This is a genomic window from Luteimonas sp. 100069, from assembly GCF_003813845.1.
Taxonomy (GTDB): Bacteria; Pseudomonadota; Gammaproteobacteria; order Xanthomonadales; family Xanthomonadaceae; genus Luteimonas; species Luteimonas chenhongjianii.
In genome coordinates, this window is sequence record NZ_RPFN01000005.1 from 284197 (window position 1) to 339309 (window position 55113).

57 protein-coding genes and 1 pseudogene (2 of these 58 cut by a window edge) are annotated in these 55113 nt (G+C 68.6%); 23 read left to right on the plus strand and 35 right to left on the minus strand.

Annotated elements, in window-relative coordinates; all coding sequences use genetic code 11:
* From EGK76_RS12660 to EGK76_RS12675, 4 genes are all read right to left on the minus strand, one after another.
* On the minus strand, positions 1 to 369 hold the 5' portion of the coding sequence (locus tag EGK76_RS12660) for a host attachment family protein (protein ID WP_096297176.1). 30 nt of this gene lie to the left of the window's left edge; the window shows 369 of its 399 coding nt (coding positions 1–369); its start codon is at positions 367 to 369; its stop codon lies off the left edge, out of view.
* A gap of 336 nt (positions 370 to 705) precedes the next feature.
* Entirely contained in the window at positions 706 to 1266 is a 561-nt protein-coding gene (locus EGK76_RS12665; protein ID WP_123832834.1) for a hypothetical protein, read from the minus strand.
* A gap of 91 nt (positions 1267 to 1357) precedes the next feature.
* Positions 1358 to 2005 carry an NAD(P)H-binding protein gene (locus tag EGK76_RS12670; RefSeq protein WP_096297174.1) on the minus strand — a complete coding sequence of 216 codons (648 nt, stop codon included), beginning with the start codon at positions 2003 to 2005 and terminating at the stop codon, positions 1358 to 1360.
* On the minus strand, positions 1995 to 2318 hold the full coding sequence (locus tag EGK76_RS12675; protein ID WP_096297173.1) for a DUF6122 family protein: 324 nt from the start codon (positions 2316 to 2318) through the stop codon (positions 1995 to 1997). The genes EGK76_RS12670 and EGK76_RS12675 overlap by 11 nt, the downstream gene beginning before the upstream one ends.
* Before the next feature lie 246 nt (positions 2319 to 2564).
* Between EGK76_RS12675 and EGK76_RS12680 the strand changes: the two genes are divergently transcribed.
* Positions 2565 to 4121, plus strand: a complete 1557-nt coding sequence (locus EGK76_RS12680; RefSeq protein ID WP_158613498.1) for a GGDEF domain-containing protein — start codon at positions 2565 to 2567, stop codon at positions 4119 to 4121.
* A gap of 5 nt (positions 4122 to 4126) precedes the next feature.
* Here EGK76_RS12680 and EGK76_RS12685 read toward each other — a convergent pair.
* Positions 4127 to 4562, minus strand: a pseudogene (locus EGK76_RS12685) (VOC family protein).
* Between the two features lie 181 nt (positions 4563 to 4743).
* On the opposite strand from EGK76_RS12685, the gene EGK76_RS12690 reads away from it, so the two are divergent.
* Positions 4744 to 5454, plus strand: a complete 711-nt coding sequence (locus EGK76_RS12690; RefSeq protein WP_096297170.1) for a response regulator transcription factor — start codon at positions 4744 to 4746, stop codon at positions 5452 to 5454.
* A gap of 66 nt (positions 5455 to 5520) precedes the next feature.
* Here EGK76_RS12690 and EGK76_RS15735 read toward each other — a convergent pair whose 3' ends face one another.
* The 3 genes from EGK76_RS15735 to EGK76_RS12700 all read right to left on the minus strand — a co-directional run bounded on the left by EGK76_RS15735 (position 5521) and on the right by EGK76_RS12700 (position 8023).
* Positions 5521 to 5652 (minus strand): hypothetical protein, encoded by a 132-nt coding sequence (locus EGK76_RS15735; protein WP_255409788.1) that lies wholly within the window; start codon positions 5650 to 5652, stop codon positions 5521 to 5523.
* Positions 5653 to 5862: 210 nt separating this feature from the next.
* Positions 5863 to 7185, minus strand: a complete 1323-nt coding sequence (locus EGK76_RS12695) for a glycoside hydrolase family 2 TIM barrel-domain containing protein (protein ID WP_123832836.1) — start codon at positions 7183 to 7185, stop codon at positions 5863 to 5865.
* A 313-nt stretch (positions 7186 to 7498) separates the two neighbouring features.
* On the minus strand, positions 7499 to 8023 hold the full coding sequence (locus EGK76_RS12700) for a hemerythrin domain-containing protein (RefSeq protein WP_096297168.1): 525 nt from the start codon (positions 8021 to 8023) through the stop codon (positions 7499 to 7501).
* Positions 8024 to 8288: 265 nt separating this feature from the next.
* Here EGK76_RS12700 and EGK76_RS12705 point away from each other — a divergent pair, with 265 nt between their 5' ends.
* The 3 genes from EGK76_RS12705 to EGK76_RS12715 all read left to right on the plus strand — a co-directional run bounded on the left by EGK76_RS12705 (position 8289) and on the right by EGK76_RS12715 (position 10710).
* Positions 8289 to 9002, plus strand: a complete 714-nt coding sequence (locus EGK76_RS12705; protein ID WP_123832883.1) for an EAL domain-containing protein — start codon at positions 8289 to 8291, stop codon at positions 9000 to 9002.
* Positions 9003 to 9337: 335 nt separating this feature from the next.
* Positions 9338 to 10336: an HWE histidine kinase domain-containing protein gene (locus tag EGK76_RS12710; protein WP_233580298.1), complete on the plus strand. Its 999-nt coding sequence runs from the start codon at positions 9338 to 9340 to the stop codon at positions 10334 to 10336.
* Positions 10333 to 10710, plus strand: a complete 378-nt coding sequence (locus tag EGK76_RS12715) for a response regulator (RefSeq protein ID WP_123832837.1) — start codon at positions 10333 to 10335, stop codon at positions 10708 to 10710. The genes EGK76_RS12710 and EGK76_RS12715 overlap by 4 nt, the downstream gene beginning before the upstream one ends.
* A gap of 901 nt (positions 10711 to 11611) precedes the next feature.
* Here the strand turns inward: EGK76_RS12715 and EGK76_RS15435 are convergent.
* A complete protein-coding gene (locus tag EGK76_RS15435; RefSeq protein WP_157745268.1) occupies positions 11612 to 11755 on the minus strand; it encodes a hypothetical protein in 144 nt (47 codons plus the stop codon).
* A gap of 468 nt (positions 11756 to 12223) precedes the next feature.
* Here EGK76_RS15435 and EGK76_RS12720 point away from each other — a divergent pair, with 468 nt between their 5' ends.
* The 3 genes from EGK76_RS12720 to EGK76_RS12730 all read left to right on the plus strand — a co-directional run bounded on the left by EGK76_RS12720 (position 12224) and on the right by EGK76_RS12730 (position 13645).
* Positions 12224 to 12433 (plus strand): cold-shock protein, encoded by a 210-nt coding sequence (locus tag EGK76_RS12720; RefSeq protein ID WP_096297164.1) that lies wholly within the window; start codon positions 12224 to 12226, stop codon positions 12431 to 12433.
* 247 nt (positions 12434 to 12680) lie between these two features.
* Positions 12681 to 13394: a pseudouridine synthase gene (locus EGK76_RS12725; RefSeq protein ID WP_096297163.1), complete on the plus strand. Its 714-nt coding sequence runs from the start codon at positions 12681 to 12683 to the stop codon at positions 13392 to 13394.
* Positions 13394 to 13645: a hypothetical protein gene (locus EGK76_RS12730; RefSeq protein WP_123832838.1), complete on the plus strand. Its 252-nt coding sequence runs from the start codon at positions 13394 to 13396 to the stop codon at positions 13643 to 13645. The genes EGK76_RS12725 and EGK76_RS12730 overlap by 1 nt, the downstream gene beginning before the upstream one ends.
* A 161-nt stretch (positions 13646 to 13806) precedes the next feature.
* On the opposite strand, the gene EGK76_RS12735 is transcribed toward EGK76_RS12730, so the two are convergent.
* The 3 genes from EGK76_RS12735 to EGK76_RS12745 form a co-directional block, all read right to left on the minus strand.
* Positions 13807 to 14115 carry a hypothetical protein gene (locus EGK76_RS12735; RefSeq protein WP_096297161.1) on the minus strand — a complete coding sequence of 103 codons (309 nt, stop codon included), beginning with the start codon at positions 14113 to 14115 and terminating at the stop codon, positions 13807 to 13809.
* A 436-nt stretch (positions 14116 to 14551) separates the two neighbouring features.
* Positions 14552 to 15037: a BON domain-containing protein gene (locus EGK76_RS15685; RefSeq protein ID WP_233580299.1), complete on the minus strand. Its 486-nt coding sequence runs from the start codon at positions 15035 to 15037 to the stop codon at positions 14552 to 14554.
* Positions 15038 to 15248: 211 nt separating this feature from the next.
* Positions 15249 to 15500: a hypothetical protein gene (locus EGK76_RS12745; RefSeq protein WP_096297160.1), complete on the minus strand. Its 252-nt coding sequence runs from the start codon at positions 15498 to 15500 to the stop codon at positions 15249 to 15251.
* Positions 15501 to 16043: 543 nt separating this feature from the next.
* Between EGK76_RS12745 and EGK76_RS12750 the strand changes: the two genes are divergently transcribed.
* Positions 16044 to 17345, plus strand: coding sequence for a ferredoxin reductase family protein (locus EGK76_RS12750; RefSeq protein WP_123832839.1), 1302 nt, complete (start codon positions 16044 to 16046; stop codon positions 17343 to 17345).
* 31 nt (positions 17346 to 17376) lie between these two features.
* On the opposite strand, the gene EGK76_RS12755 is transcribed toward EGK76_RS12750, so the two are convergent.
* The 3 genes from EGK76_RS12755 to EGK76_RS12765 form a co-directional block, all read right to left on the minus strand.
* On the minus strand, positions 17377 to 17892 hold the full coding sequence (locus tag EGK76_RS12755) for a GNAT family N-acetyltransferase (RefSeq protein WP_199730908.1): 516 nt from the start codon (positions 17890 to 17892) through the stop codon (positions 17377 to 17379).
* 256 nt (positions 17893 to 18148) lie between these two features.
* Positions 18149 to 18592: a nuclear transport factor 2 family protein gene (locus EGK76_RS12760; RefSeq protein ID WP_158613499.1), complete on the minus strand. Its 444-nt coding sequence runs from the start codon at positions 18590 to 18592 to the stop codon at positions 18149 to 18151.
* 234 nt (positions 18593 to 18826) lie between these two features.
* The gene (locus EGK76_RS12765) at positions 18827 to 19180 is read right to left on the minus strand and encodes an FKBP-type peptidyl-prolyl cis-trans isomerase (RefSeq protein WP_096297156.1); all 354 of its coding nucleotides are present in this window, start codon (positions 19178 to 19180) and stop codon (positions 18827 to 18829) included.
* A 293-nt stretch (positions 19181 to 19473) separates the two neighbouring features.
* Here EGK76_RS12765 and EGK76_RS12770 point away from each other — a divergent pair, with 293 nt between their 5' ends.
* On the plus strand, positions 19474 to 19902 hold the full coding sequence (locus EGK76_RS12770) for an organic hydroperoxide resistance protein (protein ID WP_123832841.1): 429 nt from the start codon (positions 19474 to 19476) through the stop codon (positions 19900 to 19902).
* Between the two features lie 149 nt (positions 19903 to 20051).
* On the opposite strand, the gene EGK76_RS12775 is transcribed toward EGK76_RS12770, so the two are convergent.
* The 5 genes from EGK76_RS12775 to EGK76_RS12795 all read right to left on the minus strand — a co-directional run bounded on the left by EGK76_RS12775 (position 20052) and on the right by EGK76_RS12795 (position 27206).
* Complete coding sequence (locus tag EGK76_RS12775) at positions 20052 to 21674, minus strand: isovaleryl-CoA dehydrogenase (RefSeq protein ID WP_123832842.1); 1623 nt, start codon at positions 21672 to 21674, stop codon at positions 20052 to 20054.
* Positions 21675 to 21875: 201 nt separating this feature from the next.
* On the minus strand, positions 21876 to 23165 hold the full coding sequence (locus tag EGK76_RS12780) for a hypothetical protein (RefSeq protein WP_123832843.1): 1290 nt from the start codon (positions 23163 to 23165) through the stop codon (positions 21876 to 21878).
* A 91-nt stretch (positions 23166 to 23256) separates the two neighbouring features.
* The gene (locus EGK76_RS12785; protein WP_123832844.1) at positions 23257 to 24069 is read right to left on the minus strand and encodes an NrdJb; all 813 of its coding nucleotides are present in this window, start codon (positions 24067 to 24069) and stop codon (positions 23257 to 23259) included.
* Positions 24070 to 24190: 121 nt separating this feature from the next.
* The gene (locus EGK76_RS12790; RefSeq protein WP_123832845.1) at positions 24191 to 24922 is read right to left on the minus strand and encodes a histone H1; all 732 of its coding nucleotides are present in this window, start codon (positions 24920 to 24922) and stop codon (positions 24191 to 24193) included.
* Positions 24923 to 25055: 133 nt separating this feature from the next.
* The gene (locus tag EGK76_RS12795; RefSeq protein ID WP_123832846.1) at positions 25056 to 27206 is read right to left on the minus strand and encodes an adenosylcobalamin-dependent ribonucleoside-diphosphate reductase; all 2151 of its coding nucleotides are present in this window, start codon (positions 27204 to 27206) and stop codon (positions 25056 to 25058) included.
* Positions 27207 to 27729: 523 nt separating this feature from the next.
* Here EGK76_RS12795 and EGK76_RS12800 point away from each other — a divergent pair.
* The 7 genes from EGK76_RS12800 to EGK76_RS12830 all read left to right on the plus strand — a co-directional run bounded on the left by EGK76_RS12800 (position 27730) and on the right by EGK76_RS12830 (position 34092).
* On the plus strand, positions 27730 to 29151 hold the full coding sequence (locus EGK76_RS12800; RefSeq protein WP_123832847.1) for a Do family serine endopeptidase: 1422 nt from the start codon (positions 27730 to 27732) through the stop codon (positions 29149 to 29151).
* Between the two features lie 56 nt (positions 29152 to 29207).
* Positions 29208 to 29564 (plus strand): hypothetical protein, encoded by a 357-nt coding sequence (locus EGK76_RS12805; protein WP_096297148.1) that lies wholly within the window; start codon positions 29208 to 29210, stop codon positions 29562 to 29564.
* A gap of 11 nt (positions 29565 to 29575) precedes the next feature.
* On the plus strand, positions 29576 to 30118 hold the full coding sequence (locus tag EGK76_RS12810; RefSeq protein ID WP_233580300.1) for a phage holin family protein: 543 nt from the start codon (positions 29576 to 29578) through the stop codon (positions 30116 to 30118).
* Positions 30115 to 30714 carry a hypothetical protein gene (locus EGK76_RS12815; RefSeq protein WP_096297147.1) on the plus strand — a complete coding sequence of 200 codons (600 nt, stop codon included), beginning with the start codon at positions 30115 to 30117 and terminating at the stop codon, positions 30712 to 30714. Before EGK76_RS12810 ends, EGK76_RS12815 begins: the two co-directional genes overlap by 4 nt.
* A gap of 22 nt (positions 30715 to 30736) precedes the next feature.
* Positions 30737 to 31858: an AI-2E family transporter gene (locus EGK76_RS12820; protein ID WP_123832848.1), complete on the plus strand. Its 1122-nt coding sequence runs from the start codon at positions 30737 to 30739 to the stop codon at positions 31856 to 31858.
* 142 nt (positions 31859 to 32000) lie between these two features.
* A complete protein-coding gene (locus EGK76_RS12825) occupies positions 32001 to 32714 on the plus strand; it encodes an HAD-IA family hydrolase (protein ID WP_123832849.1) in 714 nt (237 codons plus the stop codon).
* A 13-nt stretch (positions 32715 to 32727) separates the two neighbouring features.
* Complete coding sequence (locus EGK76_RS12830) at positions 32728 to 34092, plus strand: leucyl aminopeptidase family protein (protein ID WP_123832850.1); 1365 nt, start codon at positions 32728 to 32730, stop codon at positions 34090 to 34092.
* A gap of 9 nt (positions 34093 to 34101) precedes the next feature.
* On the opposite strand, the gene EGK76_RS12835 is transcribed toward EGK76_RS12830, so the two are convergent.
* Complete coding sequence (locus tag EGK76_RS12835) at positions 34102 to 34530, minus strand: hypothetical protein (RefSeq protein WP_123832851.1); 429 nt, start codon at positions 34528 to 34530, stop codon at positions 34102 to 34104.
* Between the two features lie 139 nt (positions 34531 to 34669).
* Here EGK76_RS12835 and EGK76_RS12840 point away from each other — a divergent pair, with 139 nt between their 5' ends.
* The gene (locus EGK76_RS12840; protein WP_123832852.1) at positions 34670 to 36055 is read left to right on the plus strand and encodes a VOC family protein; all 1386 of its coding nucleotides are present in this window, start codon (positions 34670 to 34672) and stop codon (positions 36053 to 36055) included.
* Positions 36056 to 36139: 84 nt separating this feature from the next.
* Here the strand turns inward: EGK76_RS12840 and EGK76_RS12845 are convergent, their stop codons facing one another.
* The 5 genes from EGK76_RS12845 to EGK76_RS12865 form a co-directional block, all read right to left on the minus strand.
* Entirely contained in the window at positions 36140 to 36760 is a 621-nt protein-coding gene (locus EGK76_RS12845; protein WP_096297141.1) for a response regulator transcription factor, read from the minus strand.
* Positions 36761 to 36831: 71 nt separating this feature from the next.
* Positions 36832 to 38025 carry a sensor histidine kinase gene (locus tag EGK76_RS12850; RefSeq protein WP_233580301.1) on the minus strand — a complete coding sequence of 398 codons (1194 nt, stop codon included), beginning with the start codon at positions 38023 to 38025 and terminating at the stop codon, positions 36832 to 36834.
* Between the two features lie 53 nt (positions 38026 to 38078).
* Positions 38079 to 39932 carry a CIA30 family protein gene (locus EGK76_RS12855; RefSeq protein WP_123832853.1) on the minus strand — a complete coding sequence of 618 codons (1854 nt, stop codon included), beginning with the start codon at positions 39930 to 39932 and terminating at the stop codon, positions 38079 to 38081.
* Positions 39933 to 39964: 32 nt separating this feature from the next.
* Complete coding sequence (locus tag EGK76_RS12860) at positions 39965 to 40735, minus strand: ABC transporter permease (protein WP_123832854.1); 771 nt, start codon at positions 40733 to 40735, stop codon at positions 39965 to 39967.
* Complete coding sequence (locus tag EGK76_RS12865; protein WP_123832855.1) at positions 40735 to 41688, minus strand: ABC transporter ATP-binding protein; 954 nt, start codon at positions 41686 to 41688, stop codon at positions 40735 to 40737. The genes EGK76_RS12860 and EGK76_RS12865 overlap by 1 nt, the downstream gene beginning before the upstream one ends.
* Positions 41689 to 41932: 244 nt before the next feature.
* Here EGK76_RS12865 and EGK76_RS12870 point away from each other — a divergent pair, with 244 nt between their 5' ends.
* The 5 genes from EGK76_RS12870 to EGK76_RS12890 all read left to right on the plus strand — a co-directional run bounded on the left by EGK76_RS12870 (position 41933) and on the right by EGK76_RS12890 (position 46825).
* A complete protein-coding gene (locus EGK76_RS12870) occupies positions 41933 to 43180 on the plus strand; it encodes an efflux RND transporter periplasmic adaptor subunit (protein WP_123832856.1) in 1248 nt (415 codons plus the stop codon).
* 102 nt (positions 43181 to 43282) lie between these two features.
* A complete protein-coding gene (locus tag EGK76_RS12875) occupies positions 43283 to 43975 on the plus strand; it encodes an ABC transporter ATP-binding protein (protein WP_096297136.1) in 693 nt (230 codons plus the stop codon).
* A gap of 25 nt (positions 43976 to 44000) precedes the next feature.
* Positions 44001 to 45158, plus strand: a complete 1158-nt coding sequence (locus EGK76_RS12880) for an FtsX-like permease family protein (protein WP_123832857.1) — start codon at positions 44001 to 44003, stop codon at positions 45156 to 45158.
* Between the two features lie 51 nt (positions 45159 to 45209).
* Complete coding sequence (locus EGK76_RS12885; RefSeq protein ID WP_123832858.1) at positions 45210 to 46520, plus strand: ABC transporter permease; 1311 nt, start codon at positions 45210 to 45212, stop codon at positions 46518 to 46520.
* Positions 46517 to 46825 (plus strand): hypothetical protein, encoded by a 309-nt coding sequence (locus EGK76_RS12890; RefSeq protein WP_123832859.1) that lies wholly within the window; start codon positions 46517 to 46519, stop codon positions 46823 to 46825. Before EGK76_RS12885 ends, EGK76_RS12890 begins: the two co-directional genes overlap by 4 nt.
* 126 nt (positions 46826 to 46951) lie before the next feature.
* On the opposite strand, the gene EGK76_RS12895 is transcribed toward EGK76_RS12890, so the two are convergent.
* From EGK76_RS12895 to EGK76_RS12935, 9 genes are all read right to left on the minus strand, one after another.
* Positions 46952 to 47608 carry an NTP transferase domain-containing protein gene (locus tag EGK76_RS12895; RefSeq protein ID WP_123832860.1) on the minus strand — a complete coding sequence of 219 codons (657 nt, stop codon included), beginning with the start codon at positions 47606 to 47608 and terminating at the stop codon, positions 46952 to 46954.
* Positions 47609 to 47665: 57 nt separating this feature from the next.
* The gene (gene rarD / locus EGK76_RS12900) at positions 47666 to 48577 is read right to left on the minus strand and encodes an EamA family transporter RarD (RefSeq protein WP_179948155.1); all 912 of its coding nucleotides are present in this window, start codon (positions 48575 to 48577) and stop codon (positions 47666 to 47668) included.
* Entirely contained in the window at positions 48574 to 49506 is a 933-nt protein-coding gene (yedA, locus tag EGK76_RS12905; protein ID WP_096297131.1) for a drug/metabolite exporter YedA, read from the minus strand. Before yedA ends, rarD begins: the two co-directional genes overlap by 4 nt.
* A gap of 460 nt (positions 49507 to 49966) precedes the next feature.
* Positions 49967 to 52162: a carboxy terminal-processing peptidase gene (locus tag EGK76_RS12910; protein ID WP_123832861.1), complete on the minus strand. Its 2196-nt coding sequence runs from the start codon at positions 52160 to 52162 to the stop codon at positions 49967 to 49969.
* A 214-nt stretch (positions 52163 to 52376) separates the two neighbouring features.
* Complete coding sequence (lipA, locus tag EGK76_RS12915) at positions 52377 to 53384, minus strand: lipoyl synthase (RefSeq protein ID WP_096297129.1); 1008 nt, start codon at positions 53382 to 53384, stop codon at positions 52377 to 52379.
* A gap of 79 nt (positions 53385 to 53463) precedes the next feature.
* On the minus strand, positions 53464 to 54150 hold the full coding sequence (gene lipB / locus EGK76_RS12920) for a lipoyl(octanoyl) transferase LipB (RefSeq protein ID WP_123832862.1): 687 nt from the start codon (positions 54148 to 54150) through the stop codon (positions 53464 to 53466).
* Positions 54120 to 54587 (minus strand): BLUF domain-containing protein, encoded by a 468-nt coding sequence (locus EGK76_RS12925; RefSeq protein ID WP_096297127.1) that lies wholly within the window; start codon positions 54585 to 54587, stop codon positions 54120 to 54122. The genes lipB and EGK76_RS12925 overlap by 31 nt, the downstream gene beginning before the upstream one ends.
* Before the next feature lie 4 nt (positions 54588 to 54591).
* Positions 54592 to 54870 (minus strand): DUF493 family protein, encoded by a 279-nt coding sequence (locus tag EGK76_RS12930; protein ID WP_096297126.1) that lies wholly within the window; start codon positions 54868 to 54870, stop codon positions 54592 to 54594.
* A 226-nt stretch (positions 54871 to 55096) separates the two neighbouring features.
* Positions 55097 to 55113 carry the final stretch of a D-alanyl-D-alanine carboxypeptidase family protein gene (locus EGK76_RS12935; RefSeq protein WP_123832888.1) on the minus strand. Its footprint extends 1189 nt past the window's final position, so only the last 17 of its 1206 coding nucleotides appear in the window; its start codon lies off the right edge, out of view; the stop codon is at positions 55097 to 55099.

The window sequence follows — 55113 nt, forward strand, 5'->3', positions numbered from 1 at the left end:
CGGAACGTTGGTCAGGTCCTTGGCAAGATCACCGATGAGGCGCTGCTGGGTTTCCTTGTGCAGCAGCGGACGCACGCGTCCCAGCGTCTTGGCATCGGCCACCAGCACCAGATGGGCGAAGCGGTTCTTCAACGCGCCTTCGTTCAGGCCCTGGGCCAGTTGCTTGGCGAATGTGGCTTCGTCGAGCTGGGACGCGGTGGATTCCGAGGGCATCGAACCCGATGGGCCTTCGTCATCGAGGTTCATGCCTTCCAGCAGCGCCTCCTGCTTCAGGGTCACATTGCGGTCGTCGCCCACATTGCTGAACACGCGAGCCGAACCACCGTTTGCCACCACGACCAGGGCACCCTGGGGAATCTTCATCGTCATACGCCGTCTCCGCTGTTGGGGAGTGCCCAGCCTAGGCAGCAGGATGTGAGCAGTGCGGCATGAACGCGCGGGGGATCCCCGACCTTCGTCACAAGTCCCGTTGCCGGCGAAGGGCGGGCGCCCCGGGCGGCGCGCACGGACGCGGCATCGACGCTTGCGAGGGAGCGCGTGCCGGGCTAGCGCCCCGGTCAACGGAGCGGTCGAACGACCAGTGGCCGCGGCTTCGGACGCCAGCCGACATCTGCGGCTGCCGTCACGCCCGATCGTGCTCGGGCGCCGGCTTCAGAACACGCGGGCTCGGCCTGCACGGTGGCAGCCCGAACCGGGCAACTGCGCTCAGCGCCAGGGCTGCCGCCCATCCGTCCATGATTCGGTACGGACGCGAAGGCCGGGTTCGTGCAGATCGCGCCAGCCGGGGCCGAACCCGTCGAAATAGCTGCCGGCGCCGAATCCGCCCGGGCTGTCATAGGGTCCAAGACCCACGCCGTAATGGCCCGGGTACCCCGGGCCGTCGTGCTGGGCGACGCGCAGGTTGAGCTGCATCGTGCCGGGCCGCCCATTGTCGCCGACCGTTTCCTTGCACAGGCTGATGTCGGCGGCGTTCCAGTGGCTGTTGCCACCGCGCGAGGAATACCCAACCCCGGTGCTCACGCTGCCGGTCACGGTGCGCTCGCTGCCGTCGGGCGCGCTCGGGCAGCCGCCACGCGATGCCAGCTGTTGGTGCGCGCGCCGGTCGTCCGGCGCCGGGATCCGCGGCCCGGTGTACTCGCCGTCGCCGAATGCGCCGGCTCCGGTGAACATCGGCTGGGCCGGCAAACTCAGATCGACCCGGTCCTCCCCATGCGCCGCCGCCATCCCCGACAGGGCCATCAGCGGGATCCAGAGCAGTGACGTCATCCGCATTGCATGGCCTGTTCCGGTTTCGTGGGCGAGTCGTGCCCGGGATGCCGACGCTAGCACTGCGGGCTTGAATCGGCGCTGGCCGCGTTCAGGCAAGCGCCGCGGCGTCGACGATCCCGACGCCGGGCGTCGCCGCCAGCGCGTGGTCGACCAGCGCATCGGCGATCCGCGGCGCGGGACTGGCCCGGAAACGGCGCGGCAGGATCGGCCCGAGCGCCCCGAGCACGCGTCCTGCGAGGTGTTCGGCCGGTCGGCGCCCGCTGCGCTCGCCTGCGATCAGGCCCGGGCGCACGAAAGTCAGCGATGGCCAGCCCTGCGCACGCAGGGCCGCTTCGAGTTCGCCCTTGACCCGGTTGTAGAAGAACCTGGACCGCGCGTCCGCGCCCATGGCCGAGGTCAGCGCGAAGGCCGTGGCGCCATGTTGGCGCGCCCGTGCGGCGATCTGCAGCGGGTACTCGAAATCCACGCGCCGGAACGCCTCGCGCGAGCCGGCCTGGGCCATCGTCGTGCCGAGCGTGCAGATCACCGCGTCCACTGCCCACATCGACGCCGTATCCGGCAGCGCATCGAAGTCCACCAGCGGCGCCTGCAGCCGCGCATCGACACGGGCCAGTGGACGTCGCACCGGCGCGATTACGCCCGCCACCCGCGGCTCGGCCAGCAGGCGGGTGAGCACATGGCTGCCGACCAGGCCGCTCGCCCCGACCAGCAGGACTGTCTTCCCTTCAGTTCGCATGGCGCATCCACACGCAGTCGATCGCATCGAGCGCGATGTGCACCAGCAGGCCGATGCCGAACAGGCGAGTGCGCCTCGGCACGGTGAGGCCCGCGTAGACCGCGATCGCTGGCGCGGTATGCAGGGGATGGGTGCCGATGCTGCAACGCCCCGGCGCATAGACCGGATCGGCCAGCAGATGATCGATATCGATGACCCATCCCAGCATCAGCAGGCCCCAGGCGCGAGCGAAGCGCTCGCGCCAGAACATCCACGCCAGCAGCGCGGGCACGGCGACATGCAGCAGCAGATGAAGAATCGCACGGGTGCCCATGGCCGGAAGCATGCTGTGGCGTCCGCCCCAGCTTAGGCGCTGGCGAGGCATCGGTCACGGCCGCATCGCGCACGCGCTTTTCAGGGAGCATCACCGGCGCCCGGTACACTCTTGCGCGCTCCCTTCCCGGGAGACTGACGGTCTCGGGCACGGAGCATGATGGGAAGGCACGGTTGGCGGGCGATGGTGGGATCCATCGCGATAGCGGCACTGATGTGCACGCTTGCGGCATGCGGGCGCGCCGGCATGCCTGCACCGGTGGTCATCGGTGGACCCGCGCTGGGCTCCGATGCGCAGCACGAATGCGTGCATGTCCACGAGTCCGGCCAGCGTCAGGTGCTGCAGCTTCCGGCGCCGCCAGGCGGCTGGTCGGGACATCCGCAGGCGGTCGTGGTGCTCAACGCGATTTCCGGCGAGGTCGACATCCGCCAGCGCATGCGCGAGCGCTGCGGCACGCTCGAAGATGCACGCACGCTCGATTCGCGGTTCCGCGCCGGCGTCGGCACGGTGCTCGTGCCGGAAGCGGGCGATACCGCGCCGATCGAGATCGAATACGACGCCCGACCACTGCCGCTTTGGCGACCGATCGTGCAGCTGGGCGAACCGGCGCCGGTGCAGCGCGCGGACATCGTCCGTTTCGCGATCCGGGTCGCGTCCCTTGCCGTGGTGCTGACCCTGGTGATGTCCGCGCTGCTGAGCTTCGTGGCCACCCGCGAACGGGTCTTCCTGACCTACGCCGGGACGACCGGGCTGTTCGCGATCTGGCTGACATTGCTGTCCGGTCTGTGGGCCTGGCCGCGCCCGTGGCTACCGCTCGCGGGCTACGCGGTGCAGGCGCTGATCGGACTGGGCGTGGCACTGGTCGGCGCGACGACGCTGGCCCTGATACGCCAGTCATGGCTGCACCGGCACGCGGCCGGGCTCGAACGCGGCGCGCGGCTGGCGGCGTGGGCACTGGTGCTGGCCGGCCTGTCGGCACCGTTTCTCCCGGCGGCTGCATTGGCGACGATGTCGGTGATCACCGAGTTGGGGCTCTATGTCCTGGCGATCGCGTTCGCCGTGGCTTCGGTGATCGCGCTCTGGCGGCGCCGGAGCAGCGGCTCGTTGCTGGCGGGCGTGGTGCCCTTCCTCGCGGTGGCGGCCATGCAAGTGCTTGCGCCCGAGACGCTGGCGATGTGGAAGGTCGAGGCCTTCATGCTCTCGGGCGGCTGGCTCGCATTGATCTGCAGCATGGTGCTGACCTTGCGCCTGGGCGCGCTGCGGCGGCAACGCGACGAGATGAAGCGACTCGCGCAGACCGATGCACTGACCGGACTGCCCAACCGGCGCGCGGCGCTGGAATGCCTTGCGATCTGCATCGCGGCGGCGCGCGAGAGTGGCACCGCGCTCACGATCGTGTTCGTCGATCTCGACCACTTCAAGCGGATCAACGACTCCCACGGCCACGACTGCGGCGACCGGGTGCTGCGCCATGTCGCCCGCACCCTGTGCGCCGCCTTCCGCAGCGGCGACCATGTGGCACGTATCGGGGGCGAGGAGTTCCTGGTGATCCTGCCAGGCGCGGATCCCGCCCTCGCACGCATGCGCATCGAATCCCTGCGCAGGATGCTGTCCGGCGCCGGGGCGGTCCTGGATGGGCCCGGGCTCCACGTCACCTTCAGCGCCGGCATCAGCGCGCTGCGGCCCGGCGATGCCGATGGTGCCGCGCTGCTGCAGCGCGCCGATGCGGCGATGTATGCCGCCAAGCATGCGGGCCGCGACCGGACGGAAATGGAGTGCCCGTCCGCCGCGCTGGCCGACTGACGCACTCAGCCGTCGAACGTGATCTCCACCGAGGCCGCGCTGCGCTGCGCCTCTCCGTGGAACACCGCTTCGATGTTGTTGCCGTCGGGATCGAGCAGGAACGCGGCGTAGTAGCCGGGGTGGTACGACCGCTCGCCCGGGGCGCCGTGGTCACGACCACCGGCCGCCAGACCGGCGGCGTGGAAGGCGTCCACCATCGCGCGGTCCCTGGCCTGGAATGCCAGGTGATGGCGTCCGGTGGGGACGCCGTCCGCAGCCTCGCTGTCCGGGCTGGAGACGAACAGTTCATCGGCCCAGAAGTATCCGGGTCCGTCACCGCCGATCGGCACGCCCAGGGCCCCCGAGAACCGCCTCGTAGAACCTTCGGCTGGCATCGAGATCGGTCACCACGAGCTGCAGATGATCGATCAGGCGACCGCGGTGCAGATCCTGGGTCTGCATGTCTGGAACTCCACTGCTGTGGACGCCCATTGCACCCTCGACAGCGGCCCGGGGCAACCACTCCGGCGGCTTGGAAGCGTTATCCCGGACGCCCGAATCGCAACGCGGCTTTCACCCGATTTCCACCACCTTGATGGGAGCCTCGCGAACCTAAATTCAACTTATTCACGGAGTCTTGTTGATGGCCCACCACAGTCCTGGCGGCCTCATCCTGCTGGTTGAGGACAACCGCAACATTTCCGAGCCGGTGGGGGAGTTTCTGGAGGGCCGCGGCTTCGAGGTCGATTACGCGGCCGACGGTATCGATGCGGTGAATCTGGCGGCCGATATCACCTTCGACGTCATCGTGCTCGACCTGATGCTGCCCCGCCTCGGCGGGCTGGAAGTCTGCCGCCGCCTGCGCACCGAACACCGCAGTACCACGCCGATCCTGATGCTCACCGCGCGCGATTCTCTGGAGGAGAAGATCGAGGGCCTGGAGGCAGGCGCCGACGACTACCTGACGAAGCCCTTCGACATCAAGGAGCTCGAGGCGCGTGTGCGTGCGCTGATCCGGCGCGAGCGCCGGGAAGTGGGCGCAAGCGTGCTGCAGATCGCCGACCTGGTCCTCGATCCCGCGTCCCTGCGCGTGCAGCGCGGCGGTCGGGAATTGAACCTGGCGCCGATCGCGCTGAAGATCCTGACCATCCTGATGCGTGAAGCACCGCGCGTGGTCAGCCGCCGCGAAATCGAACAGGAAATCTGGGGGCTGTCGCTGCCCGATTCCGACACGCTACGCAGCCATCTCTACAACCTGCGGAAGGCGGTGGATCGGGACCAGGACGTCCAGCTGCTGCATACCATCACCGGTGCCGGCTACCGCATCGCCGACCTCGACAAGGCCGTCGCCTGAAGCCTGTACAGCGATGCCCCGCCCGCGGGGCATCGCACCTGGGACATGACGGCAAGGCCGTCGGTCTCATTCCTCTTCGGTGTCCCGGCCGGACTGCCGCTGCGCCGCCTGGCGCCGGGCCTCGTCGCGGCCGTCCTGCTGGCCCGGCGTATTGCGGGTATCCGACTGCGATGACTGCCGGGGATTCTGGTTGTTCATGGCTGGCTCCAACGGCGGGGATTCGCCGTGGGGCGCACGTTCCACCGCAGCGCGTGAGTCCGTCGCGAGCACGGGGTATTCAGTACGGTCCCGGCGCAGTGGGGCAGCCGAGGCAGGCCGGCACGTGACGCCGCCCGGTCGCACTCGCACGCAAGCGCGGACACGCCTGCCTGTTGGCTCGGGCCGCGCACGATCAGCGCGCGCAGCGGCTCACTCCGCGCTGGCCGGCGGCGCCCCCACATGGAACGGAAAATTGGCATAGGCCGCATGGCCCTGCCCGTCGCGCACGTCGACGAACAGCCGGTACGCGCCCGGCTGCGACGGCGCCTCGAACGACAGCTGGCCGTCCACCGCGCTGTCCGCCCCCCGCAGCTCGATCTCGGGGGGCAGGGTTTCGGGATCACCACCGATCGAGGTCGCGCGGCTCTCTTCGCGTACGACCCAGGCATAGGCCAGGGCATCGCCGTCCGGATCGGCTGCCTCGACCTGCGCCACATACGGGGCGTCGGGGGACAGCACCACGCTGTCGGTCGCCACCCGCCCATCCAGACGCAATGGCGAGATCTGTGGCGCGCGGTTGGCGGGCCAGGCGCCGGTCCACAGCTTCTGCATCGCATCGACGCCGGGCGTGGACTCGCCGCTCGACAGGAACAGGCCGTACCAGGTGGGCGTGCGCTCCTGCTTCTGGCCCCACAGGAACACGTAGGAGCCCAGGCCCTGCGCAGCGTCGGCCTCGATGACACGCGTATAGCGCTCGGCCAGCAGCTCGGCCTTGCGCGATGCGGTGTCCTCGATCGCGGCGCCCCAGCGGGTTTCCGGACTTTCCCAGTGACCGGTCGGTCCCCATTCGGTGACCACGTAGGGCCCGCGCCACTGCGCGGCCTCGAGCTTGGCCGGCAGCTCGCCGATATCGCCGTACATCTGGATGCCGATCAGGTCCAGCGACGGCGCGCGCGTGCGCAGCAATGTGGCGAGCGCAGGGTCGAACCCTGCCAGCGGCGTCATCACCGGATGCTGCGGGTCCTCGGCCTGGATCGCGGTGGTCAGCGATTCGACCACGTCCCAGACCCGTGGGTCGCGCGATTCCAGGTTCAACTCGTTGCCGACCACCCACATCAGCACCGCGGGATGGTCCTTGTAGGCGCGCACCTGGGCGAGCAGGCGCGCCTGTTGCGCTTCGATCGCCGCGGCGTCGTCGAAATCGAAACCGTGACGCTCCTTGCCGACATGCAGGCCCATCGCAACCATCAGGCCATTACGCTCGGCGCGATCGAGCATCTCGAGGACGGCAGCCGGATCTTCCGCGGTATGCCAGGTCCGGAAGGAGTTCGCGCCGCGTGCGGCCAGCGCTTCCTGGTCACCGTCCTGCAGACCTGCGCCGCGGATCCGGAACGGCGCGCCAGCCACCTGCAGCACGTGCGCGCCGCTGCGGTCCTCCAGCACGCGCACCTCTTTCGGCACGGCGGCGGCGGGCGCCGCCAGGGCGGCAAGCGTCAGGGCAAACAGGCAGAACAGCGTTGGGCGTGCGCGCATTGCAGGTCTCGGTGGATACAGGACGTGCTTGCCCCGCGGCGCGATGATGCCATGCGCTTCCAGCGCCACCACGCGCGCAAAACGCCCGCGATCGGCGCTGCACCCGCGCACTGCGCCTCCCTTCAAGCTGGCTACGGCAGTCGCTGCAGGCGCCTCGGCGCTCGCGCAGGCTCAGGCGCGCAGCGCCAAGGAATTCGATATCGACGGAATGGCGCGCCATCCAGGCTGGCCAATGCGGCCAACCCTGCCCTCCTTCGCACCACAACCCGGCCGACTGATCGGCCGGTGCCTGTGCACATGCGACCGCGAGGGGTCAGCCCGGCGCCGTTGGATTGCGCAGCGCGGACTTGATCGCGGTCTTCGCCTTTGCATGGAAGGTCACGGCCGAGGCGGCCGGCGAGGCCTTCCACTCCTCGTACTGCTCGTCGAGGTCGGCCAGCTCTTCCGGCGAGAAGAGGGTCCGCGCCGCCTTGAACATCTCGTCTTCCTCCTCATCGGCGTGGTGGGTGATGAATTCCGACAGCACCTTCACCGAGCCTGCGAACTGGCGGGTGTTCTTCGCCGACGCATGGAGATCGGGCAGCACCGTCAGCTCGACCGCGCGATGTTCCTGGATGGCCTCGGCGTGCAGCAGCAGCTGATCGTGCGAAGCCCGCTCCGCGTATGCCGGATAGAACACCAGCTCTTCCCATTTCGCGTGCGGCACCAGCACCGCCTCGATCTTCTCCAACAGATCCGCGCGCTTCTTCTCCGCCCGGTCGGTGGTCGCGTTGATCGCTGCAAACAGCGTCCGCAGCTGACCGTGTTCGTTTTCGAGCGTCTTGAGAATGTCGCGCATGACTGGCTCCCGGCTTGTCGTGGCGCCTACTGAACGGCACGGACCTTCGCGCCAACGTGAAGGCTTCATTCCCCGAGCGCCGTCACAGTGGGCTGCACAGGCAGTTGCGGCGCGCAGCGGCACGTAATGGCACGCAAGTTGCTGCACTGCACGTTCCATCGGACCGGGAGCTCGCGTGTATCTCGAAAAAATCTTCGGCGCGACGCCCTCCCCGCATCCGTGCGCCAACTGCGGCGGCGACGACCGCCTCGACTTCGACGTCCGCATGGCGTTCCAGCCGATCGTCGACGCTCGCGACCGCTCGATCTTCGGCTACGAGGCGCTGGTGCGCGGTGTCGATGGCGGCAGTGCCGGCGAGGTCATCGCCCGCGTCAGCCCGGCCCAGCTGTACCGCTTCGACCAGACCTGCCGGGTCAAGGCGATCGAGACCGCGGCCAGGCTCGGACTGCGCCAGCGGCTGTCGATCAATTTCCTTCCCAACGCCGTCTACGAGGCGGCGACCTGCATCCGGCTGACGCTTGTCGCTGCACAGACCTTCGGATTTCCGACCGACCGACTGATCTTCGAAACCGCGGAGTCGGAACAGGTCCGCGATCACCGGCACCTGACCGGCATCTTCCGCGACTATCGAAGCCGCGGCTTCATGACCGCGATCGACGACTTCGGCGCCGGCTACGCCGGACTGACGCTGCTGGCCAATTTCCAGCCCGATATGCTCAAGCTCGACATCGCGCTGGTCCGCGGTATCGACGCCGATCCGGTCCGCATCGCGATCACCCGCGGCATCATGCAGATCGCCACGTCCATCGGCTCCACCGTACTCGCCGAGGGTGTGGAAACGGAGGCCGAATACCGCCAGCTGCGCGCACTCGGCGTGCCGCTGTTCCAGGGCTACCTGTTCGGCAGGGCCAGCCTTGAGGCGCTGGAAGATGTCCCCGACGCACTGTGGCAGCGGCTCGCCGGGGCACCGGAAACCTGATCGGCGGCCCGTGGCGCAGCCCTGCGGCGCGGTGTTCCCCTCGCGGATCCTGCGTCCGCGCGCGACCTGCGGGTTTCGCGACTCGTCCGGCCGGCACCGGCGGCAACCCACCGTGCCGTGCGCCCAGCGCTTGAGCTGTACGTGGCGCGCCGGATTCGCCGCTGCAGCGTCGACCGCGACCGTCTGCGCGTTCCATGATGCGTCCCGGCCCAAGGCATCGCGCGCGCGACGCAGCCGGCGCAATGCGACCTTCGCGGCCCTTCATTTGTGCGCTTCGTGACGCGGCGACATCGGAGCCGATGCTAGAGTCGGTCAACTTTCAACGAGTCCGCCCCGTGCAGTTTGGCCAACATCGTGACCCTGCGGCATGGCGCGCTTATGACACCCTGCTGCAGGCCACTCCGGACCTCCTCTGTGTCTTCGACCTCCAGCACCGCTTCGTCTATGCGAACGATGCGCTGCTGACGATGTGGGGCATGACCTGGGAACAAGCGGCCGGCAAGACGTGCCTGGAGATCGGTTACGAGCCCTGGCACGCGGAAATGCATGGCGAGGAGATCGATCGGGTCGTCGCCACGCGCGCACCGGTCCGCGGCGACGTGCCGTTCGAGCACCAGGAGAAAGGCAGGCGCATCTACGACTACATTTTCACGCCGGTGCTCGGCACCGATGGCGAGGTCGAAGCCGTCGCCGGGTCCACGCGCGATGTGACCGAGCGGCGCATGCATGAACAACACCTGCAGTCGCTGGTCCATGAACTCAACCACCGGGTCAAGAACACGCTGTCGACGGTGCAGTCGCTGACCCGGCAGACGCTCGACACCGCCGAGAGCCTGGAGGACGGCAACTGCAAGATCGAGGCGCGTCTGCTCGCGCTGTCGCGCGCGCACGACGTGCTGACCCGCGAGAACTGGCGCAGCGCCGACGTCCGCGACATCGTTGCCGGAGCGATCGCCCCCCGCCTGGCCGGGGCCGCGCATCATTTCTTCCTTGATGGCCCACCCTGCAGGCTCGATCCGAAACGTGCACTGGCAGTGGCGATGGCCCTGCACGAGCTGGCCAGCAATGCCGCCAAGTACGGCGCGCTGTCGCGTGGTGCCGGGCGGGTGCGGATCGAGTGGAAACTCGTCCGCACCGACGAGGCCGAGGCGCTGGAACTCGTCTGGCACGAAACCGGAGGACCGGCGGTCGAAACCCCGACCCGGCGCGGCTTCGGCGCACGCCTGCTCGAGCGCGGCCTGCGCAACGATCTCGATGGCGAGGTCGAAGTGACCTATGCACCGGACGGCCTGGTATTCCGGGCCACGGTCCCGCTCGACAGCAGCGCGCAATGATCGCGGCGGACGCGAAGATCCTCGTCGTCGAGGACGAATCCATCCTGGCGATGCTGCTCGAGGATTTTCTCTCGGATCTCGGCTATGCGATGCCGGCGATCGCTTCGACGGTCGCAAGCGCGCTGGCGATTCTCGATACCCACGACATCGACTTCGCCATCCTGGACATCAACCTGGGCGGCGAGCAGAGCTTTCCGATCGCGGACTCGCTGCTGGAGCGCGGGATTCCCTTCATTTTCATGAGCGGCTACGGCGCCGCCGGCGTGCCCGTCCGCCTCAAAAGTATTCACACGCTGCAGAAGCCATATGGCGCCGACGCGCTGAAACAGGCGCTCCAGCACAGCGGTTCACGGGCGCCACCGGCGACCCATTAGGTCGTTGTTTGGCGCTGGGCGCCCTGATCCACAACGACACCCGTCACGCTTCGCACTCCGCTTTCTGTTGCGACGGCATCGCTCGCGACGCATTCGAATTGTCACGCCGACGATGCCGTCGGCGCGCAGCGCGGTGCGAGCAAGGAGCTGTCAGCCTGCGAGAAGGGCCGCGACATCGGCCGCCATCGCCCAGCCGGCCGCGAGTTCGAATGCGGCCTGTGGATCCTCGACCCGCGCACGCGCGGCCCCGGAACGGAGCTCTAAGCTTCCGTCGTCGAGCTACGTTACCGAGGAGAGGACGAACGAGCCGGCAGGGTGATCGAAGCAGGTGTGCCATTGGTTGCGCAGAAGTGATCGCGGACCATCGGGTTCCGCCACCCCAGGGCATCGCCGGGCAGGGGCGGCAGTTCGGGCAGACAGGCAGGTACCACCAGGACAGGTTTTTGCGAGCGCTGCACAGCGGCGAGATGGGCGTGTCGGGAAGGCATGCGGGCATCTTCCGGGGCGCCGTCGCCTACTCCGCGACCGGCCATGCGGACAGTGCACCTGGCGGTTACAGATGGAGCGGCGCGCGACGGACGCTCAGGCTGGATCGTCTGCCCGGCGGACACCATCGATGGAGACGCCCTGGTCGAGCCCCGCAACGCCACCGCTGTCGAGTACCGGGAATTCGCCTTGGGGACGCGCGACTACATCCGCAATCCGCGCTTCGATCGTGGTGTATTCCGCCGCCGGTGCCTCGCGGACTTGCAGGCGGACGAACGATCACACGCCGCGTTGCCGCACGTCGCAGCAGGTCATGGAGGTCGCAGCTGATCGGCCGGTAACGTCCCCGCGCGCTCCGTCCAGCTGCACGCCGCTCAGTGCCCGGCATCGAGCCTGAGCCCGCTCACGCATCGGCTCAGTGGCCGCCCTGTCGCTCGTCGGCGCGGTCACCCTCGTCCTCGTTGGACAGCTTCCGCGGCTGCTCGTCCGCGGGCTTCTGCGCAGGCGTCTTCTCCTGCTGGGACTTGCGGATGCTGTCGGGCGTCTGGGGAATGCTCATCGATGTCGCCTGGGCTGTGGGCATCGCAGTCTGCGCCGTGTGGGGTCAAGCACCCGTCGAGAATGGCGCTCTCCGGCGCGTTCCCGAGCGCAGGCTGTACAGGGCAGTCAGTTTCGAGCGGCGATTTCCAGCCACTCGGCCAACCGCGTTCTGGCATCACAAAGCCGGTCACAGCGCCGCCCGAGGTGTCCAGGCCGACCGACCATGAGGCTCCGCCGCTGGTCTACGCATTGAACGTCATGAAGGAATTTCCACGGCGCGGCGCAAAAGTGATGTAAGGTGCCTGCACTGTACAAGCGGGATCACGGTACATCGTGGCTCCGATGCGGTTGATCACAGGTTCCAGGGCCGGCAACGGCCTTTCCAGACGATCCGCTCCATCGCTTCGCGTTACCCCTTGCTCGATACAGTCCCGGCGCCGTGTTTTGCGGTGCCGTGCATCCCAACACTGATCCAAGGAGTAACACCATGAGCAATCGTCAGACCGGTACCGTCAAGTGGTTCAACGACGCCAAGGGCTTCGGCTTCATCACCCCGCAGAGCGGCGATGACCTGTTCGTCCACTTCCGTTCGATCCAGGGCAGCGGCTTCAAGTCGCTCCAGGAAGGCCAGAAGGTCTCGTTCGTCGTCGCGCAGGGCCAGAAGGGCCTGCAGGCTGAAGAAGTCCAGGCCGAGTAATCCACTCGACCTGCGCCGCGCAAGCGGCCAAGAAAACCCCGGGCGGAGACGCCCGGGGTTTTTTTTATGGGCCCGCCCCCGCGATTCATCGCAGTGCGCGCCCGTCTGGCGCCTGCGGCGCGCATGCATCCCGGCACGGCCCGCTGCTTTCCGCATATGCCCGCGCCGCGCCGACGTTCCGATGACCCCGCGCCCGCGATCTGCCAGACTGCCGGCCCTCGCAGATCTTCCGGTAACGCACGCGGCCATGCGCCTCAACAAGTACATCAGCGATACGGGCTTCTGTTCGCGCCGCGAGGCCGATCGCCTGATCGCCGACGGCCGGGTGACGGTCAATGGCCAGCGCGGCCGCGTGGGCTCGGAAGTGGGCGAAGGCGACATCGTCCTGGTCGATGGCCAGACCCTGCAGACGCGCTCGGCCGCGCCCGGCAAGCGCCGCCACGTCTACATCGCGCTGCACAAGCCGGTGGGCATCACCTGCACCACCGAGTCCTCGGTGAAGGGCAATATCGTCGACTTCGTCGACCACCGCGAACGCATCTTCCCGATCGGCCGGCTCGACAAGGATTCCGAGGGCCTGATCCTGCTGACCAGCAACGGCGACATCGTCAACGCGATCCTGCGCGCCGAGAACAAGCTGGAGAAGGAATACCTCGTCACCGTGAACCATGCGGTCAGCCAGGAGATCCTGCGCGGCATGGCACGCGGCGTGCCAGTGCACGGGCAGATGACTCTGCCCTGCCGCACCAGCCCGCTCGGCAAGTTCGGCTTCCGCATCACCCTGGTGCAGGGCCTCAACCGGCAGATCCGCCTGATGGCCGCGCATTTCAACCTGCGGGTGAAGCAGCTGATCCGCGTGCGCATCGGGCCGGTCAAGCTGGCCCATCTCAAGCCCGGGCAGTGGCGTAACCTCACCGATGCGGAACTGCGCGCGATGCTGCCCGGACAGACCGAATTCTGATGCGCGACCATTCCACCATCGCCGTCGGCGAGCTCTACCAGGGCATCCGCCACGAACACTGGCAGGGCAGGACCTACCGCGAGTTCTGGACCTGGTTCAATGACCGCTGCATCGAGATCGTCGGCCAGGCCGAGGCGGAGGATCTCGAGGCGCTCGGCATCGCCTTGCTGGACGTGCGTGATGCGGTGGAGGCTGGAGGCTACATGGTCGGCTCGGACCGGCTGGACGAGACGATCGAAGGCGCGGAGTAAGCCGCGCCGGCGACGAAGCACATCGACGCGGCCCGAGGCCTCGCGGTCGCACTGCACGCAGGCACGCGCCCCGCGAGGACGTGCAGCCCGTCGATACGCCCACCCGCCCAATGCACTGCCAGACGCCGGCCAGCGGACATCGCGCAGCGGTGCATACCGTCTTATGCGGCCGGCGACGCCTCGGCGGGCGCCCGCTCGCCGGGCAGCAGAGCGACCGCTGCGGCTGCGAGTTCGCGCTTCTCGAGGATCTCCGCAGCCAGCTTGTCCGCGGCGACGCGGTGCTGCAGCGATTTGCACAGTGCGATGCCGGCATGGGTCAGCCGGATCCCGTCCTCGTGATCCTCGATCAGAGCCGCTTCGATCAGCCGCCGCTTGATCTCCGTTTCCACCGACAGCGCCTCGCTGGCCTGACTGACCTGCTGCAGTACGTCCAGAAGCGCCAGGTCTTCCAGTGGAATGGGATCGATCATCTGTGGGGTCGCGCGGGAGGAGAGTGGCGCGCAGTATAGGGGCGCCGCGGCCGCCGACGACGCCGTCGGGCCGGCACCGAGGCTGCACATTTTGCACCCCGTCCGCCTTTCGGCGTTTGCGGCCAAATGAACCCTGAACACGCGTATTGACGCGCCGCGGCACGCGGGTCTCAGGGGCGTCGCGGCACCCGATCCGCTCGCGTGAATCCACCACCGATCGGGCAGCTCTCCCAGGGCCGCAACGTCCCCGACCCCCAGAAGACTCTGCCCCGCTCGCAGCCACAGCTACGGCCGCGCCCAGCGAAACCTCACTGGGCCGCGCAGCGCCGTCCAACGCGGCGCATGAAAATGCCGCGCATCCGAAGGTGCGCGGCATTGGTCTGCACAGGTCGTGTCCGGCTGTAGGGGCCGGGAATCCCCGGCCCCTACAGTTGGCTCACTGGTTCGCGGTGCCGGTGGTCAGGCCCTCGGTGCGGACGTCCGTGACGCCTTCGATCTCGCGCGCAATCCGGGTGGCCTCGATGACCTGGGTCTGCTCGTCCACCACGCCATTCAACGTCACCACGCCGTTGACGGTGTCCACCTCGATGTCGAGACCGGCGACGTCCGGGTCCGCCAGCAGCGAGGACTTCACCTTGGTGGTGATCCAGGTATCGGTGCCCGGCTGATCCGAATCCATACCGTCGTTCATGCCCGTGCCCGTGCCCGAGCCATCCATGACACCGCCAGTACCCGCAGTACCCGTCGTGCCCGTACCCGTCGTGTCCGTACCAACCGGCGGCGGAGTCTGCATGGCGGGATCGCTGGTCGTCGTGGTGTCGGCACGTCCGTCTGCATCGCGGTCGTTCGAGCAACCGACGGCAAACGCCATGACGGAGGACAGCGCAATGGCAAGGGGAATGCGGTTCGTCTTCATGGTCATCTGTTGCTCCAGCGTCTGGGATGTGCGGCGATTGTTATCGGTCGGATGCCGACGTGACGTGAGCGCCACCCGACTCCCGGATGAACGCGCGCAGGCTCCACTGCATGCGGGACTGCTCGTCGCCCCTGTCGTCCTCCTCCTTCCAGCCGCTCGTCCGGGTTCCGCGCTGGCCGCGGAACACTGCGCGAGCCCGGGTCGCCCCGGCCCCCGGTCACGCCGGCGGCAGGGTCTCGAAGGCGGGCCCGTGCTGCTTGCTGGCCTCGACCGAGAGCGGGTAGACCTGCTGGGAGATCGTCGTGAGCAAGGCCTGCGTGGCCTTCTGCTCGCGGATCAGCTCGCGCAGCAACGGCTTGATGCCGAAGATCGCGAACGGCACCAGGACCCACAGGATCGCCAGGAGCCCCACGAACAGCATCCATACCAGTCCCAGCGCCGCGAAGCCCTCACCCATGCCCATGTTCATCCCGCTCTCCCGATGGCGCCGACGAGGCGCCGTGCGATCGGAGTGTAGGCCTGACCCTGGAGGCCTCCCGTCGTCAGATCCCACTTAGCGGAGGCAGCGCGCGGATTCCTTCATTGCCGGCCACGCCAGGCGGATCCGGCACCGTTGTCCCGTGCTGTCTGTGCCCCGAACGGCGCCGACAGCACGCCGCAGATCGGAGTGCAGGCCACCGGCCATTGCCCCTGGTTTCGTCCTGTCGAACGGATCCGGAACCGCGCACGGACTTTTCCATGGGAAGCGACACCGCATGACCTGCCCTGAAAAGGTGCGGGATCGCCGAACCGGGACATCCTGACTCTATCGCCCGCATTGCGGGTAACGCTTCGCCGGGCAGATACACGCTGGCTGAAGACGCCCCGCCAACGCTGCAAGCGGCCCGCAGGGATCGTCCGCGGCACGCCCACAACCCGGCCCGGCATCACGCACTGCGCGCGGGCGCACTGCTACGTTCGCCCGGCCCACCGCCTGCGCGTCGCATCGCGGTCTGTCGGCGAGGTGCACCGCATGAACACCGTTCCGCGGACGTCCACGCTGCACGAGGGCCGGCTCACGGCCTCCGCTCTGATCATCCTGCTCGTGGTGGCCAGTTTCGGCTCGCTGTTGCTGAGCCTGGCGCCGCAGGGACGCTGGGTCCTGGGCACCTTCGCACTTGGCTCGGGGATTGCGGCGACCGCGCTGATGGGCGCAGCAGCGGTGCTGTCGGCGCGCTGGTCGTGGGTGGAGTCGGCCTTCGGCGGCCTCGACCGGGTCTATGCGGTACACAAATGGCTTGGGGTGTGGGCGCTGGTGTTCGCGAGCGTGCACCTGGTGCTCAAGAGCGGCGATCCGTCCTGGCAGGTGGCTGCGATCCTGCAGTTGCCCGGCGGCGCCGCCCGGCTGGTGCGACAACTGAGTTTCGTCGCGGTGATGGTGATCGTGCTGCTGGCGCTCAACCGCGCCATCCCGTACCGCGTGTGGCGCTGGTGGCACAAGCTGTCGGGGCCGCTGTTTCTGCTGGTGGTGCTGCACTGGCTGAGCTTCCGCTCGCCGATCGCGCTCGGCAGCCCGGCCGGGCTGTGGCTGGCGCTGCTCTCGTTGCTCGGCGTGGTGGCGGCGGCGTACAAGCTGCTGCTGTATCCGCTGCTGGCGCGGCATGCCGAGTACCGGGTGGAGTCGGTATCGACCAACGCGACCTCCGCCTACCTGGAGCTGCTGCCGGAGGGCCGGGCGATCGCGTTCGAACCGGGCCAGTTCGCATTCGTCTCGTTCAAGCGAGAAGGGTTGCGCGAGCCGCATCCCTACACGATCGCCAGCGCCGGCGGCGCCGACGGCCGCATCGCCTTCATGGTGCGCGCGCTGGGCGACTACACCGCGCGCCTGGTGAAAGAGCTCCAGCCCGGCGTGGTGGCCGATGTCTACGCACCCTTCGGCCGCTTCTCGCGCAGGCCCGATGGCCGCACCGAGATCTGGATCGCAGGCGGCGTGGGCATCACGCCGTTCCTGGCCTGGCTGGAAGATCCGGCATCGGCCACGCAGGCACCGGTGACGCTGTTCAACTTCATCACTCCGGGCCGCGAACTGCCGGAGCGGCTCGACCTGACAGCGCTGGCCGCGCGTCGCGGGGTGGAACTGGTGGAGGTCACCACCGGCCCCGGTACGCCATCGTTCCGCGCGCATTTCGCGCGGATCGTCGCGCAGGCCGGACCCGCTGGCGTGCAGGTGAGCGCCTGCGGTCCGAAGGGCCTGCTGGCCGAGGTGCGCAGGCTGATGCGCGAAACCGGCGTCCCCGACGACGCCCTGCGCCACGAGCTGTTCGAGTTCCGTTGACGCGAGCTATCGGACGCCGCCCCGCCAGCCCTCAGGCCGTGAGTTGTTTGAAATACAGGGACGTCGCTTGCAGCCCACCGAAGGGCGCCAGGGCGAAGTCCGGGATCTCCCCCGCCCTGGACCAGCCCGCGGTCTGGTAAAACGTTTCCGCCGCGGATCCCTTCTGCGTGTCCAGCACCAGCAGGCTCCGCCCTGCGGCGCGGGCGGATGCCTCCAGTTCGCCCATCAGCCGCTGTGCGATGCCTCTTCGACGATGCGTGCCGAGCACCAGCAGCTTCTGCACCTCGCCCCGGTGGCGCCCGTTTCCGCGCTGGCAAAGTGCCAGCTGCACGCAGCCGACGGCGCGTCCGTTCTCGACGGCAACCCAGACCATCATGGACCGCCCGATGGAGGCCAGCACATCGCGCCAATACGCATCTGCCGCCTCTGCGGTGAGCGGTGCCATGAACCCGACCGAGGCGCCGCCCTCGACGGCGTCCTTGAGGAGTTCACACAGGTCAGGGAGCAGCACTGTGTCGCTGCGGTTTGCGATGCGGATATCCGTCACGGTCGATACCTGGCTTGCCGCGCTGCGAAGCGGCGTCGGCTGAACTGTCAGGCGCCGCAGGTCGGCACATCAAAGTGCGGCACCTGCACCGCCCGAGAAGGAGAGGCGAGCTGGCGGACCGGGCAGGACCACTCCGCAAGGAGAACGTCCTCCACGCACCGCCAGCGAGCCGGAACGATACACCGCGGGCGGGCCGGAACGATGCGCGGCCTGCAGAGATCGAGGGCAGGCAGACGATCGACTTTCCTGCGTGTCATCAGGGTTTCAGATGCACGGCAGCAAGGCCGCTCCCGTCCATTTCCATCGGCACGGAGTTGTGCTCGTGCGCGATCATCCAGCCGTCGCCGGCACGCGCGAACACCAGGGTCGTGCGGAACCACAGTTCGACCGCACCCTCCCCGATCTTGTCCCCTCGCAGGCGGCTGAAGCCATACGCGATGCCAAGGTCGCCATCGAGCAGGATCCGCGACTCGTGGAACTCGACCCGTGGCCCCGGTGCTCTCCAGGTGCCCAGCCAGGCACGCAGGGCCTCGGTATTGCGCGCGGCGGCGCCGGCGAACGCAAGCGGCGGCTGCAGGTCGTAGACCACGACGTCACGCGAGAACGCTCCGATGGCGGCCTCGTCGTCCGCGTTGGCGACGGCCACCTCCCGCGCCGCAACCAGCCCCCTGATGGCTTCGATATCGGCTGCTTTGCTCACGGCCAGTCTCCTGCTCCATTACCCGGGCACACCCTCATGCGTCGAACCGGGGCGCCCGGAATCGACAGGCGGATCCGAACAGGTGCGGCGCGGGCATCAAGCCGTCGCGCGGAGCAGCGCTGCCGGTCGCCGCGACCGCCAGCGCCTCATGCCGGGAGCCAAGGGAGGGTCCGCCGAGAAGCCAACCTCATCCCTTGGGTGAACATGTCCCTGACACTTTTCTCGCCGCCGGATTCAGGCGCCCAGCAGTTCGACCTCGAACTTCAGCGTGGCATTGGGCGGGATGACGCCGCCGGCGCCGCGTGCGCCGTACCCCAGGTTGGCCGGAATGATCAGCGTGCGCTGGCCGCCTTCCTTCATGCCCTGCACGCCTTCGTCCCAGCCCTTGATGACCATGCCGCCGCCGAGCGGAAAGATGAAAGGCTCGTCGCGGTCCTTGCTCGAATCGAACTTCGCGCCCTGCACGCCGTTCTCGTACAGCCATCCGGTGTAGTGCACGGTCACGTTGCGGCCGGGCTGCGCTTCTGCGCCCGTGCCGACGACGGTGTCTTCGTACTGCAGGCCGGACGGCGTGGTGATAGCGGGCATGGCGGGATCCTTGTCGAATGCGGAAGCGGGCGCGCAGTTTAGCGGGCGGCTCGGGGTGCGGCATTCGGGAACGGATTCCGGCCCGCATGAAGAACCGCTCGCCTGCGCAGCACGCCGCACCGGGTGGCGCCCCCGCAGCCTGATCACACAAGTGGACCTGCCCCGTTCTTCGCGCTCGTCTTCGACCCGGCCTCTCCCGGCCCTCGCATCGCTGGCGTAACAGGGGGCGGGCGCAAAGTAGCCCTGCCCCGGAAACGCATCGCGGGGCCACCCATGCCCCCAGGAGCCGTGCCATGTCCATCGAGAAGGTCCTCTACACCGCGACCGCCACGTCCACCGGGGGGCGCGAAGGGCGCACCCGTTCCGACGACGGCGTGCTCGACCTGCAGCTGTCCATGCCCGAATCCCTCGGCGGGAAGGGCGGCCATGGCACCAATCCCGAGCAGCTGTTCGCCGCCGGCTACGCGGCCTGCTTCGTCAGTTCCATGGAACTGGTGGCCGAACGCCAGCGACTCGCCCTGCCCGCCGCCACCAGCGTCACCGCCCACGTCGGCATCGGCCCGATCAAGGACCACTACGGCATCCAGGTCGCGCTCAGCGTGTTGGCGCCGGGCCTGGACCACGACCAGCTGCAGAAGCTCGTCGAGCGCGCGCACCGGGTCTGCCCCTACTCCAACGCCACCCGCGGCAACGTCGACGTCAGCCTGTCGATCGCCGACTGAGCCACGCCTTCGCGCATCCGCCGGCCAGCGCCCGAGGCAGGACGCACGCTGCCAGCGCCTCCGGCTTCGTCGCGGGGGGGCCATTGCGCAGGCGATCGCCGGCGCGATGGACACAGTGCCTGCCCGTCCGTCGCGCGGATCGGCCTGGGTCAGCCGGCGGCGCGCTCGATCAGCGACGCGAACGGCGTGTCCTCGGCCAGCGCGCCGTACACCGCCGATGGCCCTTCGCGCAGGCGGCTGCGGCAGAAGGTCACCGCCACGGGGGAACCGGCCTGCAGCAGCGTTGCCGCCTGCAGCTGCAGGGCCAGGCGCATGACCAGGGCACGGGCCTGGGATTCGTCATGGCTCCGGGCCAGCGTCCCCTGCAATCGCCCGAGCGCGCGGTCGTAATCCGTGTCGAGGCCCTCGGCACGCGCCAGTTCCTCCTGCAACGCCGCCAGGCTGGCCGGCTCGCGCGACAGTGCGCGCAGCACGTCCAGGCACTGGATGTTGCCGCTGCCTTCCCAGATCGAATTGAGCGGCGCCTGCCGGTACAGCCGGGGCAGCAGCGATTCCTCGACATACCCGGCCCCGCCCAGGCATTCCTGCGCCTCGTTGACGAAGGCCGGCGCGCGTTTGCAGATCCAGAACTTGCCGATTGCCGTGGCCACCCGCGCGAACGCGGCCTCGGCCGGATCGCGCGGCGACGCATCCACCGCGCGCGCCACGCGCATCGACAGCGCCAGCGCCGCCTCCGACTCGACCGCCAGATCGGCCAGCACGTTGCGCATCAGCGGCTGGTCGATCAGCGCCCGGCCAAAGGCCTGCCGGTGGCGGCAGTGGTGCAACGCCTGCGACAGCGCCATGCGCATCAGCCCGGCCGAGCCGAGCATGCAGTCCAGGCGGGTCAGCATCACCATCCCGAGGATGGTGGCGATGCCACGCCCTTCCTCGCCCACGCGCCAGGCCAGCGCGCTGTCGAACTCGACCTCCGATGAGGCGTTGCTCCAGTCGCCGAGCTTGTCCTTGAGCCGCATCAGGCGGAAGCCGTTGAGCGCGCCGTCGGGCAGGCGCCGCGGTAGCAGCAGGCAGGTCAGTCCGCCGGGGGCTTGCGCCAGCACGAGGAAGCCGTCGCTCATCGGCGCGGAGAAGAACCACTTGTGCCCGCGCAGTTCGTACGCCTCCCCGCCCGGCAGTGGCGTGGCGCGCGTGGTGTTGGCGCGCACGTCGCTGCCGCCCTGCTTCTCGGTCATGCCCATGCCAAGCGTTAGGCCTCGCTTGTCCGCCGCCGGCACGTCGCGGGGGTCGTAGCGGCATGCGGCCACGCCATCGGCCCAGGCGCGCAGCGACGGCTCGCGCAAGAGCACGGGCACCGCCGCATGGGTCATGGTCAGTGGGCAGCTGCTGCCCGGTTCGGCCTGGTAGTGCAGGTAGGCCAGCGCCGCGCGCGCGACGTGCGCGCCGGGCAACGGCCGCGCCCACGACAGCCCGGCCACGCCATGCCCGATCGCGGCCTGCATGATCGCGTGGTAGTTGGGATGGAATTCGACCGTATCGATCCGCCGCCCGGCGGCATCGTGGGTACGCAGGCGCGGGCGGTCGCGATGCGCGTCGTGCGACAGCGTCAGCAGCTCGCCACCCGCGCGCGCGCCATAGGCCGCGACGGTTGACTCGAACGCACCACCGCCCTCGCGCGCCAGCGCTTCGCGCAGCCCCGCGTCCTCATTCCACAGGTCGCGCGCGCCGAACGGCGGCGGCTGGTTGGCGACCTCATGCGTTCGCACCGGTTGCATCGCGCCGCTCCGTGGAGGCCTGCGCGCACGTTACCCCGTGCCGGCCGCGCATACAAAAAGGGCTCCGGAATGCCCGGAGCCTTGGAATCGCCGACAAGTGAAACTGGCACCGTTATCAGTGCCCTCGAAAAGTGAACCTGACCCCGTTCTCTCCGACCCCGTTCTCTCCGGAGTCGATAAGTGCCTTGGCACGTTAGCTCGCTAAGCATCCCCAGAATCGCGCGCCTGCGAATGCTCCTGTCGGGGCTGGCCCCTTCGGAAAGATTTAAGCAGGAAGCCCTCTACGACATCCTTAAAACCTGGAATGGCGCTCATGGCTTCTTTGAACGGAACAGATCCAAACAGCTCTGCTGCGGGACTTCCAACAACTTGCCTATCGAGAAGTCTAAGTGGGATCTCATCCAACCGATTCAGCGCAATGGAAAAAAGCTGTAGTTGGAATGATTCGTCGAGCTGAGCTGCCTCATGTCGGTAACCTTCATAGGCCGATGAAAGCGCCGCTTTATATGCGTAATCTTCAGCAAGACGAAACCGCTCCCCGATCTGTCTTGTAGATACCCAAGCAAGCCAAACCGGCGCCCCCAGCGATAGTGCCGACAAGAATAACTGCGTTGTGACGACCCCCCAGCTTGCCCCGCCTTCTACCTTGGCAAGACTATCCACAACTGCAGGAAATCGCATAAACGCAATGACTACGGCTGAAAGCAACGCAATGACCAGCGCACTTCCCCAAAGGTAGACGCTTGTGTTGAGCTTGTTCGCCTTGTCGTGAAACTCCTTGGCCAGACCTTGAGAAGTGGTCGATCTGTAGGCCGCATTAACACGCTCCATGGCAGACAGAGCGCTTTCGAGAACGCTAGATATTTGCTCCTTTGATTTCGCAGCGACTTCCGCAAGCGCCTTAACTTCAATCTCGTACTTAAGCACTGCATCACGAGACTTCTCTGAGCTCCTTTTTGCGTCTTCCAGATCACTTAGATGATCAGAAAGCGCCTCCAGAGAATCATGCGCTGAGTTAATAGCTGCTGCTTTTCTTTCAACATCACCAATCGACTCGAACGTTTGGTTGAATCGCCGATTTACATCGCGAATCTTCTTTCGTGTCGCCAGCGGAAGCTTGGCCAACTGGTCGATCACTGCAGGCGTAAGAAGTGCGCTGAGTTGCGCATCGATCACGTAAAAGAACGCGATCAATGCGTCGGCAACGTGTGCTGACGAGTGCAAATTGGGGACATGTGATGAGATTGCAGTCCGGATCTTCGGCTCAAGATCGTCGAATTGCTTCTGTACTAGGTCAGTGTCAGCGCCCTCCCAACTGATATCAAACTTCTCGATCAGGTAAGAAACAGTAAGCCGCATGTCTGCGCTGTCGACTGGCGGACTGTTCTGGCCAAAATGATCTGAGAAAATTCCAGTGTTTCCGTACTTCTCGATAGCTTCATACAGATCACGGAGTGCGGCGATGAAGGCTGAGGAGTCGATTTTGGACATACATATCCTTATGCATAGGACTTTATGCTAGCCAAACTAAGGCCTGAGCATCAGCCATGTCAGCTTCCTTAATGGCCAGGGCTCTCAAGCCCTAACCGCACTTCGAATACCCACAGTTCAAACAAGTCGCACACCCATCCATCAGCACCAGCGCCTTGGTGCTGCACTTGTGGCACATGCTGGCGCTGGGCGGGAAGCTGGTGCCGTCGCCGGTGACTTCGATGTCTTCCTGGTGGCTGGCAGAAGCAGAAGCGCCCTCATCCGCCCTGCGGGCACCTTCTCCCGCGGGAGCGGGAGAAGGGGAGCTCACGTCAGCGTTTTTTTTTGAGCGCTCTTCGTACTGCTTGCGCTTCTCGGCGATCAGCGCCTTCTGCGCGGCGCTCATGTCCGGGTCGTGCATCATGCCGATCGACTTGAGGTGATCCTCGATGATCGAGCCCAGCTCGGCCACCAGCGACGGCATGTAGACGCCGCCAGCCTTGAAGTAGCCGCCCTTGGGATCGAACACGGCCTTCATCTCTTCCACCAGGAAGGTCACGTCGCCGCCCTTGCGGAACACGGCGGACATGATGCGCGTGAGCGCGACGATCCACTGGAAGTGGTCCATCGACTTGGAGTTGATGAAGATCTCGAACGGGCGGCGCTGCTCGTGCTCGGAGCCGGCATTGAGCACGATGTCGTTGATGGTCACGTACATGGCGTGCTCGACCAGCGGGGACTTGATCTTGTAGGTGCTGCCGATCAGCACGTCCGGGCGCTCGATGCGCTCGTGCATCTGGATGACATCCGCCTTGGGCAGTTCCGCCGCCACGGTCTCGCGGGGCACGGCCGCGCCTTCGACGGGCTTGTCATCGGGTTTGACGACGGCGTATCCGGTGATCTTGCGGTCGATCTTGACGGCCATGGGCGGGTCCTGGGCGGGTGTTGTTGAGCTTGGTTGGCGTGGGCGTGTTGAACGTTGGGGCAGGGCAAAGGGCGGCCCTCACCCCTACCCCTCTCCCAAAGGGAGAGGGGCTGAAGTCGGGTCAGGGCTTTGCGGCAGCGCGCTTGGCGGCGGCCTTCTTGGCCGGGGGCACGAGCCTGGCGACCTTGCCGGGCGCCTTGGCTGCGGCCTTCTTCGCCAGTGCGGCCTGCCGGGTGCCGGGTGCGCCGGCGGCACTCTTGCTGGCGGTGCTCTTGCTGGCAGCGCTCTTGCTGGCAGTGTTCTTGGTGGCGGGACTCTCGCCGGCAGGACTTTTTGCAGCGGCCTTCTTCGCGACCGGCGCCTTCACTGGAGCCGTGACCGCCTTCTTCGCCACTTTCTTTGCGGCAACCTTCGCGGCACTACTCTGGCGCGTCACGGCCTTCCTGGCCATGGTCGGGGTCTTCGCGGTGACCGCGAGGGTCTTGCGGGCGGCGGCGTCGGGCGCAGGCCTGGCGACCTTTACGGTCTTGGCAACCTTACCGGGGCTGCGCGCGCCGGCGCCCTTGCGCTTGAGCGCTGCGATCTCGTCGACGGCGGCGGCTTTCGCCGCCTCGAGCTTCTGCTTCACTGCGGCGACGCGCTTGCTCACCGCTTCGCCCGCCTTGGCCACGCGCTGGCGGGCCTTGGCTGCGCCGCTGGCCACGGTCTGCTCTGCGACCTGAGCACGCTGTTTTGCCGACTGCACCACGCCGTTCGAGCGCTGCTTGACCGTCTTCACGACGTCCCTGGCCTTGTCGGCCACATCGCCTGCCGCGTTCACCAGGGTATCGGCGACGCCTTTGTCGTTGCGCATGTCAGAAGTCCTCGTCAGTGATGGAAGCGCTGCTTGCGGCGCGGCAAAAATGTATCGCGGGCGTTGTGCACTGGGCGACAGGACACCTGCGCAGGCAGGCACGCACGGGCCCGATGCCCGTGCGCCGGGACGCTCAGAACTTGCCGTAATAGCCTTCTTTCAGCGCATCGAACAGGTTGGCCGCGGTGTGCATCTCGCCGTCGTATTCGATCTGCTCGTTGCCCTTGACCTCCACCACGCTGCCGTCGTCGAGTTCGAAGCGGTACATGGTGTTCTCCAGATCCGCTTCCTTGACCAGAACACCCTGGAACGCGGCAGGGTTGAAGCGGAACGTGGTGCAGCCCTTGAGGCCCTGCTGGTGGGCGTAGCGGTAGATGTCCTTGAAGTCCTCGTACGGGTAATCCGTCGGCACGTTCGCGGTCTTGGAGATCGAGCTGTCCACCCACTTCTGCGCGGCCGCCTGCACGTCGACATGCGCCTTGGGCGTGATGTCGTCGGCGGCGATGAAGTAGTCCGGCAGCTGTGCATCGGGTTCTTCCGAGTACGGCATGGCCTTCGGGTTCACCAGCTCGCGGTAGGCCAGCAGTTCGAACGAGAAGACGTCCACCTTCTCCTTGGACTTCTTGCCTTCGCGGATGATGTTGCGGCTGTAGTGGTGGGCGAACGAGGGCTCGATGCCGTTGGACGCGTTGTTGGCCAGCGACAGCGAGATCGTGCCGGTGGGCGCGATCGAGCTGTGGTGGGTGAAGCGCGCGCCGGCTTCGGCCAACTGGTCGACGAGTTCGGGCGCGACCTCGGCGATCTTCTGCATGTAGCGCGAGTACTTCGCGTGCAGCACCTTGCCGGGAATCTCCTGCCCCGGCTGCCAGCCGTCGGCGGCCATTTCCGGGCGCAGCCGCAGCATCGCCGGGGTCACCACGAAGCGCTCCTCCATGATCGGCGCCGGGCCCTTCTCCTGCGCCAGCGACAGGCCTGTTTCCCAGCCCGCCACCGCCATTTCGCGCGCGACACGCTCGGTGAACTCGCAGGAGTCCGCTTCGCCATAGCGCATGCGCAACATGGTCATGGTGCTGCCCAGACCCAGGAAACCCATGCCGTGGCGGCGCTTGCGCATGATCTCCTCGCGCTGCTTCTGCAGCGGCAGACCGTTGATCTCGACCACGTTGTCGAGCATGCGGGTGAACACCCGCACGACTTCCTTGTATTCCTCCCAGTCGAACCACGCGCCGTCGGTGAAGGGCTCGCGCACGAACTTGGTGAGGTTGACCGAGCCGAGGAGGCAGGCGCCGTAGGGCGGCAGCGGCTGTTCGCCGCAGGGATTGGTCGCGCGGATGGTCTCGCACCACCAGTTGTTGTTCATCTCGTTGACGCGGTCGATGAGGATGAAACCCGGCTCGGCATAGTCGTAGGTGGAGACCATGATCATGTCCCACAGGTGCCGCGCACGGACCTTGCCGTAGACCTTGCAGGCGACGAGGCCGTCGTCGCGGCTCACGTAGCCCGCCGTCTGCGGCCAGTCGCGCCAGATCACCTGGTCGGGATCGGCGAGGTCCACTTCGTGCGCCTCGGCCTCGGCCAACGGAAACACCAGCGGCCAGTCCGCGTCGTCCTCGACCGCCTGCATGAAGCGGTCGGTGATCAGCAGCGAGAGATTGAACTGGCGCAGCCGGCCGTCCTCGCGCTTGGCGCGGATGAAATCGCGCACGTCGGGATGGCTGACATCGAAGGTGCCCATCTGCGCGCCGCGGCGGCCGCCGGCGGAACTGACGGTGAAACACATCTTGTCGTAGATATCCATGAAGGACATCGGGCCGGACGTGTATGCGCCGGCGCCGGCGACGAACGCGCCGCGCGGCCGCAGCGTGGAGAACTCGTAGCCGATGCCGCAGCCGGCCTTGAGGGTGAGACCGGCCTCGTGGACCTTCTCGAGGATGCCGTCCATCGAATCGACGATCGTGCCCGAGACCGTGCAGTTGATCGTGCTGGTTGCGGGCTTGTGTTCCAGCGCACCGGCGTTGGAGGTGATGCGGCCAGCGGGAATCGCCCCGCGGCGCAGTGCCCACAGGAAACGCTCGTTCCAGTGGCGCTGTTTGTCGGGAGTGGCCTCGGCCTCGGCAAGCGCCCTGGCCACGCGCTGGTAGGTGCCGTCGATGTCGGCATCCACGGCCACGCCCTGCTTGGACTTCAGGCGGTACTTCTTGTCCCAGATGTCAGCCGACGCGGGCTGCATCGGGATCTGCGGGCCGGGTTCCTGCTTCACCGCCGCGAGGCGCACCGTACTCATCTCTTGCGTTCTCCTTGGAGGCGCCGGCGTGCCGATCACCTGTCATTTCCATGCCGCGCGAGCAGCTCGCCGTTGCGCGGATCCGATGGCGGCGGTTATGCGTGCCCGGATCGGTGCGTGAACATATGGCTGCGATGCCGAAGATACCCGCCGGCTGCGGAATTCCTGGCCTTCAAACCCATCGCGTGCCATCCCCTTGCTGCGAAGCGTTGTCTGCGGCGGAAAGCCCCAGTGGTTGGGGCTGCCCGATGTGTGCACCCAAGATATAGGGGGCGACAACGGGGGATCAAGCTACGCCCGGACTCCGACCGGTGTCAACCGCGACCCGTGACCGCTGCCACGACACGCTGTCGGCGCGGACCTGTCGGTCAGCTCACTGTCCGATCAAACTGAATACGTCTTTCAAGCCCGATTCAAACCCGTTGCGCCAAACTGCGGGACCGACGGCGGTCGCCGACACGCCGTCGACCCGACCTCGACGCTGCGGCGTCGAGCATGACGCACTGCCGACAGGGGACGTTACATGCGCGCCAAGACCACCCTCCTCGCCCTGACCGCCGCCGCCGCGTTCGGTGGATTCACCGCGACCGCGATCCGCGACGCCCTGCAGCAACCCGCCGCCGCGGCGCCGACCGTCGCCGCAGTGCCCATGGCCGCGCTGCCGGCCACCGTCGACGGACAGGCGCTGCCGTCGCTGGCACCGATGCTCAAGACAGTGACGCCTTCGGTGGTCTCGGTGCACACCAAACAGCGGGTGCGGGTGAGCCCGTTCGGCAACGATCCCTTCTTCCGCCGGATGTTTCCGGAACTGAGCCAGGAGCGGATCAACGAATCGCTGGGCTCGGGCGTGATCGTCGATGCGGCCCAGGGCTATGTGCTGACCAACCACCATGTGATCGAGGGCGCCGACGATGTGTCGGTGACGCTGTCCGACGGCCGCACGGTCAAGGCGGAGTTCATCGGCTCGGACATCGACACCGACGTCGCCCTGATGCGCATTCCCGCCGACAACATCACCGCCCTGCCGCTGGCCCAGGACGCGAACCTGCAGGTCGGCGATTTCGTGGTCGCGGTGGGCAACCCCTTCGGGTTCGGGCAGACGGTGACCTCGGGCATCGTCTCGGCGGTCGGCCGCAGCAACGTGCCGGGTGTGGGCTACCAGAACTTCATCCAGACCGACGCGTCGATCAATCCGGGCAACTCGGGCGGCGCGCTGGTCAACCTGCGTGGCCAGCTGGTCGGCATCAACACCGCGAGCTTCAACACCCAGGGGAGCATGGCGGGCAACATCGGGCTGGGTTTTGCGATTCCGATCGGCCTGGCCCGCAATGTGATGACCCAGCTGGCGACGACCGGCAGCGTGCAGCGCGGCACCCTGGGCATGGATACGCAGACCGTGGACGCGCGCATCGCGCAGGGGCTTGGCCTCGACACGCCGCGTGGCGCAGTGGTGACCCGCGTCTACAACGGCTCGCCGGCCGCGCGAGCGGGCCTGCGCACCGGCGACGTGGTGGTGGCGGCGAACGGGCAGCGCATCGACGACAGCGAGGCGCTGCGCAACTTCCAGGGCCTGCAGGCGCTCGATGCGCCGGTGATCCTGGAGGTGCTCCGCGACGGGCGCACGCTCAAGGTGGAAACGCGGCTGACCGCATTGCCGCGCGACGGCGCCAGCGTCGATATCCGCCTGACCGGCGCGACCTTCGCCGACCTGCCCGAAGCACTGCGCCGCCAGAACCAGCGCGTCGGCGGCGTACTGGTGGAGAAAGTGGAACCGGGCAGCCGCGCCCACCAGAACGGCCTGCGCGAAGGCGACCTGATCGTCGCCGCGAACAGCGGCCAGTTCCGCGACCTCGCCGGCTTCCGCGACTCGCTCGCCGACCGGCCGTCCGACCTGGTCCTGCGCCTTTCACGCCGTGGACGCATCGCCGACGTGATGATGCGCTGAACCGACCCACCCGGCCGCGCGTTTCGCGGCCATGCCCAACGACAGGAGCAACACTCATGAGCCCCACTTCGACCGACACGGTGAAGACCCATATTGGCGAGGCAGGTTCGCACCTCGCCCAGGCTGCACGCGATGCAGGCGCCGCGGTCAAGAACGCCGCCCAGGTGGCCGGCGACGAGCTCAAGCTGGGCCGCGCCAGCGTCAAGTCCGATCTCGCCGATTCCGCGATGGCCGGTGTGGCCGCGTTCGAGGAAGGCGGCACCGCGGCGAAGGAACAGTACGACGTGCTGCTGGACAAGGGCCGTGATCTGGTCGAAAGCGCTGCCGACCTGATCCGCGAGCGTCCGATCGCCGCGTTCGGCACCGCGTTCGCCGCGGGCTGGATCATCGCCAAGCTCGCGCGCAGCAAGTAAGTCGCAGGCGCATGACCGAGCGCGTGCCCGGGGAAGACCCGCGCGAGGGGGAATCGGCCGGCAGTGCACATCGTGCCGCCGGCGAGGTTCCACATCTCGACGAAAGCATCCGCCGCATCCGTGCGGCGGCGACCGAAACCTTCAGCTCCGGACTCGACAGCGGCCGCGCACTGCGCAAGCTCGTGTCGGCCGACTTCGCCCTGTCCCGCAGTGCGCTGGGGCGCGGGCTGGCCTGGTCCGCGGTTGGCGTGGTCTTCGGCGCGTCCGCCTGGCTGTTGGCCATGGGTGCCGCGATCGCCCTGATGCAGTCATGGGGCTTGTCCTGGCTGGCCTCCATTTCGGTCACCGCGTTGTTCAGCCTCATCGTCACCGCGGTCGCCGCCTGGCGGGTTTCGGTGTTCTTCGACTACGCTGGCATGCATGCCACCCGTCGCCAGTTGGCGCGGCTTGGCCTGTTCTCGGAAGCCAGCGACGATGACGACGACACGAACGACAAGCCGTCGGTACCGCCGAAGCCGACGCCCACGCCGGGAACGGGACAGCCGACACAATGAACTTTGAAGGTCTCAAGAACCGCGTGGAGCGTGCCGAGACGCTGGTCGACGGCCGCGTTGTCCAGACCACCGACCGCTATCGGGCGCTACGCGTGAGCTGGCGCGAAGCCTGGACCCCGCCGCGCATCCTGATTGCCGGGTTCGTGGCGGGCTTTGCGACCGGCCATCTGGAGCCGCAGCGGGCGTTGGCGGGGCTCGGCAAGTTCGGCGGACCCAAATCGCTGCAACTGCTCAGTGCGGTTTCCGGTCTGATGGCCTCGGTGCAGGCCACGGTCGCCGCGGCCACGGCCGGCAAGGCCGCCGAAACCGCCGACAACGCCGCGCAGACCGCCGACGCGGCAGCCGACCAGGCCGCCACCAACGGAGCGACCGATACCCGGGCCGCTGCCGCAGCCGGCGCCGCCGCTGCGATGCACGTGCAGGCCACCGCCGCGCAGGCGCAGACCCGACAACCTCCGTCGGCGCCGACCGCCGGCGGGGTGCCGCCGGGCGCTGCCGCCCAGCCGCGCTCCGACCGCAGCCGTCCCGACCCGGTGCTGGCGGAACAGCCGCGTCCGGCCGAAGCGTCCACCGAGCTGTCCGAATCCGGACGCTGAGGGCCTGCGCATTCCACTGCCGATGAGTATTCCAACCAGTCCGGTCCCGCCGGACGACGCCGCGCCGCCCGCGGACACTCCCGTCGCGCCTCGACCCCGCGCATCGACTGCGCTGATCATCCTCACCACGCTCGCCGTGCTGTCGATCCTGTGGGCCGCGCAGACGGTGATCCTGCCGGTGCTGCTGGCGATGTTCTTCGCCCTCGTCGGCAACCCGGTGCTGCGCGCCCTGCGGCGGCTGTGGGTGCCGCGGTTCGTCAGCGCGCTGCTGGTGCTGTGCCTGGGCCTGGCCGGCGCGGGCATGCTCGGCCTGCAGCTCTACGGCCCGGCCAGCGAATGGGTGCAGCAAGCGCCCAAGCAGCTGCGCGCGCTGGCGCCGCGCCTCAAGGCGATGACCCAACCGGTCCACCAGGCCAGCCAGGCCGCCGAATCATTCGCCCGCGCCACCGAGGACCGTCCACAGCGCCGCGTGCAGCTGGTGCAGATCCAGGACAACAGCTCGTGGCGGACCATCGTGGCCACGCCGAAGATGCTGGCCTCGGTGCTGGCGGTGGTCCTGCTGACGTTCTTCTTCATGGTCTACGGCGAGAACCTGCAGAAGAACGCGATCGCGATGCTGCCCGACCGCCAGCGACGCAAGCTCACCTTCGACATCATGCAGTCGATCGAGCGCGAGATCTCGCGCTACGTGCTGACCATTTCGATCATCAACACCCTGCTCGGCGCGGTGTTCGCCGGCGTGCTGGTATGGATGGGCCTGACCCTGCAGGACGCGCTGCTGTGGGGCACGGTCGTGGCACTGCTGAACTTCGCGCCCTACGTCGGCCCGCTGATCGGTCTGCTGCTGATGCTGCTGATGGGTTTCGTCAGCTTCGAGGGCACCTGGCCGAACCCGACCTGGGCCCCGGTGATCCCGGCAGCGATCTACCTGCTGCTGCACACGATCGAAGGCCAGTTCGTCACCCCCATCGTGCTCGGCCGGCGCATGGCCATCTCGCCTCTGATGCTGATCCTGGCGCTGATGCTGTTCGGCTGGCTGTGGGGCATCATCGGACTGCTGCTGGCGGTGCCGCTGATCGTGTGCGTGAAGCTGGTGCTGGCGCGGGTGGAAGGATTCGAGGGCTGGGCGCGGCTGCTGGCCTGATTCGGTCCGGTCATTGCGCCGGGGATTTACGGCCCGCTGCACCGCTTGCTCGAACGCCGCACCCGGGCTGACGTCGCGAGCCCGACGGCTTCGGGACAGAGCGTCCCGGAGGTCGCGGACCCCCACTCGCTACAATGACGTCATGAGTTTCCCCGTCCGCGCCATCACCCTCGATCTCGACGACACGCTGTGGCCGTTCGCGCCGATCGGCGCGCGGATCGAGCAGGCACTCGATGCGTTCCTGCGTGAGCACAGCCCGCGGACCGCCGACATGTTCCCGGTGGACAGGATGCGCGAGCTGCGCGAGCGCGTGTTCGCCGACAACGCGCATCTGACGCACGACCTGTCGGCCCTGCGCCAGCTCACGATCCAGCAGGCATTGCGCGACAGCGGCGGCGACGTCGGCCTGGTGGACGCGGCATTCGATGTGTTCTACGCCGAGCGCAACCGCGTCGAGTACTACCCCGACAGTCTGGCCGCGCTCGAGCGCATCGCCGCGCGCGTGCCGGTGGCCGGGCTGACCAACGGCAATGCCGACCTGGAACGCGTCGGCATCGGGCACCTGTTCGCATTCAATCTCGGCGCGCGCGAGCACGGCGCGGCCAAGCCCGATGCCGGCATTTTCCATGCAGCCTGCAGCCGCCTCGGCTGCGAACACGGCGACGTGCTGCACGTCGGCGACCACATCGAAATGGACGTCGCCGGCGCCGCGCGCGCGGGCCTGCGCAGCTGCTGGATCAACCGCGAGGGCAGGCGCTGGGAACATCCCGAACTCAGGCCCGACCTCGAGTTCGACACGCTCACCGCGCTCGCCGACTGGCTCGACACCGTGCCGACGCTTGCCGACCGCTCCTGACCCGGACACCCCCATGACCGACATCACCACCGACATCTTCACCACCGACGCGCAGCACGCGCGCCCGCTGCACGTCGTCGCACGCGAGGCCTATGGCGCCTGGCGCGAAGCACAGCCGGCCGCCACCCGGGCCTGGCTCGACGCGCAGGCCTTCGACGCATCGCCCGGCGCGCTGAGCCTGCTGCCCGGCGAGGATGGCCCCGGCGGTGCGGTGATCGGCATCGGCGATGCACGCGATCCCGACAGCTACGCGCACGCGGTCTTCGGCCTGCCGGCTGGCGACTGGCGCGTGGATGGCGCACACGAGACCGACGCGCTGCAACTGGGCTGGGGACTGGGCGCCTACCGCTTCACCCGCTACAAGGCCGCCACGCGCAAACCCGCGCGCCTGGTGGTGGAGGCGATCGATGCCGAGACCGTGGCCGTGATCGCGGCGACCACGCGTGTGCGCGACATGGTCAATACGCCGACCGAGGACATGGGCCCGGAACAGATGGAAGCGGTGGTGCGCGACATCGCCGCAGCCCATGGCGCCAGGTTCGACAGCGTCGTCGGCGATGCGCTGCTGGCGCAGAATTTCCCGGCGATCCACGCGGTCGGCCGCGCCTCGCATCGTGCGCCGCGACTCCTGCACATGCACTGGGGCGATGCCTCGCACCCGCACGTGGCGATCGTCGGCAAGGGCGTGTGCTTCGACACCGGCGGCCTGGACATCAAGCCCGGCGACGGCATGCGCAACATGAAGAAGGACATGGGCGGCGCGGCCCATGCGATCGCGCTGGCCGAACTGGTGATGACGCGCAAGCTGCCGCTGCGCATCACCCTGCTGGTGCCGGCGGTCGAGAACGCGATTGCGCCGAACGCCTACCGTCCGGGTGATGTCATCGCCACGCGCAAGGGCATCCATGTCGAGATCGACAACACCGACGCGGAAGGTCGTGTGGTGCTGTGCGATGCACTGGCCTTCGCCGGCGAGCAGTCACCCGATGTGATCCTCGACTTCGCCACGCTCACCGGTGCTGCGCGCATCGCCCTGGGGCCGGACCTGCCGGCGCTGTTCTGCAATGACGATGCGCTGGCCAATGCCTGGCTCTCCGCAGCCGAGGCCACGCGCGATCCCGTCTGGCGCATGCCGTTGTGGCGGCCCTACCTGCGCTATCTGACCAGTGGTATCGCCGACCTCGCCAATGCCGGCTCGCGCATGGCCGGCGCGGTGACCGCCGCGCTGTATCTCGAGCGCTTCGTGCCCGATGGCCTGCCGTGGGCGCATCTGGACACCTATGCCTGGAACGACAGCGGCCGCGCCGGCCATCCGCAGGGCGGCGAGGCGCTGGGCCTGCGCGCGGCCTGGGCCATGCTCAAGGACCGCGTGGGCTGAGCGGACGCCTCAGCGCAACCAGCCGCGCCGCGCGGCGCTGCGGGCAAACAGCCAGATCGCCGCGACCATCAGGATCAGCAGCGCCGGCAGCAACAGGCCCGCGGCGCCGGTCAGCGACCAGACCGGGGTCAGTGCGTAGCTGGCCAGCATCTGCACGACGATCGCGATCAACGACAGCTGCAGCATCGGCACCGCCCAGCGGCGTGCGAGCAACAGGGCGATCGAGCCGGCGGTGCCGGTGATCGTGGCGACGGCGAACAGCAGCAGGACCCACAGGGGCATCGCCGAGTCGATCTGCTGCTGTTCGAGCGGCAGCGCGGCACGCTGCGCCGGTGTCATCGCCAGCTGCAGCACGAAGACCAGCAGGCCGAAGAGGTTCCACAGCAGGGCGGTCAACGCGACCACGCGCCCACCCAGCGGCATCTTCTGTCCCTGCATCACGGCGCCTTTCGCACGTGCCCGTTCGGCACGCGGCGAGGGTAACAGCGTCGCGCCGCAGCCGGCATTTCCCTGCGCGCGGCAGGCAGGCGAAAATGGCCGGCTTCGCCGGGACCTGCCCGGCCATCACCGGGTATCGATGAACGCCTCGACGCACCTCTCGCCCGACGAGATCCGCAGCCTGTTCGCACAGGCGATGTCCCGCATGTACCGCGACGAAGTGCCGCTCTACGGCGCGCTGATGGAACTGGTCTCGGAGGTCAACGCCGCGGCGCTCGCGGCCGACCCGTCGCTGGCCGCACGCCTGCAGCGCAGCGACGCGCTCGATCGCCTGGATGCCGAGCGCCATGGCGCGATCCGTGTCGGCACCCCGCGCGAACTGGCAACGCTGCGTCGGCTGTTCGCGGTGATGGGCATGGCGCCGGTCGGCTACTACGACCTGGCCGTGGCCGGGGTGCCGGTGCATGCGACCGCGTTCCGTCCGGTCGATGCAGCGGCGCTCGCGCGCAATCCGTTCCGGGTGTTCACCTCGCTGCTGCGGCTGGAACTGATCGAGGATGCCGCGCTGCGCGAGAAGGCGGCCGCGATCCTCGAGCGCCGCGAGATCTTCACCCCGCGTGCGCTCGAGTTGATCGAGCGCTTCGAGCAGGCCGGCGGACTCGACGCCGAAGAGGCGCGCGAGTTCGTCGGCGAAGCGCTGGAGACCTTCCGCTGGCACAGCGAGGCGACCGTCTCGCACGACACCTACCAGGCGCTGCTGTCCGCGCACCGGCTGATCGCCGACGTGGTCTGCTTCCGCGGCCCGCACATCAATCACCTCACCCCGCGCACGCTCGACATCGATGCCGCGCAGGACGCGATGCGCGCGCGCGGCATCGACGCCAAGGCCGTGATCGAAGGTCCGCCGCGTCGCCGTTGCCCGATCCTGCTGCGGCAGACGAGCTTCAAGGCGCTGCAGGAGCCGGTGCTGTTTCCCGCCGGCGAACGTGCCGACGCCGGCACCCACACCGCGCGCTTCGGCGAGATCGAACAGCGCGGTCTGGCGCTGACGCCCAAGGGACGCGCGCTCTACGACCGGCTGCTCGGCCAGGCGCGCGAGGCAGGCGGCGCAGGCAGCACCGGCGACTACCCTGCGCGTCTGGCCGCGGCTTTCGCCGGTTTTCCCGACGATGACGACACGCTCCGCCGCGAGGGTCTTGGCTACTACCGCTACGCGCTGACCGAGGCCGGCCGCGCCGATCCCGACGCGGTCGCGCGCGGCTCGCTCGACGACGCGATCGACGCGGGCCTGGTGACCGCCGATCCGGTGATCTATGAAGACTTCCTGCCGGTCAGCGCCGCCGGCATCTTCCAGTCCAACCTTGGCGGCGACGAACAGCGCGCGTATGCGGCGCAGGCGAACCGGGACGCGTTCGAACAGGCACTCGGCGCGCCCGTGCAGGACCAGTTCGCGATCTATGCCGCGATCGAGCAGGACTCGCTGCGGGCGCTCGGGGTCAGCGGATGGGCCGCGCCCGCTTGCTGATCCGGTGCTTTATGGCGTCGACGACCTGCGGGGTCCCGACGACACAGTGACGTGCGTGTGGTCTTACGACCGCACGCCGGCGTGCTACAGCCAGCCCTTCTGCCGCGCCAGCCGGTAGGCCTCGATGCGGTTGCCGACGCCCAGCTTGCCGATCGCTTCGGACAGGTAGTTGCGCACGGTGCCGTGGGAGAGCCTGAGTTGCGCGGCGATCCCGGTCGCGCTCATGCCCTCGCCTGCCAGCCGCAGGATCTGGCGTTCGCGCTCGCTCAGCGGATCGGGCTCGCTCCAGGCTTCCAGCGCGAGTTGCGGGTCGATCACGCGGCCGCCGTGGTGCACGCGCCGCAGGGCGTCGGCGAGCTGTTCAGCCGGCGCGTCCTTGAGCAGATAGCCGCTGACGCCGGCATCCAGCGCACGGCGCAGAAACCCGCCACGCGCAAAGGTGGTGACGATGACCACGCGCACCGGCAGTTCGTGTCGCTGGATGCGCTGCGCGAGTTCGAGACCCGAGAGCCCGGGCATCTCGATGTCGGTGACCAGGATGTCGGGCGCGAGACGCTGCAGTTCGCGCCACGCCGATTCGCCATCGCCGACGCTGCCGACCACCGACAGATCGTCTTCCAGATTCAGCAGCGCGGTCAGCGCGCCACGCAGCATCGCCTGATCCTCGGCGATGAGGATGCGGAGCGGCTGTTCGATCGTGGGCATTCGCGGCATGGCGATGACGGTAGCAGTGGGACAGCGGGGTCGGAAGACGAACGAGGGCGTGCGATTGCCGATCACCCGGCCTGCGGCACGCCCAGCGGAATCCGCGCATCGACCCGCGTGCCGTCGGCACCACTGTCGATGCGCAACTGCCCGCCCAGTGCTTCGATGCGTTCGCGCATGCCCGACAGGCCGTTGCCCGGCACGATCGCGCCGCCGCGACCGTCGTCGCTGACCTGCAGCCGGACCACGCCGCCCTCGCGCGAGAACTGCGCCTGTGCGCTGTGGGCGCGCGCATGGCGCTGCAGGTTGGTCACCGATTCGCGCAATGTCATCGCCAGGGCGGTTTCCACGGCGGGCGACAAGCCGGATTCGGCAATGCGCGCATCGAGGCTGTAGCCGAATGCAATCCCGCCGGTCTCCAGCAACAGGCGCGCGGACGCGAGTTCCGCCGCCAGACCTGCGGCGCGGATGCCGCTGACCGCCTGCCGCACCTGCGCCAGCGCATCGCGTGCGATACCGCCGACTTCGCCGATCTCTCGCTGCGCCCCATCGGGATCGCGCTCGACCAGCCGCGCGGCGAGATCGGCCTTCAAGGCAACCATCGACAGCGTCTGGCCGAGCAGATCGTGCAGGTCACGACCGATGCGTTCGCGTTCGCCGATCGCGGCCAGTCTGCGTACCTCCTCGTGCGAAAGCCGCAGTGCGGCGTCCTGCCGGTTCTTCAGACGCTCCACGTGCACCAGCAGCCCGATCATCACCGTCGTCACCGGCATCCACACCAGCGCCGCCCATGGATAGCCGAACGCGCGCGCCCAGGCCAGCAGCGCCGCGTTGAGGACGATCAATGCGAGCACGTAACGCCAGACGGATGCATGCGACAGCGCGCCGAGAAACACGCAGCCGAATACGAAGTAGCTCAGGCTCGAGACGTACCAGGGCAACAGGCCGAAGCACAGCGCGATCATGCCGAGCGCGCACCAGGGCGAGCGGCGCGCCGGCAGCAGCAGCGCGCCGGCAAACAGCGCGATGAAGACCGGATACGACAACAGGGTGAGCAGCAGCCAGCGCAGGTCGTAGCCATGCGGCGAGAACATCGGCACGACGAACACCCACACCGACCAGAGCACGTGGATGCCTTCGCTCCATGCAGGCCGGCCCTGGCGCTGCGCGCTGCCGATGATCGAATCCGGCGCGGGACGCAGGCCGGCGAAGGTGCGCATCGCCGTGGCGCTCGCATCGGCCTGCCTGTCGCGCAGCGCAGCCATCTCAGGTGTCCGCCGGAAGTGGCTGGTGCGCGCCGTGCCGATCCGCCTGCATCTCAGCGCAGTTCCACGTCATCGAGCGCGAAGGCGAACGTGCCCTCCGGCTGACCGGCGGTCCATGCGATACCGCGGACCTGCGACAGGTCCGCGCCGGCGAATCCGCTGAGCGGCAGGCGCACTTCGGCCCACTCGCTGCCGGCCTCGAAACCCTGCATCGCCGGCATTGCAGTCGGCGATGCACCGGAGAACAGCAGTGCGTTGTAGCGTCGACCATCGCCGCGCACGCGGAACACGAGTTCGCCGCGCGACGACAGATCCGCAGGCTGCATCGCCTGCGCGGCCGGGAAGAAGATCACGCCCGACCACGGAAACGCGAAGCCGGTCTTGATCTCGCCGGCGACCGACAGTGCGCCGGCCGAGCCGTTGGCGCCCCCTTCGATGCGAGCGTGCGCGACGGTCGACGCCCCGCCGGCCATCTGGTCGGTGGTCGGCGCCCAGCTGCCGAAGCCGGCGTCGAGCCCGGTCTCGAAATCGCTGATGCGGGTGTCGCCCGGCACGGCGCCAGCCGCAAGCGCAGCCGCAGGCTTGGTGCGTTCGACGCGCGCGCCGTTCTTCCACACGGTGTGGATGCGCCGGGTCGCGGTGATGTCGTCCAGCGGGTTGCCGTCGACCAGCACCAGGTCCGCGCGCAGGCCCGGCGCAATGCGGCCGCGATCGACGATGCCGAAGCGCGCGGCGGGAGCGGAGGTCGCCGCGACCAGTGCCTGACGCGGCGTCAGCCCGGCCTGCACCAGCAACGCGAGTTCGCCGTGCAGGCTTGCGCCCTGGGCGGTGCCGGCATTGGGTGCATCGCTGCCGGCGAGAATCGTCGCGCCCGCCGCGTGCAGGCGTCGCACGCTGTCGATCGCGTCGGCGAGGCGCTGCGGCTTCGGCGCGGTGGACATGCGCGCGCCGAGGCTGTCGCGCTGTTCCGGCGTCAGCCACGGCGACAGCGCGGAATCCTGCGCGAGTGTCCGGCCTGCGTCGCTGCCGGCCACCGAGGCGATCACCACCAGCGTCGGCACGACGAACACATCGCGACGCGCGACATCGGCGACGAAGGCGTCGTCGACCACGGCATCGTCGGCCACGTGCACGAAGCCGTCGATGCCGGCGTCCAGCACCTCGCGGGCGCGGGACTGCGTGGAGACGTGGGCGACGGCGATGCGATCGTGCGCATGCGCGGCATCGACGACCGCGCTCACCTGTGCGGCGTCGAGCGTGGGCAGGGTCCGACCGCTGGCGTAGCCGCTGAGATCCTCGACGATCAGCTTGATGAAGTCGTCGCCCTCGGCCACGCGCGCGGCGATGAAGGCCGGAATGTCGGTGTCGGCATCGACCGTCGGCACCGGGAATCCGTACTGCGTGCCGTGGCCGCCGGGCGCGGTGACCGCATAGCCCGCGGCCCACAGGTCGGCCTGCGCGCCCGGCGCGGTGGACTCGCGCTGCGTGCGCAGTGCCGGCAGGCGCTCCGGCATGCCGTGCATGTCGAGCGCAGTGGTGACGCCGAAGCGCAGCATGTCCTGCTGCGCGTCGCCCCAGGCGTGCACGTGAGCATCGATCAGACCGGGCAGCAGTGTCTTGCCGTCAGCATCCACCACGGTGATGCCATCCGGCACCGCGACATCGGCGGCAACCGCTTCGATCAGCCCGTCGCGCACCAGCACCGTCCCGCGCTCGATGACCTCGACGCCATCGAAGATGCGTGCGTTGCGGATCGCGAACGTGCCGTCGGTTGCCGGCTTCGCGGTCGAATCCGTCGCCTGTTGCCGCCCCGCGACGGCCACCGCGACGCCAAGGACGGCGACCAGCGCCACCACTGCGGCCACAGCCGGCCAGCGCCGCTGGCGGTATCCATTTTCCTGTGTCATTGCGTTTCCCCAGAACGTGTAAGCGGATGATGTCAGACCGCGCGGGCGAGGCGGCGCAGCGCGAGCACGCAGCAGGCCACGGTCACGACGCACAGCACCAGCAGATGCAGCCACAGCGGCGTCGCACCCGCCTGCCCGGTGACGCCCAGCGCGATCTGCGCCAGATGCCAGGCCGGCCACAGCGGCGCGAGCTTGGCGAATATCCCGGGCAGCATCGACAGCGGCAGCCACAGGCCGGACAGGAAGGCCATCGGCAGGAACAGCAGGTTGACCCATGCCGGCGCCGCGTTCGCGCTGGCGATGCTGCCGAGCAGCAGGCCGATCGCGCAGAACGGCAGCGCGCCGAGCACGGTGATCGTCCACAGCAACGCCCATTGGCCCGCTGCCAGCGTCACACCCCCGAACACCGTCGCCAGCGTCGCAAGTTCCAGCACGATGGCCAGCGCGAACAGCATCGCGATCAGCAGCCGCGAGACCAGCCACGCACTCGGCGGCGCCGGCAGCGCGCGACGCAGGGCGAAGAAGCCGCGCTCGCGGTCGATCGACAGGGTGACCGCGAAACCGAACAGGCCCGCGCCCATGGCACCGAACACGCCGTAGGTCGCCAGAAGATAGCGCGCCGCCTCGCTGCTGCCGCGCCCGCCGAGCAACAGGCCGAACATCACATAGAACAGCGCCGGGAACAGCAGCGTCGGAATGATGTACATCGGCTCGCGCAGCAGCCGCAGCAGTTCGCAGCGCGTGTCGAGCAGGTAGCAGCGCCAGAGGCTGACGCCTGGGCCGGTGTCGAATGCGGTCTCCATCACGCGGCCTCCTGCCTTGAACCGGCCATCACGTCGGCGGTCGTCGTCATCGCCACGAATGCCTCGGCGAGACCGGCACGTTGTACCTCGAGATCGCCGAGCTGCGGATCGGCGTCCAGCAAGCGGCGCAGCACGGGTTCGGCATGCTCGGCCATCACCACGAGCTGATCGTCGACGATATTCGCCGCGCGCACGCCGGGCCAGGTCGCGACGACATCGGCAGGCAGGATGCTCGTGCAGCGGATGCGGCGCTGCGCGACCTGCGCACGCACTTCGCCCACGCTTCCCGCGGCGCGCACGCGGCCCGCATCGAGCACGACGACGCGATCGGCGAGCGCCTCGGCTTCTTCCAGGTAATGCGTGGTCAGCAGGACGCCGACGCCATCGGCGACCAGGCTGCGGATCGCGTGCCACACCTGCTGACGGGCACCGATGTCGAGACCGGTGGTGGGCTCGTCGAGGAACAGCAGCCTGGGACGCCCGCACAACGCGAGCGCGAACTGCACGCGGCGCTGCTGGCCGCCCGACAGCCGGCCGTAGCGCCGGGGAAGCAGCCCGTCGAGCCCCGCCAGCGCAACGCAGTCGGCCACGCTGCGCGGCTGCGGATACCAGCTGCGCGTCAGTGCGAGCAGTTCGCCGACCTGCAAACGCTCCGGCAGCTGCGCCTGCTGCAGCATCACGCCGATGTGCCGGCGCGCCGCGAGATCGGAGGGATGCCGGCCGAAGAGTCTGACCTCCCCGCTATCGGCCGACTGCAGGCCAAGCAGGATTTCGATCGCGGTGGTCTTGCCGGCGCCGTTGGCGCCGAGCAGGGCAGTCACCTGGCCGGCAGGCAGCGCGAGATCCACATCGTCGAGCGCCTGCACCGCGCCGCGGCGGCGATGCACTGCGCTCAGCGACGCAAGCGCTGGCCCGTGTGGTTCGGGGGTGGGGATGGGTGCTGGGCTTGGCATGCGGGCTCCTCCGGTTGCCTCCAGCCTGGTGGGGCGGGTGCCGCGGGGGCAGTGGCAGACGTCATCCGTCGCGGGTGACAGGCGTCAGGTGACCCCCGCCCCCGATGCGTGCAGACTCGGCCCACGGAGACCGGCATGCCCGCCGCCCGGGCACGCCGCCGGTCCTGACTTCCGGCAGCTTGGTTCGGCGGGTCTGCACGGTCACACTCCCGGCTGACGCTACGTCCTGCTTGCCATGGATCCCATGAACACCAAGGCCGACCTGCTCAACGAACTCCGCATCGATCGCAAGGCGCCGCCGGAGCCGCCACGCCGGCGTGCCCTGTGGATCGCCATCGCAGTCGTCGTGCTGCTGCTCCTGGTGGTTGCCGGCTGGGCGCTGTTCGGGCGGGATGGCGGCGTCGAGGTGCGCACCGCGCCGGTCGTGGCGATCAGCGCGGGTGGCGCGAACGCCTCGGTGCTCGACGCGACCGGCTACGTCGTCGCCCGGCGCACCGCAACCGTGTCCTCGAAGATCACCGGCCGCGTGCGCGAGGTGCTGATCGAAGAAGGCCAGCGCGTCGAGGCCGGCGACATCATGGCCACGCTCGATCCGATCGACGCCGATGCCCAGCGCAGCCTGTCGGCCTCGCAGCTCGACGCCGCGCGCAGCCAGACCGGCAGCCTGCAGGTCCAGCTGGCCCAGGCCGAGGCCGACGCCACCCGCCTGCAGGAGCTGGTCGGCCAGCAGCTGGTGTCGCGCTCGCAGTACGACCAGGCCGTTGCCCAGCGCGACGCCCTGCGCGCCCAGCTGGGCAGCGCGCAGCGCAATGTCCAGGTGGCCTCCGCCTCTCTGGCGATCGCCGACCTGGGGGTCGACAACACCGTCGTGCGCGCGCCATTCGCGGGCGTGGTCACGGCCAAGGCTGCCCAGCCGGGCGAGATCGTCTCGCCGCTGTCGGCCGGTGGCGGCTTCACCCGCACCGGCATCGGCACGATCGTCGACATGGACTCGCTGGAGATCGAAGTGGATGTCGGCGAGGCCTTCATCGGCCGCGTGCAGCCGGGGATGCCGGTCGAGGCGACGCTCAATGCCTATCCCGACTGGAAGATCCCGGCCGAGGTCATTGCGATCATTCCGGCCGCCGACCGCGGCAAGGCGACGGTCAAGGTGCGCATCGCGATCCTGGAAAAGGACGCGCGGATCGTGCCGGACATGGGCGTACGCGTCAGCTTCCTCGATGCACCGGCAGCCGAAGGCGCGCAGCAGCCGCGCGGCGTGCGGGTGCCTGGCGCGGCCATCGTGCAGCGTGATGGCTCCGATGTGGCCTTCGTGCTCGGCGAGGACGACACCGTCGTGCAGCGCGAGCTGCAGACCGGCATCGCGCTCGGCAACGACCGCCAGGTGCTGTCGGGCGTCGCTGCCGGTGAGACCGTCGTGCTCGATCCGCCCGCCACGCTCGCCGATGGCGCCAGGGTCCGCATGGCGCCGTCCGGGGACGATGCCCGATGACCGCGTGCCGCTGCGCCCTCGCCGGCGGCGGCGCCCCCCACTGATCCAGACCCATCCGTGCTGCCACGCGCAGCACGCGGCCACCACCTGCCGGAGTGCCCAATGTCGTCCCTCGTCAGCATCCGCAACCTGCACAAGATCTACCAGCGTGGCCCGGAGAAGGTCGAGGTGCTGCACGGCATCGACCTGGAGATTCCACGCGGCGATTTCGTGGCGCTGATGGGCCCGTCGGGCTCGGGCAAGACCACGCTGCTCAACCTGATCGGCGGACTCGACACACCGACGTCGGGCGAGATCGAGATCGAGGGCGAGCGCATCGACCGGATGAGCGGTGGGCAGCTGGCGAACTGGCGCAGCCGCCACGTGGGCTTCGTGTTCCAGTTCTACAACCTGATGCCGATGCTCAACGCGCAGAAGAACGTCGAACTGCCGCTGCTGCTCACCACGCTCGGCGCGGCGCAGCGCAGGCGCAATGCCGAAATCGCGCTGACGCTCGTCGGCCTGGCCGACCGCCGCAACCACAAGCCCAATGAGTTGTCAGGCGGCCAGCAGCAACGCGTGGCGATCGCACGCGCGATCGTGTCCGACCCGACTTTCCTGATCTGCGACGAGCCCACCGGCGATCTCGACCGGCAGAGTGCCGAGGAAATCCTCGGCCTGCTGCAGGAACTCAACAGCGTGCATGGCAAGACCATCGTCATGGTGACCCACGACCCCAAGGCCGCCGAGTACGCAACCCACACGATCCATCTCGACAAGGGCGAGCTGGTCGACCTGCCGCTCGCCACGCACTGACCCGCGGCCCTCCGGAGACGGCACCATGAAATACCTGTCGCTGGTGTGGGCCCAGCTGTTCCGCAGCAAGACGCGGTCGCTGCTGACCCTGCTGTCGGTGATCGCAGCCTTCCTGCTGTTCGGCATGCTCGATTCGGTGCGCGTGGCCTTCAATGCGGGCGGCAGCGTCGACGGGGCCAACCGGCTGATCGTCGCGTCACGGCTGTCGATCACGCAGTCGCTGCCGGTACGCCTGCAGGCGGAGATCGAGACGATCCCGGGGGTGCGGCAGGTGACGTACGCGATGTGGTTCGGCGGGATCTACCAGGACCAGCGCAACTTCTTCCCCAACTTCTCCGTCGCGCCGAACTTCTTCGACGTCTACGGCGAGTACGAGGTGCCACCCGACCAGCTGCAGGCCTTTCGCGACACGCGCAATGGCGCGGCGGTCGGCGAATCGCTGGCGAAGAAGTTCGGCTGGAAGATCGGCGACACCATTCCGCTGCAGGCGACGATCTTCCCGCGGGGCGGCAGCAACGACTGGCCGCTGGAACTCAAGGCGATCTTCCGCGCGAAGGACCGCAGCAATGTCGGCGCGGAGAACCAGCTGATGATGAACTGGACCTACTTCGACGAATCCAACGACTTCATCAAGAACCAGGTCAGCTGGTTCACCGTGCAGCTGGCCAATGCCGACCAGGCCTCGCGCGTGGCCCAGGCGATCGATGCGATCTCGGCCAACTCCGACCGCGAGACCAAGTCGCAGACCGAGTCGGCGTTCCAGCAGGCCTTTGCCAAACAGTTCGCCGACATCGGCCTGATCGTCACCGCGATCATGGGCGCGGTGTTCTTCACCCTTCTGCTGCTCACCGGCAACACCATGGCGCAGGCGGTGCGTGAGCGCGTTCCCGAACTCGCCACGCTCAAGACCCTCGGCTTCACCGACGGCACCGTGCTGGCGCTGGTGATGGTGGAGTCGGTGCTGCTGGTCGTGATCGGCGGTCTGGTCGGCCTGGGCCTGGCGGCGGCGATCATGCCGGGCGTCAGCGCCGCGAGCGGCGGCGTGATCGCGCTGCCCACCGTGCCGCTGCAGACCTGGCTGATCGGACTCGGCCTGATGGTCGGCATCGGCATCATCGTCGGCGTGCTGCCCGCGTTGCGCGCGCGGCGGTTGAAGATCGTCGATGCGCTGGCCGGGCGCTGACCGCATGGCCGCCTCGTCATTCCGCTGCATGAAGAACCGGACCGGACCGACATGAAAAGCCCGTGGCTGTGGAACCTGCTGTCGATCGTCGCGCTCGTGGTCGGCCTCGCGATCTGGGTGCTGCTGCCGTGGTTCGGCGTGCTCGCGATCGCGGTCGCCATCGCGCTGTGGCTGACGCTGACGCGCGGCGGCCGGCTTGCGCTGGCCGCCGCGCGCATCGGCATCGGCAGCCTGCCGCAGCGCTGGGGCGCTTCCTCGGTGATCGTGGTCGGCATCGCCGGCGTCGTCGGCGTGCTGGTGGCGATGCTGGCGATGGGCGCGGGCTTCAAGGCCACGCTCGACAGCACCGGCGACGATACCTCGGCGATCGTTCTGCGCGGCGGCTCGCAAGCCGAGACCAATTCGGTGATCACCCGCGACCAGGTGCCGCTGATCGGCACGCTGGCAGGCATCGCCCGCGACGCGCAGGGCCGGCCGCTGCTGTCGCCCGAGCTGTCGCAAGTGGTCAACCTGCCGTCGAAGGCCGATGGCACCGACGTCAACGCGCAGTTCCGGGGCGTCGGCGGACTCGCCTGGGCGGTGCATGACAAGGTGCGGCTGATCGAGGGCCGCAGGTTCGCGCCGGGCCTGCGCGAGATCGTCGTCGGCCAGGGCGCCCGCAGCCAGTTCCGGGGCCTGGATGTCGGCAAGACGCTCGCGCTGGGCAACCAGCAATGGACGATCGTCGGCGTGTTCGCCTCCGGCGACGCGCACGATTCGGAACTGTGGACCGATGCCGAGACGCTGGCCTCGACCTACAACCGGAGTTCCTACCAGTCGATCACCGTGCGCACCGACGGCACCGCGGGGTTCACCGCGTTCAAGGCCGCGATGGATGCGGACCCGCGGCTGAAACTCGACGTGTCGACGACGCGCGCCTACTACGGCAAGCAGTCCGGCCAGCTGGCGACGCTGATCAACGTGCTGGGCACGGTGATCGGCGCGATCATGGCGGTCGGCGCGGTGTTTGGCGCCCTCAACACCATGTACGCCGCGGTGGCCGGCCGTGCCCGAGAGATCGCGACGATGCGCGCGATCGGCTTCCGCGGCCTGCCGGTCGTCGTCGCGGTGATGCTGGAGACGATGTTGCTGGCCCTGCTCGGCGGCCTGCTCGGCGGTCTGCTCGCGTGGACCATCTTCAACGGCTACAGCGTCAGCACGCTCGGCAGCAACTTCAGCCAGGTGGTCTTCCAGTTCAAGGTTTCGCCGGAACTGCTGTGGAACGGACTGAAGTGGGCGCTCGGCATCGGCCTCGTCGGCGGCCTGTTCCCGGCGCTGCGCGCCGCCCGGCTCCCGGTCACCGTGGCCCTGCGCGCGACATGAGCGCCGCATCGCCCGAGACGCTGTCGAACGCGGAGATCGCCCGCGAGATCCGGTCCCTGCAGGCGCGCGCGTTCGAGCGCTACGAAGACGCGGCGCTGCAGGCGGAGGCCGACCCGGGCCGCGCCGAACTGATCTACGCGAAGGCCGAGCGCGACACCGCGCCCTGGATCGCGCGCGCCAGCGCGCTCAACGACGAACGCGTGGCGCGCTACCGCCGGCGCGCGAGGCGCTGGCGCAACGCGGCGCTGGCGACAGGCGTGGTCGGCGCCATCGCGATCGTTTGGATGCTGTCGCTCGCGGCCTGATGCGCGTGCCGCCAGCACGCACCCGCGCACGGCCCATGCGCTGCCACGCGCAGCGACGCCGTGACGCCGTGACGCCGGCGCACATGTCCAGGTGCGCTGCCCGCGCAACACAGCAATCGCCGGCGGTCAGGCCTCGCGATCCAGCAGCCCGTCCGCCATCGCGCGCCGCAGGTCATCGGGCGTGTCGATGTCCAGGGCCAGCGACGGCGCCTGCAGCCGGAACAGCTCCTCCTCCGGCAGCGCGGCGAGCAGTGCGCCGAATCCACGATCACCTTCCAGGTCATCCACCTGCGCGAACAACGCGTGGGACAGTACTGCCGGCGCGCCCGGACGCTCGCCATGCATCACCGCGGCGCAACCCGAGCGTGCGCTGCGCGCGCCGTCGAGCAGCGCGCGCAGGTGCAGCGCGTTGAGCGCGGGCTGATCGACGCCGGTGACCAGCACCGGGCCGCGATGCGCGTGCAGCGCCCGCGCCGCCGCCATCAGGCTGGCCGCTAGTCCTGCGCGCCAGTCGTCGACGACATGCAGCTCCATGCGCGCGTGCAGCGGCGGCGGAAGCTCGGCGGCAATGGCCGCGTGGCACGCGCCGAGCATCACCAGCAGTCGGCGCGGCCGGGTTTCCGCGGCGAGCCGCACGACCCGCGCGACCAGGGGTTCGCCGCCCTGTCGCAGCAGCTGCTTGGGCCGTCCGAGCCGGGCACTGCCGCCGGCCGCGAGCACGATCGCCGCATGCGACGAGCTCGGTGGGCCGACCTTCGGATCCGGAAGGAACGATGCGCGCATGGGTGCATCCTGCCAGACCGCCCAGCCTGCGCTGCGTGCAAAGCCGGCAGGCGGCCCTCAGGCCTGCTGCGCGACGATCCGGCGCCGCGAGCGCAGGTAGCCGTCGACGGCGAACACCGCCAGGCCTGCCCAGATGAAACCGAAGCCTGCCGCGCGATCGATGCCGAAGGCCTCGCCGAAGAAGAACACCCCCAGCAGCAGCTGCAGCGTCGGGCCGATGTACTGCAGCAGCCCCACGACCGTCAGCGGCACGCGCCGCACCGCATAGGCGAAGCAGATCAGCGGGATCGCGGTCAGCGCGCCGCCCAGCACCAGCAGCACATCGGTCCAGCCGCCCCAACGCAGAGAGAAGAAGCCGCCACCGCCCTGGCTTTCGAACCACGCCAGCGCGAGCACCGCCGGTCCGAACACGAACAGGTTCTCGACCCCGAGCCCCTGGACCGCCTCCACGGCAGCGAACTTGCGGATCAGGCCGTACAGCGCGAACGAACCGGCCAGGCACAACGCGATCCAGGGAAAACTGCCGTAATTGAATGTCAGCCACGCCACCCCGCCCGCCGCCAGCGCGACCGCCACCCACTGCGCCACCGACAGCCGCTCGCGCAGGAACACCACGCCGATGACGACGTTGAGCAGTGGATTGATGAAGTAGCCCAGGCTCGTCTCGACGACGTGGCCGCTGTTGACCGCCCACACGTACAGCGCCCAGTTCGCCGCGATCAGAGTGCCCGATATCGCCAGCATGCCGGCGAGCCTGGGCTGGGCGAGGATCTCGCGCAGCCAGCCGCGGCCCTGGCGGATGGTGAGGAAGGCGGCGACGAGAATCGCGCACCAGATCGAGCGGTGCAGCACGATCTGCAGCGACGGGACATGCTTGAGCAGATGCCAGTACAGCGGCATCAGGCCCCAGATGACGAAGGCGGCAACCGCGATCCATACGCCGCGGCGGCTCTGCGCGGCGTCGATCAAGACCGGTCCCCAGCGGCCGCGGGCACCGGCACCGGTTTGCGCGCACGCGCGCGGCCCAGCGTGATCGCGACCACCGCGACCAGAATCACCACCATCGCGCCGATGTCGTTGACCTGGAAGCGCTCGTTCGCGAGCCATGCACCCAGCAGCACCGCGATCGCCGGGTTGACGTAGGCGTAGCTGCCGGCGAGTGTCGGGCGCACGTTGTGCAGCAGCCAGACATAGGCGGTGAACCCGATGATCGAGCCGAACGAGGTCAGGTAGGCCACCGACAGCGTGCCCTTGAGCGTAGGCAGCTCGGTGAAGCGTTCGCCGACCAGCAGCCCGGCCACGAGAATGATCACGCCGCCGGCGAGCATCTGCGACGCAGCCGCCATGAACGGCGACGGCAGGTCCCGACCCCGGCTCCATACCGAACCGAAGGCCCAGGCCAGTGGGGCGATCAGCAATGCGATCAGCCCCGTCGGCGTCGCGGTCAGCGAGCTGCCGGCGTTGAGCCACAACACCCCGGCGAAGCCGACCGCCAGGCCAGCCCATTCGATGCGCGAAGGCCGGTCGCCGCGGATCGCCGCGAACAGGGCGATCCAGATCGGCGCCGAGGCCACTGCAACCGCGGCCAGTCCCGACGACACACTCTGCTCGGCGATGCAGACCAGGCCGTTGCCCAGACCCAGCAGCAGCACGCCCATCGCGAGCACGTTGGGCCACTGCGCGCGGGTCGGCGCCGGCACGCCGCGCAGGCGCAGCGCGGCATACATCAGCCCGCCGGCGGCGATGAACCGCAGGCCCGCCATCAGCAGCGGCGGATAGCCACCTTCGAGCGCGAAGCGGATCGCGAGATAGGTCGACCCCCAGACCAGATAGACGGCCATCAGCGCCAGCGCGATGGCCAGGACGGAGGCGGGACGCGACACCGGCGCGACGCTCATGGGAATTCCGCGAAAGGAGATGGGCAGCCGCGAATGCGGGTGCGGAATTCTACGCCCGCACGCCGTTGCACGGCTGGAACGGTGGCATTGCATCGCCCCTGCCTTAGGCGTCCGCCGTAGGCCTGCCGCCACTGGAGGCCGCTCGCATGGCGTTTCGGCTCATACGCGCCGAGGGGCGATCGGAAAGCCCGTGAGCTTGGTGCAGGTTGACGCGTGGCGACCCGGGCCGGACACGACCCACGGGGGACGAAGCGTCTGGTCGCCCGACACCGCCCACGCGTCGCGAACCCGGCGAAGGTTCGAGCTTTCTTCCCGCGGTGCACGAGAGTCCCGCCTGCGCCGGCGGGCGCCGGTCCTGCGGTCCACGCTCCGGTTCGAGGATGACACCGGCGCTTTTCGGGCAAGAAAAAAACCGCTGCGATCGCCCGCAGCGGTTTTCGTGGGCAGAACCGTCAGCCGATCAGCGCGCCCAGCGTCCCGGCGCGGTCGATACCGGCAACACGGCGGCCGAGAGGGCGCGGTCGGCGTTGAGCAGGCGGACCGCGTCGGCGAGGATCGCCGCCGCCTCCCGCAGCAACGGATCGGGGCGATCTTCGGCAGCCTGTTCCAGCCGGGCCTGCTGGGCGATCGCACGCTCGCTGGCCTGCAGGCCGTCGTCATCGGAATCCTCGGCCAGCGGGTCGAGTTCGAGACCGAGCGCGATGCGCTCTTCCTGACGCACCCGGCGCTTCTCGGACTGGCGATCCCGCTCGGCGCGGCGCTCATCCATGTTCAGCGAGACGTACTTCTTGTCGCGCTCGGCGCGGAACTCGGCAATGTCTTCGGCCCACCAGGTGAACTCCTTGTCCGTGGCGACGCGCGCCTCGTGCAGCTGCTCGAGGCGCGGCAGCAGCGGGCTGAAGTCGCCGTACTGGATATGCGGCACCGCGGCGATCCGCGTCCACGGCAATGCGTTGTCGTAGGTGCTCTCGCCGAACTCGGTGGCATCGACGGTGACCGGGAAATGGATGTCCGGCTCCACGCCCTTGTTCTGCGTGCTGCTGCCGCCGGGCAGGAAGAACTGCGCGATCGTCAGCTTGACCTGGCCGTAGCGCTTGGACTCGTTGGCCGGCCAGCGATCGAGATCCACCAGGTTCTGCACGGTGCCCTTGCCGAACGTGGTCTCGCCGATGATCAGGCCGCGACCGTAGTCCTGGATGGCGCCGGCGACGATCTCCGATGCGGAAGCCGAACCGCGGTTGATCAGCACCGCGAGCGGGCCGTCCCAGGCCACGCCCGGATCGCGGTCGCCCTGCACGCCGACCCGGCCGCCGGACTCGCGCACCTGCACGACCGGCCCCTGGTCGATGAACAGACCGGTGAGCTCGACCGCCTCGTTGAGCGAACCGCCACCGTTGTTGCGCAGGTCCAGGACCACGCCGTCGACCTTCTCGGCCTTGAACTGTTCGAGCAGGCGCGCGACGTCGCGGGTCGCCGAGGCGTACTCGCCATCCCGGTTCCGGCGACCCTCGAAATCCTGGTAGAACGCCGGCAGCTTGATCACGCCGATCTTCTTGTCGCGGCCGCCGGGCACGTCGGCCGGCAGGGTCAGCGTCTCGCCCTTCGCGGCCTGTTCCTCGAGGCGCACGCGCGCGCGCGTCAGGGTGATGCGCACCGGTTCACTGTCGAGCGTGGCCTCGGCCGGGACCACGTCCAGGCGCACCTGGGTGTCCTTCGGGCCCTTGATCTTCTCGACCACGTCGTCGATGCGCCAGCCGATCACGTCCTCCATCGGCCCGTCGGTGCCCTGGCCGACGCCGACGATGCGATCGCCGGGCTTGAAGCGGTTGCTCAACGCCGCGGGGCCGCCGGCGATGACCTCGCGGATCACGACCACGTCGTCCTGCTTCTGCAGCTGCGCGCCGATGCCTTCGAGCGACAGCGACATGCTCTGGTTGAATAGGCGTGCGGCGCGCGGATTGAAGTAGTCGGTGTGCGGATCGATCGAGCCGGTGTAGGCATTGAGGAAGCTGCTGAAGGCATCCTCGTCGTTGAGCGACGCAACCGTGTTGGCGGTGTTGAGGTAGCGACGGTCGAGCGTCTTGCGGATCTCGTCGGGGGACTTGCCCGCAAGCTCCAGGCGCAGCCAGTCGTTGCGCACGGACTGCCGCCACAGGGCGTCGAGCTCATTCGTGTCGGCGGCCCAGGCGGCGTCCTCGCGGTCGTACTCCCAGCGGTCCTTGCCGCTGAAATCGAAGATGTCCTGCTTGAGCAGCTCGCGCGCGTGGGCGATGCGCTCGGCGACACGCTGCTTGTAGAGCGCGAAGATCTCCAGCGCAGGCGCCACATTGCCGTCGCGGACCGCCGCGCCCATGCCCGCCCGCAGCGGCTCGAAGCGGGCGATGTCCTGCTGGGTGAAGAACAGCTTTCCGCCGTCGAGATTCTCGAAATAGCGGTCGAAGATCTCACCCGAGAGGCTCTCGTCGAGCGCGCGCGGACGATAAGCGTACCGGCTGTCGGAGAGCAGGCCGTACACCAGCTTCGACGCGGCCACCTGGTCGACATTGGGGGCGGTCGCCGGCACGTTGGCGACGGCATCGGGCCGCGCCATCAACGCAAGCGGCACCGCCAGCGCGAGGGCGATCAGGGAGCCGGAAACGACTCGGGAAACTTTCATGCAGGGTCCTGGTTGCGGATGCGCTCATCATGCGACATGCATTCGAGCCTGTCGCGTGAACAGACGCGTCGACAGTGCCGAAAGTTGCATGTACGGCGCCCATCCATGGAAGACCGCGACGGCGAACTGTCGTTACGTTCAGCGCACGGTGAACCGTGGCGCACGCGAACTGCGTGAGCGAAGAATGATCTACGTGTTAACGCGGGAAGGAGCCTCAGGCAGCGACGCCGGCTTCCATCGCCTGGCGGTCGGCGTGGTACGACGAACGCACCAGCGGGCCGGAGGCCACGTGCTGGAAGCCGAGCGCCATGCCGAAGTCCTCGAGCGCCTTGAACTCCTCGGGAGTCCAGTAGCGCAGCACCGGGTGATGGTGGGACGAGGGCTGCAGGTACTGGCCGATCGTGACCATTTCGACGTCGTGCGCGCGCAGGTCGCGCAGGGTGCCCTGCACCTGCTCCATGGTCTCGCCGAGGCCGAGCATGATGCCGGACTTGGTCGGCACGCCCGGATGCTGGGCCTTGAACTTCTTCAGCAGGTCGAGCGACCACTGGTAGTCCGCGCCCGGGCGCACGTTGCGGTAGAGATCGGGCACCGTCTCGACGTTGTGGTTGAACACGTCGGGCGGATCGGACCTGAGGATCTCCAGCGCGCGCTCCATCCGGCCCTTGCCGCGGAAGTCCGGCGTGAGGATCTCGATGCGGATGGCCGGCGACTGCGCGCGTACCTCGCGGATGCAGTCGACGAAATGCTGGGCGCCGCCGTCGCGCAGGTCATCGCGGTCGACCGAGGTGATCACGACGTATTTCAGGCCCATGTCGGCGATCGTCGCCGCAAGCTTCAGCGGCTCGGCGGCATCGGGCGGCTTCGGCCGGCCGTGGGCGACGTCGCAGAACGAGCAGCGGCGGGTGCAGACCTCGCCGAGGATCATGAAGGTGGCGGTGCCGTGGCCGAAGCACTCGTGGATGTTCGGGCAGCTGGCTTCTTCGCAGACCGTGACCAGGCGGTTCTCGCGCAGCTTGGCCTTCAGCGCCGCGACCGCGCCGTTGGATGGAATGCGCACGCGGATCCACGATGGCTTGCGCAGCACCGGTGCCTCCGCGAACTGCACCGGCGAGCGCGCGATCTTGTCGCCCGCGACCTGCTTGACGCCGGTCTGCAACGGAGCGGCCGGCGGTGCGGACACCACCTGCAGCGGAATCGATTTGTCGGCAGTCTGGGTCATGACGGGCTCACGCGAAGCAGGCGGCCATTGTAGGTCCCTGCCCCGGCACTGTCTGCCGCAGGCGCGAGGATGCTGCGTGTCATTCAGTGCCCGGCAGCGGCGGCGCCGGACCGCTGTCGAGCGCCAGGCCGAACTGCGCAGCGAGGTGGCCGAGCAGCGCGGGTGTGACCGCCGCCGGCGACGACGGCCCGCCGAGATCGGCAAGCGAGACGACCTGCAGGTCGGCATAGCCACAGGGATTGATGCGCCGGAACGGTTCGAGATCCATCGCGAGATTGAAGGCCAGGCCGTGGAACGTGCGTCCCCGCCGCACGCGGATGCCGAGCGCGGCGATCTTGGCCTCGTTGACATAGACCCCGGGCGCGCCGTCGCGGCGCACAGCCTCGATGTTCCAGTCGCCGAGCGTGTCGATGATGGCCTGCTCGATCCGGCACACGTAATCGCGCACCCCGATCCCGAGCCGCACCAGGTCGAGCAGTGGATAGACGACCAGCTGGCCGGGCCCGTGATAGGTGACCTGTCCCCCGCGATCGACCTGCACCACCGGGATGTCGCCCGGGGCCAGTACGTGCTCGGGTTTGCCTGCTTGGCCGAGGGTGAAGACCGGATCGTGCTCCACCACCCACAGCTCGTCGCTGGTCTGCGCATCGCGCGCATCGGTGAAGCGCTGCATCGCGCGCCAGACCGGCACGTAGGGCTGCCGTTCGAGCAGGCGCACGATGGCCGGCGCCCGACTCACAGCACCCGCTCCGCGACCCGGGCACAGCCCAGCCCGCCCTCGGGCACCGCGGCACCCTGCAGGAATCCGCGCATCGCCGTGGCGATGCGGTCACCGCCAGCGCGCGCCAGCAGATCGAGGGCGCGGCGGTCATTCTCCAGCCGCGGAAATACCGGCGCATCGCCGTCGGGCGGGGTCTCCGCCCAGGCCATCGGCACCCCCGGCAACAGCGCCGCCGCGCGCTCGGTGCGGACCAGCAACCGCACCTCGCAGTGGCGCACGTCGGCGGCGATGCGGGCATACAGGGCATCCACGGCCGCAGCGGGCCCCTCGAGCACCTGCATGAACAGTCCGTCGTGGAACAGCAGCATGCCGCCGATGCCTCGGCCCGCATTGAAGTCACGCGCGCGCCGCAGCAGGCCGGCCATATCGGACCCGGTGAACTCGCACAGCTGCCCGCTGCGATAGAGCAGCTGGCGGATCATTGGATCAGAGCGTCCACTTCACTTCGGGATGCCCGCGCAGCGCCACGTGCGCCGCGTCGTACTGTTCGCGCGAGTCGGCACGGATGTGCAGCTTGATCGACACGTACTTGCCGCCGCTCGAGGCGCGAGTGGTCACGGTCTCGTCGAGCACCGCGATGCCTGCGGCAATCAGCAGGCGCGGGATTTCGGTCTCGAGTCCGGCGTCGGCCGCGCCCATGGCGGTGATCTCGAAGGTGCCGGGAAACTGGAAGCCGTGTTCGGGATTGTCGGAGGTGATGTCCATCGCGCAGATTATCGGGGCAGCGGCAGCGGAACCCAAGCGGCGAATCCGCCGCAGCGTCCTTTCGTTCAAGCGTTGACGCGCTGCGTCGTGGAGGGCCGGCGCAGCCGCAACCATGCCGACCGCGCCCGCGGGCCACGGCCAGGAACACTCCATTCCGCTACCGCGATCCCTTCAAGGGAGAAGGGATCAATCCGGCGACATCATCCGGCCGGTAGGCCGCCCGGTTTCAGGCGTTCCACCACA

Coding starts and splice junctions, on each gene's coding strand:
- EGK76_RS12850 (WP_233580301.1), bottom strand. CDS start 38,025: ATGGCTGCGCTGCGCGACAGGCAGGCCGATGCGAGCGCCACGGCGATG.
- EGK76_RS12835 (WP_123832851.1), bottom strand. CDS start 34,530: ATGCAGGGACAGAAGATGCCGCTGGGTGGGCGCGTGGTCGCGTTGACC.
- EGK76_RS12750 (WP_123832839.1), top strand. CDS start 16,044: ATGAACACCGTTCCGCGGACGTCCACGCTGCACGAGGGCCGGCTCACG.
- EGK76_RS12700 (WP_096297168.1), bottom strand. CDS start 8,023: ATGCGCGACATTCTCAAGACGCTCGAAAACGAACACGGTCAGCTGCGG.
- EGK76_RS12735 (WP_096297161.1), bottom strand. CDS start 14,115: ATGATCGATCCCATTCCACTGGAAGACCTGGCGCTTCTGGACGTACTG.
- EGK76_RS12855 (WP_123832853.1), bottom strand. CDS start 39,932: ATGACACAGGAAAATGGATACCGCCAGCGGCGCTGGCCGGCTGTGGCC.
- EGK76_RS12815 (WP_096297147.1), top strand. CDS start 30,115: ATGAACTTTGAAGGTCTCAAGAACCGCGTGGAGCGTGCCGAGACGCTG.
- EGK76_RS12880 (WP_123832857.1), top strand. CDS start 44,001: ATGAAATACCTGTCGCTGGTGTGGGCCCAGCTGTTCCGCAGCAAGACG.
- EGK76_RS12800 (WP_123832847.1), top strand. CDS start 27,730: ATGCGCGCCAAGACCACCCTCCTCGCCCTGACCGCCGCCGCCGCGTTC.
- EGK76_RS12745 (WP_096297160.1), bottom strand. CDS start 15,500: ATGAACATGGGCATGGGTGAGGGCTTCGCGGCGCTGGGACTGGTATGG.
- EGK76_RS12695 (WP_123832836.1), bottom strand. CDS start 7,185: ATGCGCGCACGCCCAACGCTGTTCTGCCTGTTTGCCCTGACGCTTGCC.
- EGK76_RS12780 (WP_123832843.1), bottom strand. CDS start 23,165: ATGTCCAAAATCGACTCCTCAGCCTTCATCGCCGCACTCCGTGATCTG.
- EGK76_RS12670 (WP_096297174.1), bottom strand. CDS start 2,005: ATGCGAACTGAAGGGAAGACAGTCCTGCTGGTCGGGGCGAGCGGCCTG.
- EGK76_RS12845 (WP_096297141.1), bottom strand. CDS start 36,760: ATGCCCACGATCGAACAGCCGCTCCGCATCCTCATCGCCGAGGATCAG.
- EGK76_RS12825 (WP_123832849.1), top strand. CDS start 32,001: ATGAGTTTCCCCGTCCGCGCCATCACCCTCGATCTCGACGACACGCTG.
- EGK76_RS12795 (WP_123832846.1), bottom strand. CDS start 27,206: ATGAGTACGGTGCGCCTCGCGGCGGTGAAGCAGGAACCCGGCCCGCAG.
- EGK76_RS12790 (WP_123832845.1), bottom strand. CDS start 24,922: ATGCGCAACGACAAAGGCGTCGCCGATACCCTGGTGAACGCGGCAGGC.
- EGK76_RS15685 (WP_233580299.1), bottom strand. CDS start 15,037: ATGACCATGAAGACGAACCGCATTCCCCTTGCCATTGCGCTGTCCTCC.
- yedA (WP_096297131.1), bottom strand. CDS start 49,506: ATGAGCGTCGCGCCGGTGTCGCGTCCCGCCTCCGTCCTGGCCATCGCG.
- EGK76_RS12680 (WP_158613498.1), top strand. CDS start 2,565: ATGCCTGCACCGGTGGTCATCGGTGGACCCGCGCTGGGCTCCGATGCG.
- EGK76_RS12665 (WP_123832834.1), bottom strand. CDS start 1,266: ATGACGTCACTGCTCTGGATCCCGCTGATGGCCCTGTCGGGGATGGCG.
- EGK76_RS12675 (WP_096297173.1), bottom strand. CDS start 2,318: ATGGGCACCCGTGCGATTCTTCATCTGCTGCTGCATGTCGCCGTGCCC.
- EGK76_RS12860 (WP_123832854.1), bottom strand. CDS start 40,735: ATGGAGACCGCATTCGACACCGGCCCAGGCGTCAGCCTCTGGCGCTGC.
- EGK76_RS12830 (WP_123832850.1), top strand. CDS start 32,728: ATGACCGACATCACCACCGACATCTTCACCACCGACGCGCAGCACGCG.
- EGK76_RS12925 (WP_096297127.1), bottom strand. CDS start 54,587: ATGATCCGCCAGCTGCTCTATCGCAGCGGGCAGCTGTGCGAGTTCACC.
- EGK76_RS12840 (WP_123832852.1), top strand. CDS start 34,670: ATGAACGCCTCGACGCACCTCTCGCCCGACGAGATCCGCAGCCTGTTC.
- EGK76_RS12820 (WP_123832848.1), top strand. CDS start 30,737: ATGAGTATTCCAACCAGTCCGGTCCCGCCGGACGACGCCGCGCCGCCC.
- EGK76_RS15435 (WP_157745268.1), bottom strand. CDS start 11,755: ATGAGCATTCCCCAGACGCCCGACAGCATCCGCAAGTCCCAGCAGGAG.
- EGK76_RS12725 (WP_096297163.1), top strand. CDS start 12,681: ATGCGCCTCAACAAGTACATCAGCGATACGGGCTTCTGTTCGCGCCGC.
- EGK76_RS12705 (WP_123832883.1), top strand. CDS start 8,289: ATGGCGTTCCAGCCGATCGTCGACGCTCGCGACCGCTCGATCTTCGGC.
- EGK76_RS12810 (WP_233580300.1), top strand. CDS start 29,576: ATGACCGAGCGCGTGCCCGGGGAAGACCCGCGCGAGGGGGAATCGGCC.
- EGK76_RS12885 (WP_123832858.1), top strand. CDS start 45,210: ATGAAAAGCCCGTGGCTGTGGAACCTGCTGTCGATCGTCGCGCTCGTG.
- EGK76_RS12770 (WP_123832841.1), top strand. CDS start 19,474: ATGTCCATCGAGAAGGTCCTCTACACCGCGACCGCCACGTCCACCGGG.
- EGK76_RS12865 (WP_123832855.1), bottom strand. CDS start 41,688: ATGCCAAGCCCAGCACCCATCCCCACCCCCGAACCACACGGGCCAGCG.
- EGK76_RS12765 (WP_096297156.1), bottom strand. CDS start 19,180: ATGCCCGCTATCACCACGCCGTCCGGCCTGCAGTACGAAGACACCGTC.
- EGK76_RS12805 (WP_096297148.1), top strand. CDS start 29,208: ATGAGCCCCACTTCGACCGACACGGTGAAGACCCATATTGGCGAGGCA.
- EGK76_RS12870 (WP_123832856.1), top strand. CDS start 41,933: ATGAACACCAAGGCCGACCTGCTCAACGAACTCCGCATCGATCGCAAG.
- EGK76_RS12715 (WP_123832837.1), top strand. CDS start 10,333: ATGATCGCGGCGGACGCGAAGATCCTCGTCGTCGAGGACGAATCCATC.
- lipA (WP_096297129.1), bottom strand. CDS start 53,384: ATGACCCAGACTGCCGACAAATCGATTCCGCTGCAGGTGGTGTCCGCA.
- EGK76_RS12890 (WP_123832859.1), top strand. CDS start 46,517: ATGAGCGCCGCATCGCCCGAGACGCTGTCGAACGCGGAGATCGCCCGC.
- EGK76_RS12720 (WP_096297164.1), top strand. CDS start 12,224: ATGAGCAATCGTCAGACCGGTACCGTCAAGTGGTTCAACGACGCCAAG.
- EGK76_RS12875 (WP_096297136.1), top strand. CDS start 43,283: ATGTCGTCCCTCGTCAGCATCCGCAACCTGCACAAGATCTACCAGCGT.
- EGK76_RS12785 (WP_123832844.1), bottom strand. CDS start 24,069: ATGGCCGTCAAGATCGACCGCAAGATCACCGGATACGCCGTCGTCAAA.
- EGK76_RS12895 (WP_123832860.1), bottom strand. CDS start 47,608: ATGCGCGCATCGTTCCTTCCGGATCCGAAGGTCGGCCCACCGAGCTCG.
- EGK76_RS15735 (WP_255409788.1), bottom strand. CDS start 5,652: ATGAACAACCAGAATCCCCGGCAGTCATCGCAGTCGGATACCCGCAAT.
- EGK76_RS12730 (WP_123832838.1), top strand. CDS start 13,394: ATGCGCGACCATTCCACCATCGCCGTCGGCGAGCTCTACCAGGGCATC.
- EGK76_RS12910 (WP_123832861.1), bottom strand. CDS start 52,162: ATGAAAGTTTCCCGAGTCGTTTCCGGCTCCCTGATCGCCCTCGCGCTG.
- EGK76_RS12690 (WP_096297170.1), top strand. CDS start 4,744: ATGGCCCACCACAGTCCTGGCGGCCTCATCCTGCTGGTTGAGGACAAC.
- EGK76_RS12930 (WP_096297126.1), bottom strand. CDS start 54,870: ATGGACATCACCTCCGACAATCCCGAACACGGCTTCCAGTTTCCCGGC.
- EGK76_RS12775 (WP_123832842.1), bottom strand. CDS start 21,674: ATGCAACCGGTGCGAACGCATGAGGTCGCCAACCAGCCGCCGCCGTTC.